This is a genomic window from Arthrobacter sp. NPDC093139 (assembly GCF_044754165.1).
In the GTDB taxonomy this organism is placed as follows: domain Bacteria; phylum Actinomycetota; class Actinomycetes; order Actinomycetales; family Micrococcaceae; genus Arthrobacter.
On the sequence record NZ_JBIVOO010000006.1, the window covers coordinates 104,250 to 161,920 of the forward strand.

49 protein-coding genes, 1 tRNA gene and 1 pseudogene (1 of these 51 only partly in view) are annotated in these 57,671 nt (G+C 60.1%); 16 read left to right on the forward strand and 35 right to left on the reverse strand.

All coding sequences use genetic code 11. The features are described from left to right. The coding region (locus tag ACIP90_RS11595; protein ID WP_400579468.1) for a VWD domain-containing protein at window positions 1–4,214 on the reverse strand (4,214 nt) is incomplete at its 3' end. A 768-nt stretch (window positions 4,215–4,982) separates the two neighbouring features. After that, window positions 4,983–5,387: a VOC family protein gene (locus ACIP90_RS11600; protein ID WP_400579469.1), complete on the reverse strand. Its 405-nt coding sequence runs from the start codon at window positions 5,385–5,387 to the stop codon at window positions 4,983–4,985. A 459-nt stretch (window positions 5,388–5,846) separates the two neighbouring features. On the opposite strand from ACIP90_RS11600, the gene ACIP90_RS11605 reads away from it, so the two are divergent. After that, complete coding sequence (locus ACIP90_RS11605) at window positions 5,847–6,341, forward strand: FBP domain-containing protein (protein WP_400579470.1); 495 nt, start codon at window positions 5,847–5,849, stop codon at window positions 6,339–6,341. Between the two features lie 278 nt (window positions 6,342–6,619). On the opposite strand, the gene ACIP90_RS11610 is transcribed toward ACIP90_RS11605, so the two are convergent. Then, a complete protein-coding gene (locus ACIP90_RS11610) occupies window positions 6,620–7,234 on the reverse strand; it encodes a hypothetical protein (RefSeq protein WP_400579471.1) in 615 nt (204 codons plus the stop codon). Between the two features lie 508 nt (window positions 7,235–7,742). Between ACIP90_RS11610 and ACIP90_RS11615 the strand changes: the two genes are divergently transcribed. After that, a complete protein-coding gene (locus ACIP90_RS11615) occupies window positions 7,743–8,189 on the forward strand; it encodes a hypothetical protein (RefSeq protein ID WP_400579472.1) in 447 nt (148 codons plus the stop codon). A gap of 744 nt (window positions 8,190–8,933) precedes the next feature. Here ACIP90_RS11615 and ACIP90_RS11620 read toward each other — a convergent pair. Continuing rightward, window positions 8,934–9,233: a hypothetical protein gene (locus ACIP90_RS11620; protein WP_400579473.1), complete on the reverse strand. Its 300-nt coding sequence runs from the start codon at window positions 9,231–9,233 to the stop codon at window positions 8,934–8,936. Between the two features lie 139 nt (window positions 9,234–9,372). Continuing rightward, the gene (locus tag ACIP90_RS11625; RefSeq protein ID WP_400579474.1) at window positions 9,373–9,651 is read right to left on the reverse strand and encodes a hypothetical protein; all 279 of its coding nucleotides are present in this window, start codon (window positions 9,649–9,651) and stop codon (window positions 9,373–9,375) included. Between the two features lie 1,759 nt (window positions 9,652–11,410). Here ACIP90_RS11625 and ACIP90_RS11630 point away from each other — a divergent pair. The 5 genes and pseudogenes from ACIP90_RS11630 to ACIP90_RS11650 all read left to right on the forward strand — a co-directional run bounded on the left by ACIP90_RS11630 (window position 11,411) and on the right by ACIP90_RS11650 (window position 14,233). Next, window positions 11,411–11,626 carry a hypothetical protein gene (locus ACIP90_RS11630; RefSeq protein WP_400579475.1) on the forward strand — a complete coding sequence of 72 codons (216 nt, stop codon included), beginning with the start codon at window positions 11,411–11,413 and terminating at the stop codon, window positions 11,624–11,626. 236 nt (window positions 11,627–11,862) lie between these two features. Continuing rightward, window positions 11,863–12,243 (forward strand): hypothetical protein, encoded by a 381-nt coding sequence (locus ACIP90_RS11635; protein ID WP_400579476.1) that lies wholly within the window; start codon window positions 11,863–11,865, stop codon window positions 12,241–12,243. 33 nt (window positions 12,244–12,276) lie between these two features. Then, a pseudogene (locus ACIP90_RS11640) lies at window positions 12,277–12,354 on the forward strand (DUF1156 domain-containing protein); the annotation flags it as partial. A gap of 786 nt (window positions 12,355–13,140) precedes the next feature. Further along, entirely contained in the window at window positions 13,141–13,581 is a 441-nt protein-coding gene (locus tag ACIP90_RS11645) for a hypothetical protein (protein ID WP_400579477.1), read from the forward strand. A 190-nt stretch (window positions 13,582–13,771) separates the two neighbouring features. Continuing rightward, window positions 13,772–14,233 carry a hypothetical protein gene (locus ACIP90_RS11650; protein WP_400579478.1) on the forward strand — a complete coding sequence of 154 codons (462 nt, stop codon included), beginning with the start codon at window positions 13,772–13,774 and terminating at the stop codon, window positions 14,231–14,233. A gap of 486 nt (window positions 14,234–14,719) precedes the next feature. Here ACIP90_RS11650 and ACIP90_RS11655 read toward each other — a convergent pair whose 3' ends face one another. From ACIP90_RS11655 to ACIP90_RS11665, 3 genes are all read right to left on the reverse strand, one after another. Further along, window positions 14,720–15,637, reverse strand: coding sequence for a reverse transcriptase family protein (locus tag ACIP90_RS11655; RefSeq protein WP_400579479.1), 918 nt, complete (start codon window positions 15,635–15,637; stop codon window positions 14,720–14,722). A gap of 136 nt (window positions 15,638–15,773) precedes the next feature. Beyond that, window positions 15,774–16,523 carry a hypothetical protein gene (locus tag ACIP90_RS11660; RefSeq protein WP_400579480.1) on the reverse strand — a complete coding sequence of 250 codons (750 nt, stop codon included), beginning with the start codon at window positions 16,521–16,523 and terminating at the stop codon, window positions 15,774–15,776. Window positions 16,524–16,542: 19 nt separating this feature from the next. Then, window positions 16,543–16,995 carry a recombinase family protein gene (locus ACIP90_RS11665; protein WP_400579481.1) on the reverse strand — a complete coding sequence of 151 codons (453 nt, stop codon included), beginning with the start codon at window positions 16,993–16,995 and terminating at the stop codon, window positions 16,543–16,545. Window positions 16,996–17,220: 225 nt separating this feature from the next. Between ACIP90_RS11665 and ACIP90_RS11670 the strand changes: the two genes are divergently transcribed. Next, window positions 17,221–17,469: a cold-shock protein gene (locus ACIP90_RS11670; RefSeq protein WP_400579482.1), complete on the forward strand. Its 249-nt coding sequence runs from the start codon at window positions 17,221–17,223 to the stop codon at window positions 17,467–17,469. A gap of 74 nt (window positions 17,470–17,543) precedes the next feature. On the opposite strand, the gene ACIP90_RS11675 is transcribed toward ACIP90_RS11670, so the two are convergent. The 4 genes from ACIP90_RS11675 to ACIP90_RS11690 all read right to left on the reverse strand — a co-directional run bounded on the left by ACIP90_RS11675 (window position 17,544) and on the right by ACIP90_RS11690 (window position 20,202). Beyond that, window positions 17,544–18,134: a hypothetical protein gene (locus ACIP90_RS11675; RefSeq protein ID WP_400579483.1), complete on the reverse strand. Its 591-nt coding sequence runs from the start codon at window positions 18,132–18,134 to the stop codon at window positions 17,544–17,546. A 450-nt stretch (window positions 18,135–18,584) separates the two neighbouring features. Further along, window positions 18,585–18,758, reverse strand: a complete 174-nt coding sequence (locus tag ACIP90_RS11680; protein WP_400579484.1) for a hypothetical protein — start codon at window positions 18,756–18,758, stop codon at window positions 18,585–18,587. Window positions 18,759–19,024: 266 nt separating this feature from the next. After that, window positions 19,025–19,426: a hypothetical protein gene (locus tag ACIP90_RS11685; protein ID WP_400579485.1), complete on the reverse strand. Its 402-nt coding sequence runs from the start codon at window positions 19,424–19,426 to the stop codon at window positions 19,025–19,027. A gap of 161 nt (window positions 19,427–19,587) precedes the next feature. Next, window positions 19,588–20,202 (reverse strand): hypothetical protein, encoded by a 615-nt coding sequence (locus tag ACIP90_RS11690; protein ID WP_400579486.1) that lies wholly within the window; start codon window positions 20,200–20,202, stop codon window positions 19,588–19,590. 1,852 nt (window positions 20,203–22,054) lie between these two features. Here ACIP90_RS11690 and mobF point away from each other — a divergent pair. Both mobF and ACIP90_RS11700 read left to right on the forward strand, forming a co-directional pair. Then, window positions 22,055–25,615, forward strand: a complete 3,561-nt coding sequence (gene mobF, locus ACIP90_RS11695) for a MobF family relaxase (protein ID WP_400579605.1) — start codon at window positions 22,055–22,057, stop codon at window positions 25,613–25,615. Between the two features lie 22 nt (window positions 25,616–25,637). After that, entirely contained in the window at window positions 25,638–26,213 is a 576-nt protein-coding gene (locus tag ACIP90_RS11700) for a hypothetical protein (RefSeq protein WP_400579487.1), read from the forward strand. 526 nt (window positions 26,214–26,739) lie between these two features. On the opposite strand, the gene ACIP90_RS11705 is transcribed toward ACIP90_RS11700, so the two are convergent. From ACIP90_RS11705 to ACIP90_RS11740, 8 genes are all read right to left on the reverse strand, one after another. Next, window positions 26,740–27,240 (reverse strand): single-stranded DNA-binding protein, encoded by a 501-nt coding sequence (locus tag ACIP90_RS11705; protein WP_400579488.1) that lies wholly within the window; start codon window positions 27,238–27,240, stop codon window positions 26,740–26,742. Window positions 27,241–27,298: 58 nt separating this feature from the next. Beyond that, window positions 27,299–28,459: an ArdC-like ssDNA-binding domain-containing protein gene (locus tag ACIP90_RS11710; RefSeq protein ID WP_400579489.1), complete on the reverse strand. Its 1,161-nt coding sequence runs from the start codon at window positions 28,457–28,459 to the stop codon at window positions 27,299–27,301. A gap of 84 nt (window positions 28,460–28,543) precedes the next feature. Continuing rightward, a complete protein-coding gene (locus tag ACIP90_RS11715; RefSeq protein WP_400579490.1) occupies window positions 28,544–29,056 on the reverse strand; it encodes a hypothetical protein in 513 nt (170 codons plus the stop codon). Continuing rightward, entirely contained in the window at window positions 29,043–30,587 is a 1,545-nt protein-coding gene (locus tag ACIP90_RS11720; RefSeq protein WP_400579491.1) for a type IV secretory system conjugative DNA transfer family protein, read from the reverse strand. Before ACIP90_RS11720 ends, ACIP90_RS11715 begins: the two co-directional genes overlap by 14 nt. A 275-nt stretch (window positions 30,588–30,862) precedes the next feature. Further along, window positions 30,863–32,308: an ATP-binding protein gene (locus tag ACIP90_RS11725; protein WP_400579492.1), complete on the reverse strand. Its 1,446-nt coding sequence runs from the start codon at window positions 32,306–32,308 to the stop codon at window positions 30,863–30,865. Further along, on the reverse strand, window positions 32,305–33,804 hold the full coding sequence (locus ACIP90_RS11730) for an SCO6880 family protein (RefSeq protein ID WP_400579493.1): 1,500 nt from the start codon (window positions 33,802–33,804) through the stop codon (window positions 32,305–32,307). The genes ACIP90_RS11725 and ACIP90_RS11730 overlap by 4 nt, the downstream gene beginning before the upstream one ends. Next, complete coding sequence (locus ACIP90_RS11735) at window positions 33,797–35,161, reverse strand: type IV secretion system protein (RefSeq protein WP_400579494.1); 1,365 nt, start codon at window positions 35,159–35,161, stop codon at window positions 33,797–33,799. The genes ACIP90_RS11730 and ACIP90_RS11735 overlap by 8 nt, the downstream gene beginning before the upstream one ends. 3 nt (window positions 35,162–35,164) lie before the next feature. Then, entirely contained in the window at window positions 35,165–35,452 is a 288-nt protein-coding gene (locus ACIP90_RS11740; RefSeq protein ID WP_400579495.1) for a hypothetical protein, read from the reverse strand. A 158-nt stretch (window positions 35,453–35,610) separates the two neighbouring features. Here ACIP90_RS11740 and ACIP90_RS11745 point away from each other — a divergent pair, with 158 nt between their 5' ends. Both ACIP90_RS11745 and ACIP90_RS11750 read left to right on the forward strand, forming a co-directional pair. Further along, on the forward strand, window positions 35,611–35,838 hold the full coding sequence (locus ACIP90_RS11745) for a hypothetical protein (RefSeq protein ID WP_400579496.1): 228 nt from the start codon (window positions 35,611–35,613) through the stop codon (window positions 35,836–35,838). A gap of 733 nt (window positions 35,839–36,571) precedes the next feature. Continuing rightward, a complete protein-coding gene (locus ACIP90_RS11750) occupies window positions 36,572–37,105 on the forward strand; it encodes a hypothetical protein (RefSeq protein WP_400579497.1) in 534 nt (177 codons plus the stop codon). 70 nt (window positions 37,106–37,175) lie between these two features. Here ACIP90_RS11750 and ACIP90_RS11755 read toward each other — a convergent pair whose 3' ends face one another. From ACIP90_RS11755 to ACIP90_RS11765, 3 genes are all read right to left on the reverse strand, one after another. Further along, on the reverse strand, window positions 37,176–38,060 hold the full coding sequence (locus tag ACIP90_RS11755; protein ID WP_400579498.1) for a DUF3037 domain-containing protein: 885 nt from the start codon (window positions 38,058–38,060) through the stop codon (window positions 37,176–37,178). 1,267 nt (window positions 38,061–39,327) lie between these two features. Then, window positions 39,328–40,449 carry a C40 family peptidase gene (locus tag ACIP90_RS11760; protein ID WP_400579499.1) on the reverse strand — a complete coding sequence of 374 codons (1,122 nt, stop codon included), beginning with the start codon at window positions 40,447–40,449 and terminating at the stop codon, window positions 39,328–39,330. Then, entirely contained in the window at window positions 40,449–41,165 is a 717-nt protein-coding gene (locus tag ACIP90_RS11765) for a hypothetical protein (protein WP_400579500.1), read from the reverse strand. The genes ACIP90_RS11760 and ACIP90_RS11765 overlap by 1 nt, the downstream gene beginning before the upstream one ends. A 608-nt stretch (window positions 41,166–41,773) precedes the next feature. On the opposite strand from ACIP90_RS11765, the gene ACIP90_RS11770 reads away from it, so the two are divergent. Then, window positions 41,774–42,025, forward strand: coding sequence for a hypothetical protein (locus ACIP90_RS11770; protein ID WP_400579501.1), 252 nt, complete (start codon window positions 41,774–41,776; stop codon window positions 42,023–42,025). Between the two features lie 255 nt (window positions 42,026–42,280). Continuing rightward, window positions 42,281–42,610 (forward strand): ArsR/SmtB family transcription factor, encoded by a 330-nt coding sequence (locus tag ACIP90_RS11775; RefSeq protein ID WP_400579502.1) that lies wholly within the window; start codon window positions 42,281–42,283, stop codon window positions 42,608–42,610. A 13-nt stretch (window positions 42,611–42,623) separates the two neighbouring features. Here ACIP90_RS11775 and ACIP90_RS11780 read toward each other — a convergent pair whose 3' ends face one another. Next, window positions 42,624–43,097 (reverse strand): hypothetical protein, encoded by a 474-nt coding sequence (locus tag ACIP90_RS11780; RefSeq protein WP_400579503.1) that lies wholly within the window; start codon window positions 43,095–43,097, stop codon window positions 42,624–42,626. 240 nt (window positions 43,098–43,337) lie between these two features. On the opposite strand from ACIP90_RS11780, the gene ACIP90_RS11785 reads away from it, so the two are divergent. Next, on the forward strand, window positions 43,338–43,634 hold the full coding sequence (locus ACIP90_RS11785) for a winged helix-turn-helix domain-containing protein (RefSeq protein ID WP_400579606.1): 297 nt from the start codon (window positions 43,338–43,340) through the stop codon (window positions 43,632–43,634). Here the strand turns inward: ACIP90_RS11785 and ACIP90_RS11790 are convergent. From ACIP90_RS11790 to ACIP90_RS11825, 8 genes are all read right to left on the reverse strand, one after another. Beyond that, window positions 43,553–44,734: an alpha/beta hydrolase family protein gene (locus tag ACIP90_RS11790; RefSeq protein ID WP_400579504.1), complete on the reverse strand. Its 1,182-nt coding sequence runs from the start codon at window positions 44,732–44,734 to the stop codon at window positions 43,553–43,555. The two genes, ACIP90_RS11785 and ACIP90_RS11790, sit on opposite strands and share 82 nt — an antisense overlap. Continuing rightward, window positions 44,718–45,032 (reverse strand): hypothetical protein, encoded by a 315-nt coding sequence (locus tag ACIP90_RS11795; RefSeq protein ID WP_400579505.1) that lies wholly within the window; start codon window positions 45,030–45,032, stop codon window positions 44,718–44,720. The genes ACIP90_RS11790 and ACIP90_RS11795 overlap by 17 nt, the downstream gene beginning before the upstream one ends. Before the next feature lie 118 nt (window positions 45,033–45,150). Beyond that, on the reverse strand, window positions 45,151–46,188 hold the full coding sequence (locus ACIP90_RS11800; RefSeq protein ID WP_400579506.1) for a hypothetical protein: 1,038 nt from the start codon (window positions 46,186–46,188) through the stop codon (window positions 45,151–45,153). After that, window positions 46,185–46,673, reverse strand: a complete 489-nt coding sequence (locus tag ACIP90_RS11805; protein ID WP_400579507.1) for a hypothetical protein — start codon at window positions 46,671–46,673, stop codon at window positions 46,185–46,187. The genes ACIP90_RS11800 and ACIP90_RS11805 overlap by 4 nt, the downstream gene beginning before the upstream one ends. A 257-nt stretch (window positions 46,674–46,930) precedes the next feature. Continuing rightward, window positions 46,931–47,644 carry an HNH endonuclease family protein gene (locus ACIP90_RS11810; protein WP_400579508.1) on the reverse strand — a complete coding sequence of 238 codons (714 nt, stop codon included), beginning with the start codon at window positions 47,642–47,644 and terminating at the stop codon, window positions 46,931–46,933. Window positions 47,645–47,799: 155 nt separating this feature from the next. Beyond that, window positions 47,800–48,075 carry a hypothetical protein gene (locus tag ACIP90_RS11815; protein ID WP_400579509.1) on the reverse strand — a complete coding sequence of 92 codons (276 nt, stop codon included), beginning with the start codon at window positions 48,073–48,075 and terminating at the stop codon, window positions 47,800–47,802. A 75-nt stretch (window positions 48,076–48,150) separates the two neighbouring features. Next, a complete protein-coding gene (locus tag ACIP90_RS11820) occupies window positions 48,151–49,281 on the reverse strand; it encodes a tyrosine-type recombinase/integrase (protein WP_400579510.1) in 1,131 nt (376 codons plus the stop codon). Between the two features lie 87 nt (window positions 49,282–49,368). Further along, window positions 49,369–49,450: transfer RNA gene (locus ACIP90_RS11825), tRNA-Leu, on the reverse strand. Between the two features lie 207 nt (window positions 49,451–49,657). On the opposite strand from ACIP90_RS11825, the gene ACIP90_RS11830 reads away from it, so the two are divergent. Continuing rightward, the gene (locus ACIP90_RS11830) at window positions 49,658–50,263 is read left to right on the forward strand and encodes an ANTAR domain-containing response regulator (RefSeq protein ID WP_400579511.1); all 606 of its coding nucleotides are present in this window, start codon (window positions 49,658–49,660) and stop codon (window positions 50,261–50,263) included. A 157-nt stretch (window positions 50,264–50,420) separates the two neighbouring features. Here the strand turns inward: ACIP90_RS11830 and pyk are convergent, their stop codons facing one another. From pyk to gltB, 3 genes are all read right to left on the reverse strand, one after another. Further along, window positions 50,421–51,905 (reverse strand): pyruvate kinase, encoded by a 1,485-nt coding sequence (gene pyk / locus ACIP90_RS11835; protein ID WP_400579512.1) that lies wholly within the window; start codon window positions 51,903–51,905, stop codon window positions 50,421–50,423. A 70-nt stretch (window positions 51,906–51,975) separates the two neighbouring features. Continuing rightward, window positions 51,976–53,433, reverse strand: coding sequence for a glutamate synthase subunit beta (locus ACIP90_RS11840; RefSeq protein WP_400579513.1), 1,458 nt, complete (start codon window positions 53,431–53,433; stop codon window positions 51,976–51,978). Next, a protein-coding gene (gene gltB, locus ACIP90_RS11845; protein ID WP_400579514.1) for a glutamate synthase large subunit crosses the window boundary here: on the reverse strand, window positions 53,426–57,671 show its 3' portion. It continues 371 nt past the right edge of the window; 4,246 of the gene's 4,617 nt are visible here — the last part of the coding sequence; the start codon falls outside the window, past its right edge — the gene reads right to left on this strand; it ends in the stop codon at window positions 53,426–53,428. Before gltB ends, ACIP90_RS11840 begins: the two co-directional genes overlap by 8 nt.

A 57,671-nucleotide genomic window follows, 5' to 3' on the forward strand; every position in this document is an offset into this window, starting at 1 on the left:
TTGGTTTCGAGGTTCCCGGCACCGGCGGCGGGGGTCCCGTCGCTGATGGTGCTGCCGTCCACCGGGAGGGCGAACACCTGGGGGTCGGGAACGAAGAATGCCGCAAGACTATAAGTTCCCCAGGAATTGCGGGTGATGTCGGTAGTCAGCTCCAACCGGTAATCCCCGGCAGGCAGCGCCACCGTCTTATTCCCGCTTGAGCAGTAATCCCCCGCGATCTTGGCTCCGGTCGCGGCGGCGGTGACCTGCCACATGAGCCCGTTCAGATACTGATTGCCGTTATTGCTGACGCAGGTAATGAAGTCCACGAACAGCGACCTGCCGCCCTCGGGGACCGTGAAGGTGTAAGTGTCTTTGGAGCCCTTGGTTTCGAGGTTCCCGGCACCGGCGGCGGGGGTCCCGTCGCTGATGGTGCTGCCGTCCACCGGGAGGGCGAACACCTGGGGGTCGGGAACGAAGAATGCCGCAAGACTATAAGTTCCCCAGGAATTGCGGGTGATGTCGGTAGTCAGCTCCAACCGGTAATCCCCGGCAGGCAGCGCCACCGTCTTATTCCCGCTTGAGCAGTAATCCCCGGCCATCTTTTCGTCGGTGGGCACGAAGACAATCTTCCACATGAGCCCGTTCAGATACTGGTTGGCATTGTTGTTTGTGCAGGCCTTGAAATCAAGGAAGAGGTTCTTGCCTCCGTCTGGAACACTGAACGTGTACGAGTCGCTCGACGTTTTGGTTTCGAGGTTCCCCGCCCCGGCAGCCGGGACGCCATCAGTAACGACCTTGCCGTCCACTGGGAGGGCGAACGACTGTGGATCGGGAACGAAGAATGCCGCCAGGCTATAAGTTCCCCATGATTTGCGGGTGATGTCGGTGGTCATCTCCAGCCGGTAGTCCCCGGCGGGCAGCGTACCGGTTTTGTTCCCAGAGGCGCAGTAATCCCCGGCGATCTTGGCTCCGGTCGCGACGGCGGTGACCTGCCACATGAGCCCGTTCACATACTGGTTGGCGTTGTTGCTCGCGCACGTTCTGAAGTCGAAAAAGAGTGACTTTCCTCCCTCAGGAACCGTCAAGGCGTAGGCGTCTTTGGACCCCTTGGTTTCAAGGTTCCCCGCCCCGGCGGCGGGGACACCATCACTAACGACACTGCCGTCCAGGGGAAGGGCGAACACCTGCGGATCGGGAACGAAGAACGCGACCATGCTGTAGGCGCCCAGGGAATTTCGCGAGATGTCGCTTGTCATCTCCAGCCGGTAATCGCCGGCAGGCAGCGTAATTGTTTTATTCCCGGAGGCGCAGTAATCCCCGGCGATCTTGGTTCCTGTCGCAGTAGAGGTTAATTGCCACATGAGCCCGTTCAGGTACTGGTTGGCGGTGTTGCTCGCGCACGTTCTGAAGTCGATAAAGAGTGACTTTCCTCCTTCAGGAACAGTCAAGGCGTAGGCGTCTTTGGACCCCTTGGTTTCAAGGTTCCCCGCCCCGGCGGCGGGGACACCATCACTAACGACACTGCCGTCCAGGGGAAGGGCGAACACCTGCGGATCGGGGACAAAGAACGTCGTAAGGCTGTACGTGCCCCAGGAGTCGCGCGTAGGATCTCCCGTCATCTCCAGACGGTAATCCCCAGCGGTCAGAGCCACTGTCTTGTTCCCTGAGCCGCAGTAGTCCCCTTCAATTTTGGCTCCTGTTGATTCCTGCACAACTTTCCACAACAGCCCATTCAAGTACTGGTTGGCATTGTTGTTAGTGCAGGACTGGAAATCCAGGAACAGTGACTTGCCACCGTCCGGAACGTTGAATGAGTACGTGTCGTTCGACGACTTGTTTTCTAGGTTGCCGGCACCCGCCCCGGGAACACCGTCGCGCACCATGGATCCGTCCAGCGGAAGCACGAAGGTCTGAGGTGGAACCAATTGCTCAACGACCTCTATGTTGTCGATACCGATCGCCCGGCTTGCTGTTGAGGACAGGCCGCTTGTCGTTAGGGAGCCTTTGAGTGTTGATGCGGTGTGGGGGAGGTTGATGGTGACGCGGTATTTTGCGTACTGGCCGCCGGAGGCCAACGTCCCGGTGCCGGCTGGTGTTGCGTTCGATACGGTTGAAAGGCTGCTGGACCAAACGCTTCTTCCGTCAACATTGAAGGAAGCGGACGAACTTACACCGGTCCACGTCCCGAGGGTAAGAAGATCGAAGGAGATGTCGAGCGAGTTATGTGCAGGCATGTCTGCAACAGAGAACGCGTAGGGCCTGTCGCCGGACAGTGGTCCAGCTATGGTCGACGTTGCTGGGTCGGTTGAAAGCTTGTAAGGGTCGAAGTTCGGCGCAACAGGATTTTCGAAGTCCTCTGCTAGTCGCCCGTCAGCGTCAAAGACCTTCGAACCAACAAGCGAACTGCCGGGATTGTCTACTTTCGCCGCGATGGCCGTGAAAGTCGGCGCATCCCCGCTGAGAATAACGTCGCTGATGCAGCCGCTGAGTGCAGGGCCCTCCGGTACTGTCGCCTGAAGGCAGGAGTTCTGTGCGGCTGTGATCACGTCAGGGCTATAGTCGGAGATTTTGAAAAGGTTCGTTGGGTACGTTGAGTCGGTGAATGTGGCCGTCGATTCTCCCGGCTTGTAACTAAAGATCGAACTTGCATCTGTGATGCGCCACGATTCCGCGAAGGACCCGTGCAGGGCGGCGGCGCCTGGATTGCTTCCGAGGTCCCAGCCGCCTCGAGTTACAAAGTCGTCACCCTTGGTGCTGTTGTTGTTTCCCAAGAGGCCACGGGTAGCGATGAAGGACGGTACGTGAATGCGGACTGTCGAGGAGCCAAACGTCAGCATCGGCCGATCGGTCTGCCCAGGCCAAATGGCTGCGTAAGTGCTCCCGCTTCGGAACACTGCCGCCCCGGCGCCAAAATAGATGTACGACCCATCGCTGACATCCATGGCGGTGCCGTCCACGAGTACCCCCGAGCTGGACAGGACCACTTTCGTGCCGTTGAGCACGAAAGCAACTGCGTCGGTTGTGGATACACGGCCTCCGGGCAGTCCCTTGAACCTTGTCTGAACACGGAAGTCGTATGGGACGTCGTCCTGCGCGGACTGGACTAGGTCGAATTCGCCTACTGACTGTATATCGAAGGCTGTTCCATCGAGGCTAGTCAGGTGGGGATCTCCAGATGATGCGGCTATTGATTGAGACGTGATCCAATCAACTATGACGGACGAGGAAGCATCCAAACTTCCGTCTGGAGTTCGTACACCGTCCGATCCAACACAAAGCCATAAGCACGAGGCACCGGACAGCACGGACTGGACCAGATCGGAAAAGCGTCCGAGCGGTGACGTTCTCTGCCAGAGGGGCGTTGACGGAGCAGGACCGATAGTGCCAAGCAACGGTACGATAATCGGGAAGGCTCTCGGCCAATCATCAAAATCTTGTCCAAGCCACTGCGTGTCTACGTTTAGGTTCGCGTCCTCGTCGCAATCCTCGCGAGATTCGGTCGGGTTCACCATCAAAGCGCCGTCCGCCGGTCCATCAACTTCGTACCGTGTATAAAGCTCGGTTCCGTCTGGACAGTGGTCCAAGAGGATCTTAAAAGTGTCTCCGTATCCGAGGTGACTCTTTGAAGGTCGGGCCTGGTATCTTGGGTCCTTTTGCGAGTTCTGGAAGAGCGTCACGTAGCCTCTTGCTTGATTTTGAGCGTCCGCGATAGTACCCCGCCAAGTTCCTTTCGCTTCCAGAATGTCAATTGACCTGGGTTCGGGACCGGTGGCCCTGTAGTCGTATTCGACCACATCACCCCTGCGGGTTTTTCGGCCATCTGGAAGGCTCAGCTCCCAATGAATTCCTGGGCTGACGCCGAGGGTTATGTGTTTTTGCTGCTCTTGCCGATTGTGTTTGTAGATGTAACGAGCCTGTGCGATGGCTTCAGCACCTTTGCCGACGGACCCGCACCGGTGTGGAGGGTAGACCCCGGCCTGAAAAAGAGCGTCTGCCTTAGGCCCGGAAACACATTCGTGGTTCAGATTGAGGTTTCGGGTCTTTCTGGCGGTTCCTGCAATGCACTCAATACTGGCTACAGCGAGGCCGTTGGTGGAGTTCGGGCTACATGCTTCGCCACGGATTAGTTCTGTGCTCACGGGCCCGAGCGATGGGAAGACGACCGCCCTGGCTGGCACCACATCAGGACCAAGAAACCCAGCCAGGACTGCCGCTGTTGCCGCTGTTGCCATAAACCTTTTCGCAAAGGATAGGCGCCGTCCACTTTCAGAGTTAATCCTGGCGCGCACAAGCTCCCCCAATTACTTCTCGCGGATTAGAGGCGCTGGCCAAACGGAGATACACACCTCTGTGGTGGGCAAGATCATTACACTGCTGGATCAGTCTGACAATGAAAATGCAAAAAACTGCGCAAGAATAGAGCAAAGCTGACATGCTAGTCAATCCATGTGCGCTCTTCTGCGGCTTGCGCGACAGGCTTTGTAAGGAAAATGACCAATGCGCTTACTGGAACATTGACTTCATGCTCAACCTGCGCGGCACCTCCTCCTCCCGCTGGCACTCGCCGGCGCATTCCCCGGAATCTTGACGTTTGAAGCCAAGTGGGACGGGTACAGATGTATTTCCATCTGGCGACAACAGCGGGGCCAGTTTATTTTCTCGGCAGGGCAAGGATCTGACCCGGTATTCTGTTGCCGTGAAGCGGCCGCCATGCTGACGTTTGGGGCTAGTAAGAGGGCAGTTGTCGGTGCGCGACAGATGTCGCTCACTGGTCCGAGTGTGTGACTTCATGCAGGACCGCCAGGACGCCTTGACTCAGCACCACCGGCACGCTCGTCATGCGGCCAATTTCGCGCTTTCGCAAAAGTTCGTCCGCGGCTGCCATCCTCGTGGCCCGCGCTGAGGCAGGGAAAGGTCTGGACGGCAGACGCCCCGGAACCCTTAGCGTCCGCTGGGGAACGTTATGCGGGGCATCGCTGAAGGTTGGCAAGCGAGTGGTCCTATTGAGCGGCCACGAGTTCTATTTCGAAGCCATCTGAGTTCTCGAGGTAAGCGGCGTAATGCTCGCGTCCCCCTGCGTGTGGATACTTCTCAGGGAACAGCGGCGTCCAGCCGTACCCAGCACTGTCTCTAACCAGCGTGTCCACACGTAGCCGGCTGCCGGCTGTGAATGCCAGGTGATTCAAACCAGGCGCTGTTCGTTGATGATGCCGCCCACTCAAGTCCGGCGATTCTTCTAGAACTATGTACGTAGAGCCTTTCAGCCAGCTGATTCCCTGTGGCCAAGTCTGGTAGGTTGCGTACCCCAAGGCCGACAAGATCCAGCCCCATTCAGTCGTGGCTCTCTTAAGATCCGGTACCCACAGCTCGACATGGTGCAGGGCACCTTCTGACTCGTCATTCACTTTGTGAGTCTTTCACGCCGCCCATGCCCTGCTATTCAATGCCTCTTTCGCGCGTCTCCGTCCGGTTCTGGGAACCCTCGATAGGTTTATCTGGCTTTGCCACTGGGCCGCCGCATAGCTGAGAGACGGACCTTGTCGCGGTGGGAGAGCCGTCTTGGGGAAGGCGCAGCCGAAGTGCCAGTGTGACGGTGAGCTGGTTTGTCGGGTAGTTTAGGTTTCGATCGGCAGTCGATCGGGAATGCAAAGGAACGAGCATGCGCAAGGCATTTGATGGTCTTGCCGCGCCAGAATGCGGGGCGGCCATTTTGGCCTCCACTGTGGGTTGTTCGATGCCTGCTTCCCGAAACCGCACTCCATATCCTCGGCGGATGTACCTAGCGCAGTAATTTTGCGGTGCCCGGAAGTAGGCAGAGCCCTTGACCACGCTCTCCTTCTGGACAATTCCGAAAGATCTCCGCCATGCAAAAATTGACGTCCCAGGACATTCGATCATGCTTTATCAATGCCAGCCGATCCGAGGTAGCGAAGCTCTCCCTCCCCAAGAACTTTGAGTCCCTGCCCTGGGACGAGATGGACCTTCTGGGGTGGCGCGATGACAAGATGCCGCTCCGGGGCTACCTCATACTGCCGCGTCCCTCGGGCATGGCAGGGATCATCCTCCGCGCCCCTGACGGCGGACCTCGAAAAAACCGGTCAGTCCTGTGCGAGCTATGCCGGGCAGTCTTCTCCAAAGCGGACGTAATGCTGTGGGTCGCAAAGCGGGCTGGTAAATCCGGCCGCGACGGCAACACCGTAGGAACCCTGATCTGCGCCGACTTCGTCTGTTGCGCAAACGTTCGGGTCGAACCGCCAGCCAACGAGATCAACCCTGACCCGGCCGAAGTCGTCAAACGCCAAATCAAAGGAATGGTCTCGCGAGCTGAACAGTTCCTGGACCGCGTCAGCGGTCGGTAGCAGCAGATCCACGTCCTCGGCCCGCCCAAACTTACTTTTGGTGCGGGCTGAGGAAGCGGCCCCCAAAGGACCTGTTGTGGGTTGAAGTACGCGCTCTGGCCAGAGAGCGAGTCGATCAGTCTCAACCCGATCCAAGTGTCTTTTCCGCAAGCCACCTGCGAATGGAGGTACGCGCCGGGCCAAGCCGAGGAAACCTGACCGCCGGGCAACGTCTATTGGGACGCGTTTCAGGTCTAGGCAAGGATGAAGAGGCATGGCTGCGTGCGGCACCGCGCTGATTATGGGTTTGTCCTCCGCCGATTTCTGGCCCTGAGCATCATCCCCATCACGGCTGCGGTGATCAGGAGCACAACTGCAGGCCCCTCGAAAAATATCCGGACGATGGTGTTATCGGCCGCAGCAGCGATAACGGTAATGCACCCAAGACCGATTCCAGCAATCGCTAGGACAATGGCGTTTCTCTTCCAAACTCTGGCATCACGGTCCGTTGCTGGCCCCCTCATTAGAGGAGGGCTTTCCGGTTCGTACAGATAGGCAGCAGTCAAACCCAGGAGCATCGGGTACAACGGTGGCAGCAGCGGAGAGCGGCTCCCCGGCCGTGCCGCAAGGATGGAGATGATGACCCCGAGCGTGATGGCTGCAGCCACGACCACGCCGAGGACCGTGAATTGTTTCCAGCGCCGCCGCGATAGGAGCAGTCCGCCGGATTTGGTCTTGCCGATCAGAATAATGGTGGCCCAGAGAAGCAGGATGGCGCACATGAGGGTCCCGCTGATCCTGAACCACAGCTCGATCTCCCGGACCCAGGTCAAAAAGAGCCCGGCGGCGGCGAGGACGATGACTACCAGAGCGAGAGGGATCCGGAGCCTGGTGTCAGACTCTCTAGACGCCATGGGCTAAGTGCATCCGTTGATTGTTGTGCTTGTCAATGGGCGCACCGGTTGGCATGGCGCGGCGTTCCGAACAGCGGTTCTGCACGTGCCTTGCGGGACGTCCGCATCTAAATATGGCTGGATGGGACATCTCAAAGACCCGCGACCCTTGCAATGAGTCCGGCGACCAGGAAACCAGCACTGAGAAGGAGCCAGATCCACAGGGGCTTATGTTCCTTGAAGCCAAATGGTTCGCCTTTGCGGTCCGAGTGTTTAAACCCGTAAACAAAACAGGGCACGCTCACCAAAAGGGAAACCAACATCAGCAGGTTCGCCAACTGCTGCACGTCATACCCCCATCCTGCGGTGGATCTGCGCCTACCAGCCATCATGTCTCATTTCCGTGGGAAACGAGAGAGACTTCTGTCCTAGGTCGAGACCGCGGAAGCCGAGACGGGAGACAGCCACTTCAAGCCGGACCTCGCGCAACCGAGTGGCGTAGGGGCAGCCAATTTCCTTGGCCCTGGATATGACGCCTTCAATTACAACCGAAAGTACTGCTGATGGAACAAACCCTAATCATTTTTCGATCACTCTGGTGGCCGCCTCCGTCTGCATCGCTGGTCGCTATCGCTTACCCCTTAAAGAGGGATCAAGAGCGGACCTTTTTTACGAGCGCCTTCAGCTGTATGGGAACTTTGTCGCCATCGGGGTCGAGCTGGTCCTTCCCTTCGTTACGGGTTTCGTCGGCCTACCGGTGCTGGCGTTCACAGGCGCAATTCTTCAGACTGCAGCAGTAGCAATTTTTCAGGTGAAGTTGCCGGCGATCAGAATTGTTCGCCCACAAACATCCTCTTCGCATTCAGTCGCCGTCGACGAACTCCGCCGCACTCGGTGGCCCTACCAAACAACCTTTGCCCTAGGCTATGTCTCATTACTGGCGTATCTGGCAACAATCTTCGGATACTTCTTCTAATGCCAATTACATATGGTGGAGAAGCTCTTCGAAAACTACGACATAGCTTCAGTGGAAACTTCGGAAGGTGGGCGCCGTTCTGGTCCCCCATCAGGTGCCGACCGTCGCGACGCCGTCGGCTACGCAGCCTCCGCGCCGCTCGGTGCCCTGGTGCCACTGTCGATCATTTCGTCGACGGCGAGTACCCGGTCCCCGGAGCGGATGAGCCCTTCGGCAGTCCCAGCTCGAGGTGGCGGTCTTTGTAATCGGGCGGGCTAGTGACCGTGACCCAACCCTGTACGGGCGGCTTGATGCTGCTCACCGTTCAGGTGAATCCTTGTCCTCATCCTCCGGCTTCGGCAGGACCGTACTAAATTGGCTTCCTCCGGCTTTCTTATCGATCAGCTCCTGACGGTATCTTTCAACCTGGGTCGCGCGGTTGCCGCCCCATACCACCGAGGCCTATCGAGATCATCAATAAGGCAGTGCCTGCAGCTTCGGGTCCGGCTACCCATCCGACGATGGCAGAAATAGCCAAGACCGCAAGGATCAGGAGAAGAACCTTCACACCTTTTCTCATCTCACCCCGATCCAGAGTTCTAACGACGAGACAGAATGCAATGATGATACGTCCTGAATGGATTTCTGGGCCCAGTTAATGGCATGAAAACCTTTATTGCTTGATGCCCAAGGCCGGGCATGGGCATGTTGGTTGCGGCGGCCGGCATGGCCATTTTCGGGGAACACTCAGTGAACGAAACAGGTCTAGTTTGGCTGTTGGCCCTGAGATTCCGGCTTTGAACTAAGCAGAGCAAGAGCATGAGCAAGCTGCTCCACTTTGCCGTCGGGCACGGAAACGCCCCAGTCACGCTGAATGTAGCGCGCTGCCCGTGCTGCGACGTCAGTCGGAGACAGTCCATTAGCCAACCAAGACATGGCAAGGTCCGCCTCGGTGTCATATTCGTATTCAGGGAACGACTCGCCCCCGAACGCCAGGCCCGCCAGGTCCGTGTCGAAGAATATGCGCCGTACGGCCCGGCGCCGCTCCTTGTCCCGTTTATTCATCTCGAAAGTCTCCTTGGGCCCATTACCCAAGCCCACAATAAACACCGAACCTTCCATTTCTGAAAGGGGACCCTGAGCGGTCGCGTTGTGCACCGGTTCACATCGCGCCAGCCCTCTCCTCTTTTTTGTGAGCGGTAATCTACCTGACTACATCAACCCGGACGTCTGTCTGTCGGTCGACGCCGCCGAAGTTGAGATAGCCCCTAAGGTCGGGGCTATCGCCCAGCTCTGAGAAATGCACCGCCGGATACGGCGTCAAAATCTGGTGCTCGTCCTCGGTAGCTCGGATGTAGTCGAAGTTCTCCTGCTTCGCCGCGTTGTGGTCAAAGACGAAGTAAGCGGCCCGCTCGCCATCGAGAAACTTGATGCCAAACTGCCCCAAAATTTCCCCATCTTGGCTTTTACCGTGGATGCCCACGAGAAAAGTCTCCTCCTGCGGTACAGGTGCGCTCAGTTCATATTTTCACAAGCACGGATCCATTGCCCTCAAAAACTGTGACGGCGGTAAGCGTCGGTACTGGGGTTGTCATGTGAACAGCCTAACCTTGGAGGCGGACAGTACTAATCCAGCAATTCTCTGGACGTGATGGTTTCCACAAACCAGTAAAAGTCCTGCGCTCCAAGCGGTCCGGGTCCGCCGCCCATAATCTGTTGAGGCGCTTCTCCAGGGCGGGGTAACGGCAATCGGAGATTTGCGGGAGATGGGGCCAGGACTTGTGATCGATGATAGGAGGTTGCTGTTAGCCACATGCCGGCACCATTCCGGATCGGACCGATGCGGGAACTGTCCCGAACAGAGTCGTCGGGGGCGGGCCAGTGCGGCTCGCCGTAAGACACAACGACGTCTATGTCCCAAGCGCTGTTGGGCTTCAGGAGCGCCTGGAGCATCAAGCCATCTCGGTTTCCACCTAGCTGCGGAACAGGCACCCGGGATAGGGCGGCATGACGGAATCTGGGACGTTGGAGATCCCAAGTCCATCGCAAACGGGCGACTTGGTATGCCTGGTCGCTTAGCTGTACCCCATCAAATGCATATCCTCGACCGAGTTGATGTTGCACAAAATTGCCCAGAGCACGAGCCTCCCTGACCGCTCTCCTATCGCTTCTGATGTGAAAGCGGTGATCAGAGAAACCTTCGGTGGGACCATGCATCGAGAGGTGAAACCCTCCACCGTGCTTTCCTTCGAAGTCCAGATAGAAGTCCGTCTTTTTGGCCGTGATCCTCCAAACGTTGCCCCGTGGCTGGTTATCGTCGGCGCTCAAGACGATCAGGATCTCGCGTTTGCTCACGAGCTGATGTTAAGCGACTTACTTCATGCGGTCGGGGAGGACGAACCCTACGGGACCCTTTTTGTAATCCTGGCTCCGATCGGTTGCCTCTGCACATCAAGCTGGCTCCGACATGGTTTGCTAACCATGACAGGAACGGACGCAGTAGCAAGGATACGACATGGCAGGAAAACGTGAGCACCGATCCGTGCGGCGTTCGGCTCCACCTGAACTCCGCATCGGCCAGATACTGTTGGCATTCCTAGAAGCGGCATTCCGGCTGCTTTCAGGCGATTGGGACTCATCCTCATTCAGCCCTACGTACTCGCCCGAGCGACATTCGCCTTCGCGGAAGAAACTGCCGGTCAGCTGGCGAAAATCCATGAAACTCGCTGTCTCAGAACCACTGGCGTCGGAATCCAACGAGTGGTCTGAGCATCGCGTTGGCCTCATAATTAGCGGTCAAAAGGCTGGCCGCTATTTCGCTGTTCAACCCTCGGAACATGACGGATGGGATCTTCAGATCTCGCGGAGGCGCAGCAGTCGAGGTATCAGCGACGCCCATCAACGCATCGCTGAGTCACATCTGCAAACCTTACTTACGGAGTGGGATGCCCGTTGGCTGCCCGTGGGTATCTATTCAGATGCAGTCACTCAGCAGTTCTTCCGGAAGGCAATGAGGGGCGAGGACGACTTATAGCAAGTCGCTTGGTCGTTGAGGAAACCGGCGGCCGACTCCAAGGGGAACTCGTAACGGGATGAAAAGTGCCAAGAGACTGCAACCGCCTCGGCCCTCGAGATTCTGACAGCGCTCCCTCATAGAAAGCTTCAGTCAGGGCCTCTTGATGTAAGACGAAGGCAAGGCCTAGACTCGCGCTCCAAGGGCTATCTTGCTGGTGGGAGAGCCAATGTTCCCGAAAAAGGGCCGGATCTGGACCTACCGCGAAAGAGCCAGAACTCTTGCCCTCTTCTGGGGCTTGTCGTCCATCGGCATGTTAATTATTGGAATCTACTTCGTTTTTACTCAGTCCAACTGGATCGTGGTCATCCTGGCGCTGCTTAGCTTAGGATTCGTGGCCATGTACTTCTTCAGTAGTGAACGCGAGCACCGTGACGAACCCTAACCGACCTGAATACTTATCCCTTAAGCTCCCTTGCCGGTCGCTCACGCATTGATTTGGGCCGGGCTGCGGAACGTATACCGGAGGTCCAGAATGGATGCTGCCCTGTTCCCAACCTTGTGCAGCGGCTTATAGCTTCTGCACATGGCACAGCCGGCAGCCCTCAAGAGATTGCAACCCGCGCGGTGCGGGCTATGTTTAGCTGCAGCAGGCAAGGCTTCGATTCGCCAGGGGGATTAATGAACCTATGGAAGCTCGTCAAAGCATTGCCGCAGCCTCAGAGAGCCATCATGGTCGTGTACCTGATCTTAGCCGTGACAATCGGCTTGGCTGGCGTCGCCTTCAGCCTGGTGTTTCGGGAAGCTTCGCGCGTTGGCATGTGGTGGGTCACACTTGGGCTGGGGCTGGTGGCTTTTCTGTTCGGCCTCGTTCTGGCAACCAATTTTCAAGGATCGGCCCACGTGTATGCCGGGATGATGAAAGGACTGAGAATGTTGGGAACCGACTATTCAGATACAGCCTTCACCAAGCCTCGTTTCCTCCGGCTGTTCGGAGCTGCGTTCATGACGATGGCTGCTCTGGGAATAGTGCTGAGCCTGATCAACCGTCCGGTTTCCTGATTCGGCATGTAAGCAGTAACCACGCACGCTGGTTTCAGAAGCCTGCGGCTATATTGGTCCCGTCGCCCCCTTCGGGCTGTCAGGGCTGTCGTGGACGAGGGGCTCCACTAATGCTGCGGCAACGTGTGTTCCGTACAGGCCACCCATCGTTAGGGGTGGTCAACCCGGCGCTCCGCCCCCTCGGGGAAAGCCAAGCGAGCAAATCTCTGCAAGAGACAAACAATGTGGACCAGTCGGGACGACTTCGATCAAGGAACCCTCAACGAAGCGATTTAGGGCGAACCAAGAAGCTCGGTGCTCACTGAGAGAAGTATCCTTCGGGATCTGGGCTCCATAGTTCTGTGGCCTCTTCCAATGCTCTGCCGATGTCTTCGCCCGCAACCGCGAAAACGCACTCAATACCCTGCTCCGGCCACCGGAAACCCATAGATAAGGCGGAACCGCTGATCTTTTGGTCGAACCAAAACGTAATGGTCCAAAACGAGTGGTGACCTTCATGCGTTACGACCTCGGCCAAGGATGCCGTGGACTCCTCTTGTTCCAAGGTCAGCTGCGGTCCAAGGTCCGGCTTGTTCCAAAGGTAGGAGCCCGACTGTTTGCTCAGTTCCCGTTGCATGTCCAGGGACAAGGGGCCGCGAAATCTGACACTGATCTGGGCCACTAGACCAAAGGGGTACACCTCGGCGTAATTGAGGGTGCAAGCCCCGCCGCTCGGACGAATGACTCCCTGACCACCAATCAAGCCTGGGAACCAGTGTTGTGGTCGTCTCGGCATCCGCCCTCCAACGTAGTCTCGTGGGAGTGCTCCGTGCCGCCCCGGAGGATGAAACGGTCACTCGACTGCACTCACAGTAGCCCCGATGGCCCCTCTCGCAAAGGAACGTCTACGATGCAGGAATGACAGTCGAGGGACCGTGGCAGCGCTACTATCGGGATCAGCTGCCCAAAGGTTGGGCCTACCCGCTCGGCCGTGATGACTTCACTGCCCACCTCGCCGAGGCCGGCGTAAGCCTGGGCAGCCTCTCCTTCAGCCGGACGGACCCGAGCCAGTCAGCTAACCTGTACGTTCTGGGCGTCTACTGGCCGTCGGACGCGAAGGCAAAGTACTTCCATTCCCGTGAAATTGATTCCAGTTCCAGCCCCATGATGCTGTCAGTCCATTCTGTCCCCTCGGAGCTGCACCACCAGATCGGCCAGCAACTTCGGGATGCCTGGCTGGAAAGGGCTGTCGCTTGGGCACAACAAGCTCCGAAGAGAGGCAACGCCTGGACGGCGACAGACCACTATTGGAACCTCGTCCACAAGCCCGACGGCAGGCTGGTCCTCGAAGAGTCTTAGCCGCCCATCTGGTGCTTTCGATGCTGAGCGGTATGACATACTGCAGCACGAAAAGGATCCTCTTCCGGATATAGGTGGGCGATCATGCACAAACTCAGATGCTTGGGGGCGGGTATCACCAGCCCCTGGAATTGAGGCTTGCGTCTGCTGACCAGCCAAGCGAGCGTAGATCCAGTAATCTGCCTCTTTAATGACAGGCCGCTTCGCCTTTCCCAAATTTGCGGAGAAGTGCATCGACGAAAAGGGCCAGCGGCTCCAAAAACCAGATCAGGCCACCACCCGCGGTTCCTGCCGTCTCGGAGGCAAGGAACAGATCGCGCTGGCCGGCCGCCTCGTGTCGCTGATCGACTCTAGTCAGTTGAAATCCTGCGGCTTTGGTCAGCACTCTGAAGAGGAAGGCTCCACGTGGGGGCTGTCGGTTCTTCCACTTCTGGGCTTGAAACAAACCCACTACTCCCTGGGCATTCTTCAGGATGCTTGGTCTCCGGCGCCGCCGTTCTCTGCTTCGGCGAAGCTCAGTGCAGGCTGGGCAAACTCGAAGGACTCAACAAGTACCGTCGCTTCGGCAACGGCAAGAGGAGCGGGCACAGCGTGCCATATGGCAGCTGGAGGATGCTCAAGACCTCAAAGTGTGCTGGCTCGTTACCCATGACCGAGACCCCGCGGACGAAGAAGGCCAGCTTATTGGCACCTTTAATAAGGAAACACCACGGGTGACGTCCGTTCGCGAGGAAAAAGGATGACGAATGAAACAAGGAGCGGAGCAAGAACTTACCGTGGCCGGACACGTTCGCACCGTAGAAGACGCCCTCGGAGTTCTTGAGCATTACCCAAGGAAGACGCCGGCCGCGTTCGATTATCCGGGGGCTGGGGAACTAGGAAAGCTCACTGCGCATGAAGTCGATGCCGAGCACCAACCACCCACTCAACTTGACGGTCAGACGTCCAGACGTCCAGACGTCCAGACGTCCATTAATGACTACCTCGCCGCAACCACGGCCAATAAGCCCGGTCGAACTCAGAGAACCAACTGACACTGAGCTGGCCATCTTCTTGGAAGCAGAAAGCCGGTAGCTGCGTCCCTGCGTACAGCTGCGGGCCGCTGAAGACTAAGGCGCCAGGTACGCCATACTGAGACTCATAAATTATCCAATTGAGCTCGCATATCTGCCGCCAATAGCGGCTCGACAGCCGCCAAGTAATTGATTTTCCCAAGAAGGTGGACCCTGAACTCTTCTTCGGTCATGTTTCGGAAGCGGGCCTGGTCTTCTAATCCAAAAGTCTCAGAACAGTATAGATCATGACGCAAGGCCTTTTTCTGCCACTTGGGGACACGCAATCGACTTGCATCTTGTATTGCAAAGCCGGTAACCACTTGGCGATGACCGCGACGCTGAAATCGAACCTTTTTCGAATTCACAAGAAATCCCTGGGAAACCAAAGTGTCATTTACGTGGGCCAGCATGTCATCAGTTACCTCATCGCCGGAGAACGTCAGGTCATCGGCATATCTGGAATAGGTGATCCCATGAGAGCTTGCAAAGGCATCGAAGATATCGTCGAGTGGCCGAAACACAAGATTGGAAATAACCGGGCTAGTTGAAAAACCTGTAGCCAGCACCCCGTTGTATGTACACGTATTCGCTATCGCAAAAGCTACCTCAGAATTAGCGCCGCTTCCTTGCAGGGAAGCAACGACCCTAGCCCGACATATAGAAGCAAAAAAATCGGAAATATCAATCGTCAAAATAGCTCTAGCGCCAAGATGGACTTTCGCATTTGATACGGTCGAGCGCCCGCGAGTGAATCCGTGCACGCTCTGGTGGGGGGTTAGGACCTTGCGGTCGATGAACTCTTTGAGCCTTTTCTGCAAACGCAAGAGCTCGTCGTCGACTGGCTGACAAACCTCACGATACCCACCCCGTTGCTTGCGCGTCGTGTGTATGCGTACGTCGCTTGGCTCTATCCCCTTTTCCAACCAAAACTTGGAAGATTCAGGCAAACTAGCCGCCGTTTGGAGATCACGTAGGTGGCGAACCTTGGCAAGGACGTTCACAAAAAGTATCTCCAGAAATTTAGGGGCGGGATGTGGAATCACGCATGACGGCAGTGCCGACTAAGGTGCTTACGCGTGCGACTCGCACACTCTTGAACTACACACACCCCGCCTGAGGTTGATTGTACCCTAGCGATTACTTTTGAGTACAGGACGGCTGGTGAACACCAGACACAGACGGAAATGCGTGATCTAGCATTCTAGTCGACCTATTGGATATTGCTTTATTATAATTCGCTGCAAATAGCGTGGAACAGGCAGTTTCCAGTAAGGCAAAGTTGCGATACTGGAAGCGACTTCGAAATTTCGCAGTATCGCAGCAATCACTTACCCAAAACATGATTGCCTGACTTGCGTAGGCCATGCAATAATCAGCGATTGATAGTACTTTGTCAGCTTTTGTTCCTATCCGAAAGCTTGCCAGCTCCGGTGAAGCCTTTGCGTTCCGGGCACCATTTTCCACTATTTTTGCAAAGATAGGGTTTAAGCGCGAATTTTGCTCGAAGACAAACTCAAGTTTCCTATGTTTGTACTTTTGCATTATCCCGGTAACTAGCCAGCTGAACTGGTCCGGTAACTGGTCGTAGGGGTCTTTGCCTGGCTCGAGATTTGATGAGCACCACCATTCGAAGTCAATTTTTGGAAGCAATTTTCGGAAACTTTCAGCAGCAAGGAAATTATCGTCTACATGATGAAATCCGGATTCCTCTAAAAGAGAAGCTCCTCGCTCCAGTTGAAAATCAGGTTGAAGGCTTAGTTCGTGAATAAGTTCTTCGATTTGCTGTGCAACGATAAGATCGTTCTTGACGACTACAGCACAAGCAGAAGGAAATCGCGCCGTGCCGTCGAGCGCACCCTCGTCGAGAAATACCTTCACTAAATCCATATGAGCATGGTAGCCATACTTAGGTGCGCTTCGCTCCTTCTGTGACGGCTTCTGGGATAACATCGTTCCGGCTTAGTGCGCAGGTCAGTGAGGAGACGCTGACGCTGAGTATCTGAGCTGTCTCCTTTAAGGTCTTTCCCTGGCTTCGCAGTTGCCGTGCGACCTCCATCTTGGACGCGGTCATGGTCCGTGGGCGGCCACCGAGCCGGCCGCGAGCTTTCGCCGCCGCCAAGCCGGCCTTCGTACGCTCGGACAACCCTGATCGCTCGTACTCGGCAAGCGAGGCGAACATATCGAAGATGAGCTTTCCATGCGCGCTGGTGGTATCAAGCCACGGTTCGGCCAGAGAGCGGAACCTTATCCCCCGCTGTCCCAGTACGGTCACTATGTCTGCCAAGTCAGCAGTACTGCGATCCAACCTGGTCAGATCAGCAACTCGTTCCCCAGGACGAGCTGAGAAACTAGGGCTCACGATCGACCACTACGAGATCTGGCAGCGACACCACGGTCCCGGACAAGGAACCCGCCGACACCCTGCCTCATCTCGTCCCAACGAGGGTCTCATCAGTGTGCGCGAATTTCTCTGTTTGCAGGACCCGTGTCAGTCAGGCCTGGCTGTTCATCTCAAAACCGAACCCTGACCGGGCGGAAAAGCTGGCCGTCCTCACAACCAACCCACAGTGGCCAAGAGGAGGAAATGGCTATCATCGGTGCCATGGACGAACCTCTGAGCAAGGGAACCGTGAAGACCTGGCACCGCGAAGAAGGGTGGGGATCCATCCAGATTGAGGGCTTGGCCGCAGAATGCTTCGCCCACTATTCCTGCATCGTCCAGAGAGCAAATGAGTTTCTCGAACTTATCCCAGGCGAGAAAGTAAGACTCGCCTGGCACAAAGCGCAGCAGGATGAATTCACCATCGTTGCCGACCGCGTGGAGCGTTCCTAGCCGAACCGCTAACGGTACTCATAACCCCTTATGCTTACCGTTTCGTCGTCGGGGTGACGTGAAGTTTGTCGGGTCTACGGAGTCTTTGTGAATAGACTTCTGACCCTGTCGAGAATTGTGTGGCCGGCACCGGAAGCTGAGAACGGGCGCCCCGACTTGAGCAGGCTCGTAAAGTGCTCTCGAAGTGCGAGCAGCTCTGTCTCGTAGGTCGGCCGCTCGAAGGAAAGACTTTGTTCGGGGAGGAGCCAAGGTTGGGGCTCATCGGTGATTCCATCCTGCCAGCCAAGGTGCAACCAGGAGACAGTTTCGGCACTCGCCCGTAATTCCATGGTCAGTGCACCGCAAGCCAGATCCGAACAGATAGGACAGACAAAGAGGGCAATCCGTCCGTCGGCAAAGTCTCCAGTGATTCTGCCTAGCAAGCGGTCGATCTGAGGGATAGCGAGTTCGGGGCGGGCTTCGCGGAGGAACGTAGTGTGCTGTGTCGGGCGATCGTCTTCCGAACTGACGTCAAGCGTGTCCCTTAGTGGTTTACCATCGACGACAATGTCCAGGAATTCCATCTTGTCCTGAGCCGGCCCGTCAGGGTCGAGGACAGCTCCATCAGGACCGAGAGCAGACGTCCGCATCTGGAAAGTCAGTCTGTTCTTAGGGTGAAGCGCCATGAAACTACGGTACCCGTTGAGCTGCCGCTGCCGGAGGTGGCCGACCTGTCGTCCCTGCGGACGAACCCTAGACGGACGGTTCTCTCCTGCGACAAGCTTGTTCAGCTCTAGCACTGCACTGAGGGCGTCTCATTCCTTGGCCAAGAGGTCCCCCGCACCTAGAGATTCAGCAATCCTGCAATCAGAGCCACAATGCCGACGACACCGACCAAAGCCGCTCCCACGACCGAAAATTTGTACTGAACTTCGTATGTCTTGAATTTTCCCTTCCCCGGCAGAGTTCTCCATGTCTGTTCCCCGGTGCGGGCAAGAAACTTGCGCCAAAGATATAAGCCAGGCGCGCTGAGCAAAAGGAAAACGCCGAACACTATGAAGAACGGTCCGGTTACTCCTGGCCCCCACGTCATGGCCTACCGGCCAGGGAGACAATTACGATGGCGGCCGCAGCGATCAGAAGCAGGACGCAGAAGAACACTCCCACTGTTCGAGACCCTTCGCCCGCTGTTCTAAGTTAGGACCGCCGCCAACAAATTGTGTGATGATCTCTGCTTGGCGCTGTGCAACCCATTTACGAAAGATCAGCCATAGCGCGGCCACGACCGTGAAGGCAATGGCTATCTCCATAGAGTCCCTCCCGGCCTACTTGCTCCCATAGTTCGCCGAGGTCCACGTTCCTCGTCGATCTCGTCAGCGCTGCCCCCCGGCCTGCGCCGGCTGAACTAGGGATTCATGGGCAGAGCCTTTCACTTCCTCGTATTCGCGGCAAGATCTCACTGCGAAACCCTGCCGACGCCGCGGTATCCGTCTCGTTGCCTGTTTCGACGCCCTTCCGTATAGGGGAACCCTCAACGCGACAGCTCCCGTACCGGCCTAGGCTTTCGCAGGGAAAGCTATGTATTCCGGTTGTAGGGTTCCACGCCATGTTCCAACTCCACCCAGAGCCGATCACGGTCGGGGCCGGTAACGGCTGTTGCGTCGAGCCTGAAGTCGAGGTGGGTTTGAGGATGGGAGGTGATAAAGTACCCACCCCGCAGTTCGTCCGCAGCGGGCCAGTCGGGACCGTAGTCCTCTTCTAGGTATTCGTGCTTCCCATCGAGCCAGTGCACTTGCGTCCACATCCGCTCCTGCTTCAACCAGAAGAAGGGGAACGACCGCATAGGCATGACTCCGGTAGTAACCCATCCCATAGATTCGCCGTTCAGCGACAGTTCCCACACGCCATCTCGAAAAGCATCCAGGCGCGGGTCCTTCGGCCAGTCCTCTTCATCGAACCATTTGTTTAGCCATCCCATAGGCCAGTTGTAGCAGCGCACGCCATGAGCGACCAAGCACCGCGAACGGTCCTGCAAACCGGCGCAAGCCGAAACCTCAGCGGACAAAACTAGGTGATTCGGTCAGTCGCACACCCGTCGTCGAATTGGATCTGCTCTTTCGTTCGGACCCTATCGGTTGGCTACGGGTTCGCTCTCTGCCTATTTCTCGCCCTGAGTATCGTCCAAAGGGCGGCGGCTATGACCAGGAGCAAAACTGCAATCGGCAGCAGGAGTGGCAGCGCGAAGATGTTACCGGCCGCTCCGGCGATACCGGCGATGCACCCGAGACTGATTCCAATAATTGCTAGGACAATGGCGGTTCTCTTCCAGGCTCTGGCGTCACGGTCGCTTAGATCTGGTGCCTTGAATAGAGGAGGGCCTTCCGGTTCGTACAGATGAGCAACGAACAAACCCAGGAGCATTTGGACCAACGGTTGCACCAGCGGGGAGTCTTGATCCGGCTGTGCTGCGAGGATGGCGATGACCGCGATCGTCATGGCCACGGCCACAACGACGCTGAGGACGATGAAATACTTCCAACGTCGCCGGGTCAGGAGCAGTCTGCCGGATTTTGTCTTTCCGACCAGAATCATGGCGGCCCAGAGAAGCAGGATGGCGCACAACAGGCTCCCGCTGATCCCGAACCAAAGCTCGATCTCCGGGCGCCAGATCAAAAAAAGCGAAGCTATGGCGAGTGCGATGACTACCAGAGCGACAGGGATCCTGAGCCTGGCGTCGGTGTCTATAGATGCCATGGGCTAAGTGGATCCATCGGTTGTGCTCTTGTCAATATGCGCGAGAGCTGGCTTGAGCGGTGCTCCGAGTACAGTGTGCACGGTGCCCCGCCTTACAGAACCCCACCATTGAATATGGCTGGAGGGCCATCTTCTCAAGGTCTGATATACAACAGAAAGGTCGCAGCGAGGAAGCAACAAACAGACAGAAAGAATGGAATCATCATGAGTTTTTGTTTGCTGCTATATGGCTCGCCCTTGGGCGCCGGGTTTTTCATCAGGTAGACCATGGTTATCGAGCCCAGAAGGACGCTCACCATTATCAACAGGTTCGACAAGTACATGTCACACCACCTAGGCAACTGCTTTGGGCCGCCGGGGGAAGAGTCAGCATGTGCTCGCCATCCTATAGAGGTACGAGTGAGCCAGGACGCCCGCTCGGCTGATGACCTCACCATAGGCCAGCGCTGGCAAAACATTAAGATCGCGAGGGCAACGCGAAAGATTAAAGCAAATTGACCCATAAGGGGTGTCCCGAATAGGGAGAATGGATTGTTCCAAAAGAGGGTCCCGCATCGGGAAGTGCTCGTCCGACCTGCATGTTGCAGTGGCAGTCCAAATAACGGCCCGTAAGACCGGCCCGCTGACTCGTCCGATGAAGGGACACTGTACGGCCCACTCACCGAGCTACTAGTGATGTCCCATTTTCCTTGAAATCGGGATGGCCGGCGGGTCGCTCCCCTACGATTCCGCATTCGCGCGATGACGCGTAATCCGACTGTCTGGCACGGTGTCCCGAAACTCGCACCATAATTTCCCGACACAAGGCCGGCTTGGGTAAGGGGCACATCACACTTTTCGAAATCTCCCGGACGAGGCGACGACAATCAGCTCGCCGGTGCCTTCGTTGCACCGCCTGCGGGAACCCACCGGTAGGGCCTAGCACGGAAATGCCAAGGCTGCTGGCTACCTCTCCGGGCGGTGTTCCCTGGCCTAGGAGTTTCCGGGCAGAGCGGATCTTGGACTCCGGCATGACGCTTTTACGGCCGCCGACCCGGGCTTGTTCCCTCAGGGCCTTCAGGCCGGCCTAGGACTTCGCGGGCAGCCTGAACGAGCTCGGCATCGGCTTTGTCAGCATCGCGGACTCGATTGACACCACGACAGCCCTCGGACGGTTCTTCCTTCGTTTCCAAGAACGCAAGCAAGTGGCCCAGCCCGATAGGCCTCCGCTGACTACGCAGGAGCCTCACGCCGGTGAAGAGTCCCCCGACCCTTCACACCTCTGGCATCCAAGGTCGTGGCCGTGAGGACACAGCCACGGCCAGTCATGTTGCCGGGGCTCACTTCGCTGATGAACGAAGGTGATCAACAAGAATTGTGAAGAATGCAATGCTGCTTTCGAGCCGTCGCGGAAGAGCCAGCGGTTCTGCTCAAGGCGCTGTGCCAACAGACACCGCGACCGCACACGCCGCAATGCCAATCGTTCAGGCGAAAGACCCGCAACCAGCCTCAACGCCCCTCATCTCAAAGCCCAACTGCAGGCAGCCAGGCGCCAGCTGGTATGTCAAAAAAGATCCTGCCAGCGCCGCCTCGAAACACTGCAGTCCAGGCTCCGCTCCCAAGCCTGCGAGATCGACCGCCTCGAAGCGGAGAACTCCGAACAACGAGTAGCCAATAACCTCCTCCAGTCAGAAGTCTCTCGCCTCAAACGCGCACAAAGAACGAATGTCCAGGATCTGGCTCACATCTCTGCCTGGCTGGTCTCCCTTGCTCGGGCGAAGGGCGTCGCGCTCGACCCCGGAACGCTGGAAATTCTCCGCCGTCGCGGATGGACTCCAGCAAAGCGCCAAGCAGGGGCGCCCCGGCTGTGACGATGTCCATCGCACGGCTTTCCGCGCAATCAGGCCTCCGCTACCTCTTCAAGACAACGATGATGAACGACCTTTCCACTTCTCCCCCGGACGCCACCACTTACTACATGAAGGCCGGCACGCCGGAAGGCCGATGGATCGGTAGCGGACTCAAAGGCATCAACAAAGACGCGGGTGACACCACCACCGAAACGGACGCAAAAGCGGTCTTCGACCTAGCAATTCATCCAGACACCGGAACGCCACTGGGACGTCCCCACAGCCAACCCACCGCCGTCGACAACAGGACCGGCCCGCCCACCACAAGGCACGCCGTCGTCGGCTTTGACTTAACCTTCAGTGTGCCCAAATCGGTGTCCGTCCTCTGGGCACTGAGCCCTCGAAGCATCCAAGACCGGATCGCGCGAACCCACCACGAGGCGGTCCAAGCAACACTTACCTGGCTCGAACAGAACGTCATCCACACCCGGGCCGGCCGGAACGGCGTCGCCCACGTAGGCACGCTGGGCGCCATCGCCGCTGCCTTTGACCACTGGGAATCACGCACAGGGGACCCTCAGCTTCACACTCACCTGGTCATCGCCAATCGCGTCCAACGCATCACCGATGGAGCCTGGGTCACCCTCGACTCCCGCACGCTGTATAAAGCCGCAGTCGCCGCGAGCGAGCACTACAACGGGCTCCTCCATGACGCCCTCCACCGGGACCTAGGAAGCGACACCGAGATCCGTAACCCCGCTACCAGCACGCGCAACCCCAGCCAGCAGCTCACTGGCATCGACGAAGAACTTATCCGCGAGTTCTCCAACCGGTCCCGTCTCATCGATTCGGAAACAGACCGTCTCGTGGCGGAATGGTGCATGGAACACGGCCATCCCCCGACCGCAGCAACAATTATCAAGCTTCGTCAGCAGGCCACTCTGACTACCCGCGCCCCAAAGGCTGAGCTCCCCACACCGCTGCATGAGCTCTCAGGCGAATGGCGGGCACGAGCGATTGCCAAAGGTTTCCAGCCAGCTGACGTCCTCGCCGCCACCATCAATAGATCCCGGGTCTCCCCCTTTGGGTTCACGGACTTTACCCCCGACTGGATCTGCGCGGTCGCGACCCTTGCCCGTGAACGTGTCGCCGGCAAGCGCTCAACATGGAACCGGTGGAACCTACTCGCGGAAGCCGAAAGGGTCTGCGCCCAGATCCGATGCGGCACGGCTTCTGACCGCAGCGCGCTGATCCACGCCGTCGCCACCGCCGCTGAGCAACAGTCAGTGCCGCTGAACGAATACCGCTACACCGTCCCTCCAGATGCCAGGCCAGACCTTTGGCTTGGGTACCACAGCGTTTTCGACTTCCACGGATCGCGCCTCTATACCGACACGTCAACGCTCGCCTGCGAGGACGCCATCATGGCAGCAAGAAACGACGACGGCGGCCCAGTGGTCCGCGCGGACGTCATCATGGATTCTCTTGAGCGAGCCCAACAGCCCGGGAAGCCGGAGCTGCACTTCGATCAGCGCGCCGCCGTAGCCGACGTCCTTCTCAGCGGCAACCGACTCGACGCCATCGTCGGTCCAGCCGGCACGGGAAAGACAACGACCCTGGGTGCGGTCAAGGCGACATGGGAAGCAGAGTACGGCGTCGGCAGTGTCATTGGGCTTGCCCCAGCGGCGGCCAGTGCGGACGTGCTGGGCCGTGAACTCGCCATGGCCACGGAGAATGTCACCAAGTGGCTGCACGAGTCGGTGGGCCAAGGGGCAAGCGCACGGGCTGCGCGCTTCTTCGACATCCAGACCCGGCTTACGAAGGCTTATGGCGGCGAGCGCCGGAGTATCGCGTTTGCTCAGGAAGCTGCCCGACTCGCCGCCACTCAGCAGCGGTGGTGCTTCCATGCGAATCAGCTCATCATCGTCGACGAAGCTTCCATGGTCTCAACTTTCCAACTCGCTGCCCTCGTACAACAGGCACGGGAGGCCCGTGCGAAAATCCTTCTGGTGGGCGACCCGGGTCAGCTGGACGCGATCGACGCCGGTGGCGTCCTCGGTTGGCTCGACCGGGGAGGAAAGACGACTCGGCTTAGCACTATCTGGAGATTCAGTGAGGAGTGGGAGCGTGCATCGTCCCTCAAACTGCGGAGGGGAGACTACTCCGCAGTCTCGGATTACGAGCAGCATGGGCGGATCCGGCACGGCACCTACCTGGACATGGTCGACCAGTCGTACCTTGCATGGAGGACCGATACCCGGGCGGGTAAGTCGTCCATCCTTATCGCGGCGGACAATGACACCGTGGGGATGCTCAACGAACGCGCCCAAGCCGACCTAGTAACCCAGGGTGTAGTGGATCCGGAACACACAGTCCTCCTCAGCGATGGCCTATACGCTGGTTCCGGTGACACCATCATCGCTCGTGGCAACGACCGCAGACTCATCGACAGCGAGGGTGACTTTGTCCGGAATGGAACGCTATTCGACGTCCGAGGCGTCAGCAGGTGGGACGGCTCACTGCTTGCAGTGCGGCGGGAAACGGGAGCCAATGTCATACTCCCCCGCACCTACCTCGAGTCGTCCGTTGAGTTGGGTTATGCGACCACCGCACACCGTTCCCAGGGCATCACGGTCGACACCGGCCACACCGTAATTACTCAGGGCCGGCTCACCCGCGAGCTGCTTTACGTGAGCATGACCCGCGGCCGCTCCGGCAACTTCGCCTACGTCAGCGAAGCTGATGACTCGGATCATGCTGCCGTCGATCCGTCACTGCAGCTGTCATGGCGGAGCATTCTGGGCGAGGTGCTCGCGGCGGAAGGTGCCGAGCGGACCGCCCATGAAGTGCGCGACGCCGAGCGGGCGAAGTCGGACAGCCTTGAACGGCTCTACGCGGAGTATGACTACTTGGCGCAGATCGCAGCAGCTCTGGATCTCACGCGGTGCCTGAACAACCTCGCTCCCAGCCCGTCCCTCAAACTCGAGCAATCACCGTCATGGGGCGCGGCCGTAGAGGCGTGGCGGAAAGTCGCAACTGTTAGCCGCCCAGGCGCTGAGCGCGAAGTGGAGCAGGCTATCCAAAACACCACCGCTGCAAATGATCCCGCGGCTGTCCTCAGCATGCGGTTGCGTCGGTTCTTGAAAGGCATGCCGACGGCGGCTACCGATCCTTTGACCGAGGTGCTTACTATCCCTCGTCCTGACCTGGCGGAGATGGTCGATCAAGTTCGGGAACGGATCTGGCAGAGGACGGAGACCGTAACTATGGCTGCTCTCATAGAAGATCTCGAGTGGAAAGGCGCCCTGCTGGGGTCCCTTGGAGAAACCGGCGGCGATCATTCCTGCCAGCTGATTCGTGACATCGCCATATTCAGGGACAGGTGGGGAATATCGGACTCTCCGCTGCCGCTGGGACCGGCTCCGGCGAACTATGAGTGGGAACAGCGGGATCAAAGGGAAAGGCTCGAAGAAGCAATAGACGGCGCCCGCTGTCGGTCAGTTTCACCTCAGCCGAATACTAATTCGGTAAATCTGCCCCTTTCACAGCAGGTCGTCCTTACCCCTACGGGCTGGCAGCTCTAAGCTGATGCAAGAGGTATGGCGAATGGTCTCAAATCCGGCGGTGAAACCCAAGGTAGCGACAAGCGGGCTGGTATTGGCGAGCACGGTTGTTCTCATAGCGCTCGCCCTCTCTCTCGCATATGTTCCTGCCGCGGAGCTCCCTTCCTCACTGAAGACGGTCGTTGGCAGCGTCCTGCTGGCAGCTGTGCTGCTTTTGATGTTGCTCTGGTGGAAACGAGCCGGTCAATGTCGTAGGTGGCTGGCCAATGCAACGGACAAGTGGCGATCCTTTGACAATGCCAAGCTCGCTAGCGGCACCACCGCCGAGGTGACGCTCCTCAGCGTTGACGCCATACAACCCACCGGATCCTGGGTCACCATCAGGTGGAACCGCTTCAACCACGTCCAGCCAGCCTGGATAGAAGCACTGCCGGAACCGATCTGGCCTGGAGCCGTCCTGCTCATCAACCCTGATCCAGCGCAGGTAATGCCAGGCGCTCCCTGGCCGGAGACGTACTTCTTACGGGCCGCTGATTGCCTGGCCTGGGCCCCCGCCGAAGGGCGGCCTGAAATGTCCGATCCCGCGTCAACTACCGAGCCGGGGGGCAACTTCGTCTAAACCGGTAATCACTAAAGCGACCGACTAGTGGGACTGCATGGTCGGTAAATCGGCTCCTCCGCACATCCAAAGCATTCGAACATACGTTCTATAACTGTCCTCGTGATCAAGTCTGGCTCCCCCGAAGATGTTGAGCGCATGATGGCTCGAATGAACGCTGAGGCAAGCCGACCGATAGATGACCCTGCACCTATCCGAGAATTCCCCAAGCATGGCCGGCCCTTGGTGTATGTAGGCGGCATCTACGGCAAAGCGGTGGGATGGACTCACAAGTACGGCCTCATTGAGTGGCTGGATTCATCCGGTAAGTACCATATGGGTTGGGCACACTCATCTAGCATCAAGCGTGTGCAGCCAGAAGAGTGGAAGGGCAGTAGCAGGCTATAACTGAACCAAATGGTCACTCCGCTCTGACAAAGTTCTGGCCTGGTCCCGTGGGACCAGGCCAGCCTGCGTTTTCAAAGGGATCCAAGGCGTGACACCGACAGGCACACCCTATTTGAGACCTGAGCGTAAAAGCCCGGCGTCAGAAACTCATCTCATTCCCTGCCGGCCCGCCTAAAGGGGGCACTGCCACCGGCCCCTTCGTCGCAACGCTGTAGGCGGGCTGGGTTGCCTCAGCCGCCGCATTTAGACCGGCACCTATTCCAGCCTCGGGGCCGGCTGCGCGAGGGGAACGCTGGTATACGCTCGTGCCGAAGCGGAGATCAGGACCGATGGTTTCGGCGACGATGCGGCGAGCTTCCCGCTTCTCCCCATCCTTTTCGAAGGCGCGGAACTCAAGTTCACCCGTAACTGTAACCGGATCGCCTTTCTTAAGGGAGTTCGAAGCATTCTCTGCGAGCGCGCGGAACGCTGAGACGTTGTGGAAGACAGGGTCTCCGTCGTGCCAGCTGCCGTCTGTTCCTTGGATCCGCTGGTTCACGGCCACCCGCAGCTTGGCGTGTGCGACACCAGACTCACCGTAGGTGAGATCGGGGTCCGCGACGAGATTGCCGGCGATATTTACCGGAATCTTGGTACTCATATCTGCTGTCCTTTCCTTCGCAGGCGGGTCTTTCCCGCCTAACACTTTGTGATTGGCCCTACGGGCCCGAAATTTCCAACCCGCGGGATGGACCGCCAGGGTGTTTCAAAGCCGCATAGGATTCCTGCCCCTGCACCTGCGGGGATGCTTCAGCTGCGGGCACTTTCCCACCGAATCCCGGAGGATCAGTCACTTCGAAGATTTCCTTGCTTGCGGCGGTAACGCGGCCAAGCACTGATTTGGCTATGTCCACGCGGGAAGCAGGCTGCTTCCGGGAGGAGCCCGCACCCCCGGCTATATGCTCCGCCTCAATCACTGCGTCAGCCCAACCGGACAAGTAGCTTGCGGACTGCGGTCCCCGATCGATCCCGTGAGCCTTCAGTACGGTGTACGCAACTGACTCGGCTTCAACCTCTGCCAGCCCGCGGTGGTCCACGCTGCTTCCGTACAGCTTCCCCACTTCGTCATTCCGGCCATGCAGCAGAACGTGCCCGAGCTCATGTGCCAGGACAGCGATCCGTTCCTCGGAATTCAGCCAGCCACCCACCTGTATCTGACGCTGGGCGAAATCCGTGAACCCGCTGGTCAGCCCGTACTGCGCGTCGGTGACGTGAATCGAAAAACCATGGGCCCGGGCAACGCGGGCCAAGGACTCCCACAGTTGTGGCGCCTCAACGGAAGAAGGATTGGCCGATCGTGGAACCAGCAGCGGAGCGCCCTCGGTTTGGGAAACGTCGAATACCGCCTGTCCGCGCCAACCGGTGATCAAGGTCTTCTTTCCCTCATCAACAGCGCCGCTGGGGGGCTTCTCACCCACAGGGATTCGCTGACGTGTGCCATCGGGCAGGAGCATCTGTTGGACACGGGCGGTCCGGGGAGCAATCACCCATAGGGCCTGCTCACCCCGAAGGACAGTACGGCCGTGTCGTTCCCATTCTTTGTAGCCCGCGACGAGCGTCGGCTCCTCGGTACCCCGCTGTGCCATCTGCATCATCAGCAGGGCAACGTTTCCGCCGGAGTAGCGCCACAGGCTGGCGGAAGCATCGAGCAAGACCTGCCAATGTGAGGGCGACTCAACCGCCTTCTCCAGGATTGAGTGCAGGCCGTCCATGAGTGCGGCAACGCGTTCCTCTGGCGCGAGACGGCGAGCGCCGAGTCCGCCTAGCGCGGAACTCTGGCCAGACGAGATAGTTGGTGGAACTTCCGATGTAGCGGCCACGACAGCCACCCTTCATGCTTCTTGGACCGCAGCAGTGCTGCGCAGACACCTGTTCATGGCTGGTAGCCACACGAGCGACATGACTCAGAATTCAGGAACCAGCTGATGAGCTGCCTTGCACCATTCGAGGAAAGCAGGATCATCGTTTGCGAGCATTCGGGTTGCCGGCTCCCTGTGCACCTGCAGCCCCACGCATCCGGCAGTCCTGGTGTGCATCCTCAGGCGTTCGACGGCGTGCGGCAGCCTCTCGTGGAAGGCGAGCGGGCCAAATCCCGGGTCGTCCGGCGTGAAGGAGGCAAGCTCCGCTCGGTGCAGTGCATAAAGCTCAGCCACGATCTCAGGGTGACGCCACCAGCAATCCGGAACGACCGACGTCGTAAGTTGATACGTGGCGACGAGCCACTTCACCCAGGAGAAAAGTGACCTCCATGCGTCCTGAGCTTGCTCTGGCGTCATCTCCCGCCAGCGACGGGTCACGTTCTTGGACGCGGTAGCCGGAGCAAAGGCGGATCTGAACAGCTGCGCAGTGATCGCGTCGTCCCCAACGGAACCTGAGGACGGGACATCGAATTCGTCAGTGTCGTCAAGGTCGCGCATCCGGTGTCCCTTCGGTCTTCTGCTGCCGTTGCCTGTGCCCGTCGGCCAATACGCGCTCCATTTCTGCCTTCAGTCGGCGCAGCTCCCCTGCGTCCTTGCGCTTGTGCCACTCAAGAAGGTCCAGCAGGATCGGTCGGGTGCGCCTGCCCAGCATGAGCGCCGTGCCAGCAGGCAGACGCCGAATCTCGTCCAGGGCGATCACGGGACTCTCGCGTATCTGTTCGCCGTCTTGCCTGCCTTGGGACGACCAGGACCGCGTGGTGAGGGTAAGACTCCGCTCCCCCAGCAACCCCGCAAGGGAGCGCAGGTCCCGTTCGTCGGATCCGCCTCCAAAGATCACCTTGATGATTGCCGAGTCCCAGATGGTGGATGCCTCATCGATCGACCAGCCTGAACGGGCCTGGGACAAGGACTGCAGAACGACGAGCGTTGATATCCCGATGCCGCCGCCATCGGACAGTGCCACAGGCAGCCCGGGCCACGGGGCGAGGTTGGCGATCTCATCCAGGATCAATGAAAGAGGTGGCTCTAACCGACCGCCCGGTGAAACGAAGGCCATTTCCCGGGCTGCGTTGTCGATGTCATCGATTAGCGCTGACAGGTACGGCCCCGCAGCAGAGGCTCCTGCCCGAGTGCCGATGAGATATAGCGTTCCCCGCTCCCGGATGAAAGTTTTTGGATCGAACTCCTCCGACGCGTCCTGCGGATTCAGCGCAGCAAGCACCTTGGGCGATGACAGCGGTGCCACCGCCGCCGAAACACCAATCCATGAATTGGATGTATTCCGCGGATCGTCTTCCAGAATTCCCATCAGGTCGGCCTGCCATCCCAGCGCTGCCCCCGTCCGGCCCAGCACCTCAAGTGCCTCCCGCGCCAGCACCGGACTGGACGACCACCGCCGGAATGCCGTCACCCCCTCGCCGCACAGCGCCGCAGCATGAAGCAGGCACTGAAGCACTATCAGCGAGCGCTTTTGCCACGCTGCGTTCTCGCCCTTCATTTCCGTGTCCGCGGTGATGACCAACGCCCGCCGGGTAGCAATGTCCGGGTCCTCACATCCGCGGACCGGCGACCAGCGAAGGGACGACGGGATCCCCGACATGCCCTGCGGATCAAAGACCGTCACCGGCCGCCCGCCGGACGCCCGCGCCTTCATTGTCACCACCAGGTTGTCCGCGCGGGTCGATGTGGTGACGACTGCGCCCGGCGCATCAAGGATGGCGTTGATGACAACGTAGAGGCCCTTCCCGGATCGCGGTGCACCCTGGATCACCATTGACTCTTCCGTGGAGACGTGGACGGTGACGCCGCGGGAGCGGCCCAGCGTCCACGACACATCCTGTACCGAAGGGTTTACAAGCCCGGGACGGGTGAACTTTCCTCTTTTCCGCACAGCCCTCGCGCCGAAGTCGTGGAGAATCTCCGCCCGGCGGGCAACGCCGTCGCGGTTCAGGATGTCCTGGCGCAGCCACGCGCCCGATTGTTTCCATCGCCGCCATGCGATCACTGCACCAACGGCGAGGGCAGTCACCAGAAGTAGCGCCGGTGCCAGGACCCACCAAACCGCACCTGTCCCCAGTAGACAGCCGGAGCGCGGCGCCACTATCCAATCCATCCTGTTGGCCAGAAGTCCGACGGCGGCGGCAGGGTTGAAGGGCGACGGCGGCCTCGCGCCGCACCGCCAATTCGCCACCAAGTGCCCAGCAGCTTGGACGACGACGCAAAGGCACACGTAGGCTGCCGCCCCGATGAGGCCAGCGGTCACCAGCGGGTTGTCGCTTGCAGCCCGCGAGCTACCCGGCCGTCTCACAGCATCCTGGCGTCGGTGCCGAACACAGCAAGCTCGTCCGTGGTCACTCTATTAGCCACGATGAAAGAGCGGTTCCCCACCTTCCAGAGCCCAACGCCCTTCGGAAGGTTCTCGACGTGTTCACACTCGGCTTCGGTCAGGCCGAGCGCTTCTTTGGTCAGGCGCATTGCGTCGTGTTTCTGGCGGTAGATGATTCTGGTGTCAGCCTCGGTCAGCAGGCCCAGTGCTTTCTGCCGGTGTCCGCTGGTGCTGTCACCGATCTCGTTGAGGTCCGCCACCTTATGCATGATCAGCAGGTTCGCGATCCCGTACGTTCTGGCGAGCCGCCACTGTTCGCTCATCTTCGCCAACATGTAGGGATCGGCAAGCATCCGCCACCCTTCGTCGTACACGACAAGCCGCTTCCCGCCGTCGGGGTTGGTGATGGCCGCTTCCAGCCAGGTAGCACCGCAAGCGGCCGCTAGCGAAAGCGCCTGCTCCGATGCCCCGATCAGGGCGGACGTATCCATCACCATCATCGGAGCGTCAGCATCGAAAGCGACGGTGGACGGCGCATCGAACATGCCCTCGAGGTCACCCGACACGGTACGTCTCAGAGAGTGGCTGACCGCGATCCCACCCTCCGCGCCGACCAGAGCCGTCATCTCCTTCGACGGCTTCAGCAGGTGGTCCAGCACCATGGGCAGTGTGGGGTTCGAGTTCTCAGACATAGTCTCCATGAGAGCGATGTCCAGGGCCGTGTGCTCCACGGGGCGCAGGGGCGTGCCCTGCCTCATGAGGGAGACCAGTGCCACCAGGAGATAGCGGCAGCGCTGCCTTACCACTGCGTGCCACTGGGCCTCGGTCAGGGCGCTGGGGCGGGGGCCGGCGTCAAGAGGATTGACTCGTGCGGGACGGCCGGGACCAACGCTGATGACCTTACCGCCCACTGCTTTGGCGACCGCGACCCACTCGCCTTTGGGATCAGAGGCGACAGCCGCCTTCCGGCCCAGGGTAATTGACCGTGTCACCAACGATTTGCCGCACATCGACTTGCCGGTGCCGACAGTTCCGATCACCACAATGGATGGGCCGCTGATGATGCCCTTGTCGTAGAGGATCCAGGGGTCATAGGAGAAGGCCCCGGATCCGAAGACGTCCGTGCCGATGTAGGTTCCTTCGTGACCCAGGCCGGACTCCGTGAGGAAGGGATAAGCGGCGGCGAACGTCATGGTGGAGGCGCGGTGCGGCGCAGGACGCAACCGGTGCGGTCCCCGCAGGGAATTCGGCGCATTGCTGCCCCAGTCACCCGAGAGGCGGAAGGCTCCAAGATCGATCCGTTTGTCGGCGAGCGCCGTGTTTGTCTCCGTGACCGCGGATGATGCAGTCCGCCGTCGTTCTGTCCGTGCCCTCCGCCTCATCCCCGACGGGAGATACTCGAAGCTTTTCGTTGTCTGCTTCATCGCAATCCCCTTCCAAGAGGAAGCCCGCCGGCGACAAACGCGGCCCATTGCTGTCCGTAGAGAAGGCGCAGTTCAACGAACGCCCCTGCGGCAGCGGACTCCAGTTCCTGGCGGTGCCGCGCGAGGTCCTCCAAGGAGGTAGCCGTGACGGTGATGTAAGCCGCCGGCCGCACGTCGCCGTGACCGGCGACGATCTCCTCTTCCCTCTGGATCACTTCCTCTTCCTCGGCCTTTTGCTCGCGGGTGAGGGGCCTGTCGAAGCGGGCGTTGATGCGCCGGCGGGTCTCATGCGCTTCCTGCGCGGAGCGGATGTCGCGCAGCGCCTCGGCTGTGGGGACCGCCCGGATGACTTCGGTGAAGGTATGGCGGAACTCGCCGACGTAGATCAAGGGATGCAGGAAGCCGGGGAAGACTTTCTGTCGTGGCCATTCGGCGATCCAGAAGGTTTGGTGGAACCCGCTGTCGGTGCGTAGATAGGTCCAGTGTTCTTCCACGGCCATGGGGCCGTGGTGGTGGAGATTGTTCGCCTTCTCGCTTGCCGGAAGGTCCGACGGCGGGGCTGCCGCCACCACGGTCTTGGCGGTGGGCAACGCGGCGGGATCGAAGGCAGCATGGATGACGCCGAGCAATCCTGGTTCGTCAACCCATTCTTCGACGTTCACGTTGTGAGTGCCTAGTGACGTTTTCATGGCCTCGACTTCCAGCCGCAAGGCGCGCTCCAGGCCGCTCAGTCCGCCGCCGGACTCCTTGATCCGTCGCCGGGCCTTGCTCGTGTCCAGGACAACCGCTACCAGGAGTTCATGGCTCATGGTTGACCCGGCTGCACCCAGCAGGTCCTCATAAGCGCGTTGTCCCCATGTAGGCTCCGCCTGACCGGGCTCGGCCTGCTGAGGGTTGCCTCGGTAGAAGTCCCAAAGCGCAGACGACGGGTATGGGACTGTGTAATCCTGGACTGCGATTCGGGCCACTCCTGGCCGTTGAGCCATTCCAGCCTGTACACGAGACCAGGCTTGCACGGCCCATGCCTTGTCGTCCGAGTCCAGGAGGGCAAAGGACCGGGTGCTGCAGCGCAGGACCGCGATCGCCTCCCTACCGTGGCGGTCAACGATGAAGCATTCACCGTTTGCCGTCGTCCGGATCTCCAGATTGCCCAGACCGCCAGGGAGAACGAGCCGGCCAGCAAGTCGGGGCGCTGCCGGCCTGGCAAGGAAACGAGTTTGTCCTGCCGCTACGCGGTAAAAGTACAGCGCGATCTGCTTTGCCCAGATCGGATAAGGGATGCGGGAATATTGGAGGAGCCCGAGCAGCATGAGTCCAAGCCACATCGGTCCGGAGGCGAACAGGCCTGCTGGCCCGCTACTGGCAGATGCCACGATGGCGACTGCCCCTCCCGTGGCGACGATCAGCAGTTGGTACCACTTAAGCCCGAGAAAAAACCCTCGGCGCTCGTATCTGGGGAACTTGACGGCTTCTAACGTACGCGCATCGTCAGACATGAGGTTTGCCTCCGCTCGGAGGGTCGATTGTAGGTGGGTGGGGTTTCGGTGGCCGGGCCCTTGCTGGGCCAGGTGCGCTTGCGTTCGGATGCGCTCGCGGTTCGGCTTCTCCGGGTGGGAATCGCCGTGCGGGTGTTGGGGCAGCGCCGCTTTGTCCAGGCAGGTCCGCGCGCACGAAGCCCGGCGATTCTGGTTGGTGTAAGGCGTTGGGCGCTGCAGTGGAGGATCCGGTGTTCAGTGCCAATTTGCCTCCACCGCTGGCTCCGCCTGCTCCGGACTGGGCAGGTCCTAACACCTGTGTCGGGAAGAGATGGCGGCTTGAGCTGATGGGACGCGTCATGGCCGAGCGACTGACCAGGTTCGCGAGTGTGAGCCTTCCCCCGGTCTGCCTGCTGATCTGACGGGCTGCAACACTGCTGCTGCGTGACAGGACGTGACCGCCTCCTGCCGTTTGAGCCGCTGCGGCGAGTTCACCACCGGCGAAGCTCACCAAGCGCAATGCCATCAAAGGAGCACCGCAGGCCAGGGCCATGCCCACCGTTCCGGCCGCCAGTCCCGCAAAGGACTTGGACTCTGCGAAGAGCTTCACGGCAACGGCTAAGACTGTCGCGGCCAGGGGTTTGGCAATCACTAGGGCGATGACCACCTCGCTCCAGCGGCGCGCCCATGACTTTGTCTTGTCCCAGGGCAGCAGCATGAGGGCAACAGGTGCGACGGCGGCCAACACGACGAGCGCAAAGGATCGGAAGATCATCGAGCACATCAGAATGAAGGCGAGGATCCACACGACCACCACAGCCATCACCGTCACAACGACAGCTCCAGCCGCGCCGCCGGTAGTCCCGGGCGCTAAGGAGACCAGATTCCATTCCCTGTCGGCTCCTTCCGGTGCCCGCTCGAAGCCGAAGAGCCTCATGAACACCAGGTATGGGTCAGAACCGATGGATTCGAGCAGCGCGGCTGAGGCTAAGTCGCCTGCCCGCGTCAGTTGCCGGACAAGATAGACGGCAAGCCCGACGAGAGGTATTGCGGCGGCTCCGCCGAGCATCGCCCGGCCGATGCGTCTCGGTTGCTGACTCACCAGCCCAGACAGGACTTGAAGGATCATCACAACGACGAGCGGCGTCATCATGACGACCACCCACCAGCTAGTCAGCCCTTCAATAGAAAGCCACTGGGAGTCGTCTACGTCCGACACGGTGAAGGCGCCAGTGATGAAGGACCACAACCAGGACGCCAGGTTCTGAAGGATGTTCGCGAAGAGCGCTGTGACTGCACCCAGAGCATTGTCATTCGCTTGTGAAACCAGGCCGCAACCGGGTGGCCACCATCCGTTGAGGTCGCACTCAACAGGCATGAGTCAAAACCCGAGAGGGAACGCCGTCTGCGACCAGAGGATGTAGCCGTTGATGCCGCCAAGAATGGCGGCCACTGGCCCTGTCCACAGGAGGATCATGCCGCCGCCGGAGGCAAGACGCGACGACTGGCTAAGTTTGCCGGCCAACAGCATCGCGGCGCCGATGATGGCCACGATGGCGATGATGATGAAGGCGCCGACAAGGATGCCGCCGCCGATCTGTTTGAGCGATTCCAGGAAGGGAAAGCTCGCGTTTGGGGTGATCCCTGGGTCCACCGCTGCAAAGTACATGGTGCTCCGTCCGTCGTTTTTCCATGGAGTGAGCAGATGAGCTCACGGGTTCATGGAAGTTGCGGGACGAAGCGACATGATCTTCTTTGTCGTTACTCGCGGCGCGGTGGGATTGCGAAGCAACAGCTCCAGAATCGCCCGTCACGCTCGCCGCGGGCATGCCAGCCGGGGAAGCGATCATCGGGGACCTGTCGACAGTGTCGCTGCTGTACAGGAACTCGCAGCGCATCGAATGGGACCCTTACATGGGTGACACCGGCGTGGCGGGCACCCCGGCACCGCGGGACCTGTTCCGACACAACGAGGTCGTGTTCCGGGCTGAGATCCGTGTCGGGTTGGAAATCATCTCAACCAAGACCCTCCGCATCGCAGACCTGACCACCTAGCAGCGTCAGCTGGACGTCCCTTCGTCAGGCTGATTTCTGGTGGTCTTCGCTCTCCAGCGGGCCGGGACACTTCGCAAAGACTGGAGAATCATCCGTCCGGTCTTCGCGGAGTTCCTCGCTACGACGTCGGCCTCTAGAGCTTCTATCCAAACAGTGGTAGTTGCGAATCGCCATGCTCTGTTGAAATTCCATAGAACCAGCATTCCGGCGCATGCAGCAATGATGCCCGCTGTTAGGTACAAGGTCGACGTGTAGTAGTCAACCAGGGCATCCGGGTTGACAGCCTGCTGCTCGAGCCCGAGTGCATCCGCTGTCCTAATGACGTCTTGAGTTTCCGCACGCCATTGAAGTGCGTATGGGAGCATGGTTGTACTTGCCAGTATGAGGGCCGTCGCCGCGACCACGACCAGCGCAATCCCCGGCATGAACCAATCCTTTCGAGGATTTCCTTCCGGTGTTTCAGACGAACAATGAAGTACTGCTGAGTTGCCGTTCCGAAAGACCGGAAGACCTCAAGGTCATTCTCAAGCGGCAGACTTCTCATGCTCTTAGTGCTTCCACCCAATTTCTCGTACAGAAGGTCATACTGGTCTTTCGCCCGACGGGCCACGACTTTCCCCTTTATCGCTATTAGTTCCGACGCTCAGCATATGTCTCTTCAACATTGATGATTCAACGAACGTAGGTGAGAACGTCTAGCATTCGTTTGTCACTCAAACCTATAGGGGAAAAATTGAAGAAGATGTATGCCGTCATGGCATTGGCGGCCCTCGCACTCACGGGCTGCAGCGGCGGAGCGCAAACAAACAGCGCTCCGCCTGAAACGGCAAAAGCAACGGCTACGCCGTCGCCGACTCCAACCATCATGACGAAAGCCGAAGCCGGGAAGTTTTACCTCGCCACTATTTGCCCAAGCAATATCCTCTCGGACAAGGCTGGAAAGGCTGTGCAAGCCGAACCGTTTAACCTCAAGGCAGCAAAGTCGGCGACGGCGGCACTGCGCGACGGCTATCGGAAGGCAATCGAAACGCTGTCGAACGAGAAGGTACTCTGGCCCGATCCCGTCAAAGCGGACGTTGCGGCCCTCGCCGAAAGCATGTACGGGGACCTTAGCGGCGCTGAGAACGCGGCCAACCAGACCACCGACGCGGGGTTCTTTGCCGCGTGGAACGATTGGACGACCGCGCCGGCCCAACCGAACGCACAAAAGATCAGACTCAAACTGGGACTGTCGTCTGACACCGACGCCAGCTGCAAGATCAAATAGGCTATCAGGTGCACGCATAACTCGGTTACCGCTGAGCGTGCGTGCACCTGTTATTGCGCACCGGCCCTAACTAGCGGGCCTCCACGAGCCGACGTGCCTCAGACGCCACTCGGCCCATTTGGTCTGTCGGGAATGCAGCAACGCCTAATTTGGACCATGCGTCTTGCGCAACGCGAAAATGGTCCTTCTGCGATTCAGTTTCAGGGCGCTCATATACGACTCGAACTGGCACATCCGGCGATATTTCCAGAACGCGCTTCGGGTGGCCGACAGCAGTAGCCGTGACACGACCACCCTCGTCTCGTATGCGGCCTACTAGGTAGCTCCAGGCCCGGACGTCCTGGTCGACCCGATCCAGATCCTTCAGCCCAAAGGACCAAACCTGAGTCAGTTGGCGGACTTGATTTTGTCCCACAGCAAAATCGAAGGTGCCGCTCTGGGCGCCAACGATCGCCTTGACCCGTGGCCGAAGGTCGATATGCATTTTAAGGCGGGCCTCCGTCAGATACTCACGCTGAAGGTCACTCATGATTCGGGTCTTGCGTCTGATTGGTCCCTTGCCGGGGTTCTCCAAAACCAGTACATCGAACAACATGTCCGCGGCCTTCTGAGCAGATTCAGCCTCGACCGGCACCGGAGCAGCTATTTGAACGGCGTTATTCAGGAATCCTTGCTGGCGCTCAATCCAGTACGTGCTGATTCCCTCAATACCGAGGGCTTCCCCAGGACTAAAAGAGCCGAACATCGTGGATCTCGGCTGCACGCGTTCGGCAAGTCGGTTCAGCCAATCGCTGGCTAGGCTTGCGTCGCCTCCGAGTCTGCTTGCCCTCGTAAATGAAAAGACGCGACGCAATGCCCAATCGTGTCCGTCTGCCCCCGCTAAAACACCAATGTTTACGAATTCTCCACGGACGGTATTCGGGACGTAGCGCAATAGCCAATAGTCATATCGCATTCTCGAACCTCCTTCCAGCAGTCACAGTAAGACCCTTGCAGACGAAACGCGGAGACGCCGAGCTACGCCGGTCTTCCTGTTATAGAGGAGCCATGCGACAGTTTCGAGCTCCCAGTCGGGAACGTCCCATGCTAACGGAACAGTGGCTACGGCACCCAAGAGCTCGCCGGGAGTCAGGAGCTCCACACGCTCAGCTAGCTCCATAAACTGTTCTCCGCTCATTCCATGGAGCGATCCCTCCCATTCCCAGGGGCGATCGACGAGCCCGGATAGCAGATCTCCCGACCAGTCAGGGCCGCTAAGCCACCAACCATGGTCAAACGACCAGATCGATCTGTCGTCCGAATGATCGAATAGCCACTGGGCGTCGTATCCCATGCATAGATCCCAAAGAGCTACCAACGCGGGCTGGCGCGTCGAGTTGTGGTCATGCTTGCGAAAACCAAGGTCTTCGAACTCCTCGCAAGAATCAAGGTGTTCGGACGCGTGGGCGACACCCGCTTGCAGCCGTAGGCCGGGGCCATACTGCCAGCCGGCCAGCGAGTCCGGAATATCCAGAAGAACAACTGGCCTCACCGGAGCTTCGAGGAGCCGTCCAACGGCGGTAACGATCTGTTCAGTAGCTAGAACTAGATCACCCTGAGGATTACCACAAGCCTTTACCCAGTATTGGCGTCCGTTGTCGGCCAAGCCTAAGAGTGCGTGAGTACCTGACGTCGAAGTCCTGATGGGCGCGGCCAACGAAGCAGCCGGAGCTCCACGAGACCAGCCCATAAGTAAGCCGCGCCATGACTCGCGCTTCGATAGATCCCCCAGATGCATGAATGAAGCATATCTGGCTGGCTATGCGGCTTCTGGCCGGGCAACTGATGTTAGCTGGACCCGTCGAGTGGGAACTAGTAGCTAACCCGCATTTGTCACCGACATAGCGAATCTCCTTTTCTGCTCGCAGATTCTCTCGGACCCCGTGCGTAAGCACCCGAACGCTAGGCCCTCAGGACTCCAAGCGTGACCCGCGGCAGAAGCAAATGACCGTCATAGCACTGCCCGTTGTCACCGTTCCGGATAGACCCCGGACGACACCACCGCTTCCTTTCATCGTCAGTCCCTAGAATGGTGGTCCGGCCTGCATCCAAAAGCGGCTAAATGCGGGACAGGGTATCCATAGCATCGCAACAAGGACGGTCAGGTTCAGTGGAAAGATACCTGAAGGAGCACAAGCGACGGTTCGGCCGGAGCAAAATGACAGTGAGCTCCGCTAGGGCGCCTAACCTGGCAATAGATTGAAATAGGCTGCACCAGGATTCCAGCTGACGGGATGCAGCAGTGTCCCTACAGCCGGGTTAAGAGCACTCCACATCATGCCGTTGCCCGCATAAATGCCGACGTGGCCCCAGTTGTCGGGTCCCTGGGGATTTTGGACAACTAGATCTCCTGGTTGGGGATCCTTTGTTCGCACACCTACACGCCACTGCTCCACCCGCGGCAGCTCGATTCCTGCCTGCCGGTAGATCCACTGCACGTAACCGGAACAATCCCAGGCTTTGAAGGCAGTGCCTCCCCACACATAGCGCCCGCCGAGGCCTTCCTGCGTGAACCTCAAGATATCCTGGCGCAGCTGGCTCAGGTTGCGTGTCGAACCGACAAGTTCCGTCCCTGACGGCGAACTCGAACAAGACGCAGGATGGGTATCAGTTTCTAACGCGGCAACGATTGCCGTCGCCGCCGGTTCCCAGCGCGCATACAGCTCTGGGAAAGCCGAAACTTGGACTGCCTGGGCGGCCTGCCCTTTATCCATCGCCTGCCAGCCAGGGATATCCAGCAGCCCGCGGGGACTTCCACGATTTGGTCCGGTCGGGCCGCCGTAAAATGCGCGTGCGTTATAGGAGGCGTCCATCAGCTCTGCAATTGTCCCCCAGCCTGCCGCCGGGCGCTGTTGGGCCGACCCGATGGAATCATGGTCCCGTCCCATGCCGTCATTCGGGAAATTCAGGGATTCCGGCACAGCGGGGTTGGCGAGCATGCGAAGGCTCGATTCCTGGAGCGCCATCATGATCGCGATAATTTGCCCGGAGCGCGGTAGGGCAAGCTGTTTACCCACCGCGATGTAAGTCCGCGCGACGCTCTCCTGCCTGGGATTTAGCATGTAAAGCAACTGCCCGGCGTCGCGGATCTCCAGACCGGCGCTAGTTCCATGAACGGCTGTGCTCGCGTCACCGCCAGATGGCGCACAAGCGATAGCGCGCTGCCCAGTCATGCCGGTAAGTACAGCCACCCCTCCCAGGAAAGCCATCAAACCGGCTAGTGAGACGGCGACTATAGCCGCGCATAACACTTTCAGCAACGCCCGTCGCCGCGTGACCATAGCGACGGCGGCCAGAGCAGCCATCAGTAAACGATCCGCTCTGCAGTCGCATAGAACCCGACCATTGCGCAGCGCCCAGCCGGGGCAGTGAGCGCCGGCGGACAGTTGACCATGACCGTGACTGGTGCTGCATAGGCGCTTCGGCTGTTGCTCGACTCGTCCACGACCTGGACGGTCACTGTGCACACGTGGAGGCCGTTCCAAGGCGCTGGGTACTCCTGGACTTTGGCCAGCTCGAGGTCACAGCGCAGGGTCTGACCGGTGCCGCTTCGCCGAGCGGACTGTTCAGCCAGCATGGCGAAGCTGCCAGCTGTCACCCCGGTCCCTTCAAACTCTCGCACCAGCGCTGACAAAGGGTTTGACCCATCTGGGAGAAGCTCCCACCAGGACCGCACACGGGCATAAATGTCGGAGTACGACGACGACCGGCTGTCCCAGGTGTAGATCCCCTGGGCTGCCGCCAGAGCAAGCTCCCTGTAATCCTGGGTGCGGGGCAGTGCGCCATCAGTAGGCTGAGCCGATACCTTGACTTCAATAGAGGCAGCGGAGGGGCGGCTCTGAGCTGACGAAGTAACAGTCGGCTCGGGGGTGGCGGCCGGCGCGGTTGCAGTCGGCGGCGACGCTACTTCCCGGCCAGAATCGGCAGCAGGGCAAAGCAGGAAGATCGCGCCGACCGTGAGCAAGGCGATGAGCCCCACGGCTATCCAACGTTGACGGCCAAATCCGCGGATCGAGCTCATCGCCCGGCTCCTATGCTGACAATCATGACTCACACCGCGGGTCCGTTGGCTCCGTGCTGGAGCACACGCCAAGCCGCTCGGTACAGCTGCCGGGCAAAGCCGACGTTCACCGCTATGTACCTCTCCGTTACGCCGAGCTCACTCGCCAGAGCTGTCATCTGCGCGGACCTGTCCGGTCCCCGCAGACCTGGACGGACTATCGACTCGGCAACTCGCCGAAGCACAGTGGTGGGAAGGCAGTTGGCGGCCAGTCTGCATAGTCCATCAAGGCCTACCCCAGGTTCAGGGTGGCAGTTCAATGCCGTGTTGATTGTCTTAGCAGTCTGCCGGACGACAGTTACCGCATGCCAGCGGCGCCGGTCCTCGGGAGACGGAGGTCCGTAGTGACGCGGACCAACAAGGCTGGATACGGCGAGCTTCCATGTTTCCTCAGTCACGCTTCGATGGACCAGATCCAACATGGCCTGCGCCCATGCCTGGTCGATGCAGCTTTCTGCGCTGCCTCCTCCCGCTGCAGCGCCGATGACTGCGAGAACCTCCGGCGAACTCTCCGTCGTCGTAAAGTCCACGAGCAACGGCAGGGTTTGATGACTTAGCTCACGCCGAATGTGAGCAGCACAGATCTTACTGCAGACCCCCTGCACCCAGGCTTCGAAAGGGATCCCTGGAAGCTCCCGGTAGCAGCCCTTGGCAACCCCGTTCCAGACGGCGACGCGAATCTCCTGCATGACGTCGTCAACATCGCAGGATCGTCCGATCCGTCCGAGGCGGGAAACAACGTAGCGGTGCACCCCATCAACCGCGACCAGAATCCTGTCTATGGGGACAACAGGCTCCCCGGGTGGGGGCGAGCCGCGTAGCGAGACATCCACTCCAACAGGAGAAGTTGATTGATTCTTGGCTTGAAACGCCTCGGATTCGATTTCCATGGCTTCACCGGCTTTGACTGTTCAGATCAAGTACTTCGCAGAGCCGCGCGTACGCCGCTCCGGTGCGTGGATTTGGAGACCAACAACGATCAGGCAGAAGCTATACGAATTATTGTCGAAGATACTTAAAGTATCGTCAAGAGTGCTGTTCTTACTTTTTCTGGTCATTTGGGGAAGAATGGCGATATGCCGAGAATTACGCAGCCACATGACGAGGCCTGGTCGGCCGACGTTGAAGCTGCCGTTGCGACGTTCGGCAACAGGTCGCGCAACGAAATTCTTCGGTTCCTTACCGCTAGTGGGCCGGCAACACGGGGCGATATCGTTGCGGCGGTCAGCGCTGGCGAGCCCAGCGTGGCCAAGCACCTCGCCGCACTGGAGGAGGCTGGCGTGGTGATGGTCGACGTCGAGCCTGGTCGCAGACACGGACGGTCACCTCGGTATTCCGCGAACCCCGCCCGGATCAAGGAGCTGCTCGACGCTCACCTGAAGTACCTGTTGGAGGAACAGCAGTAGCGGTCGCCGCGGGTTAGCCCGCCTGCTCTGGCGACTCCGGTGACTCAACCTGCGAATTTGCCGCCGCCCGCTCTCCTTCCGGCCGCCGGCTGATGTCCTTGTTCAGGTACTCCGTAATCGCTTGAAGGGTCTCCGGCGATACGTCCCCAAGAGTGCGAGCCGCAAAAGTCTTCACCCTCGCAGCCCGCAGCGACTTCACGAACTCGAGCTGCGAATCGATGCGCTGGGGCAGGTCCCCGGAATCGGCATCTAGAAGGTAGGCAGGATCCACATTGAAGATTTCGCATAAAGCACTCAGAAGAGCGGGGTCACTGACCAGCCTTCCCGTGCCGTCTTTCATGTAAAACCAGCGAGCCCGAGACAGCTTAATCCCTCTACCCGCCAGCTTCTCCTGAACCTCACGGAAGGTGATCGGCTGCCCCCGTTCTGCGACAACGACGTCGAGCAGTAGGTTCAGGCGACGGGCCAGCTCAGCTTGAGGAGACAAGCCTGCACTCGTGGGACGTTTCTCATCGCCTGGCACCGCTCACCTCCCGCCCGCTCCGACACCGCCTGTCAGACTCTACGTGAAGCTCAGTATTCCGATGGTTCACGTGGCACGCAATGAGTGGCATCAAGTGCTTCCATCATCTTCTCGATGAGCGTATCGTTTTGCTGTAGACCCGTCTACAGCGGGCCCGAAAGGTTTCCTCGTCACCGGGTTGTGGTCTCCATGGCGAACATCTTGATGAATCGGACGAGAAGCAAGATCATCCGCTTCTTGATCGCCCATGGTCCGGCAACATGTCATGAAGTAGCTGCTGCTTTAGACAGGACCGCGCCGTCCCTCCGAAGCCACCTGAACCTGCTCCGCGAATCCGGAATTCTGATCCTCGCGTCCGGGCGATACATTGCGCAACCGAATGAGATCGAGAGACAGTCAGCCGAGCTTTCAGCGGCGTTTCAGTCCGCGGGTAGCGACTTCAAGAAGTTGGACACGGTGGCCTCCCACTTCTCTGTATCGCCATTCCACTCCAACGAGTGACCCGGAACGTCGAAGCGCTCCAACTGAACCAGATCTGGGCGCAGCTCCGCCAACCGCTCCGACACGGCCAACGGCGTCGACTTGTCCCTAGCTCCATGCAGGATGAGCGCCGGCCTTTTCAGGTCCGTGGCGCGGGCTACCCAATTCAGAGTAGACAGATCAATCGGCTGCTTGAGGCCTGTCACCCGACGGCCCGTCTCACTACCCAACATTCTTAGGCCCAGCCTGGTCACCGGTCTTGGAAGCCCGCTGGAGCTGCCATTCGACGTTAGTGTTACAGCCCAATCCAGTACAGGAGCTATCAATACCAACCCGACTATTCGATCCGAGTGGACCGAGAGGTGGGCCGCGCGCATAGCCATGGAGCCGCCCAAAGACCATCCGAACAACACCAGGCGCTCCGCACCGTGATCCATTGCGAATTGGATCGCTGCCTCGAGGTCGAGCCATTCATTCTGCCCCAGGGAGTAACGGGAATCGTTCGACGGCGGCGCGTCGCCATCGTTGCGGAATGACACCACCAGCGAGGTGAGGCCCAGTTGTTGGGCGACGGGAACACCCCGAAGGACCCCCGCCCGCTTTCCCCCCATCCCGTGGACGTGGATTGCCCACGTCGAGGCTGTGGGGCCAGCAGTTAGCGGCGGGAATTTCCAGGCCGGCGCAATGCCGTCACCGACCTGGACCATCACATGTTCGAACGGTAGGCCCAGTTGCTCGGGTTTGGAGTATGCGTATCCACTCCAAATGCCGGCCCTGGCGTCATGCAAGTTGCCAGAATCGACTCGCTCCACGAGTCGCGTCACCGTGCCCGCCCTCGTGTCTTCATCCACGACGCCGCCTATGCAAGCGTGGCCCTTGCCGCTGGCGAACCAAAGGCTGTACCGGCCCGGCGCCGTCGTCAGGGGCGTACTCGGCAACTCAATGTGCAACACGCCATCTTCTTTTGTACTAAAGACTCTTCGAACCTCGAGGTCCTCCCGGCGCGTGGTCGACGGCACCACCACGCGGCGTGCGAAGTATCCAGCAGCTAAGAATGTGGCGGAAGCTGTGCCGAGGGCAGCCAAGGAAAGCACCCCCAGCAGCTTAGGAATTCTCATCATCTCGCCTGGCATGCTTGTCGATAACATCCCTGAGGCGGGCCAGAGTCTCGGGAGACAATTCCTGCAATTGCCTGGCCGCAAAGTTCTTGACGCGAGCTTCCCTCATCGACTTCAAGAGATCGAGCTGGGCCTCCACCAATTCAGGCACCTCTGCCGAGTCATCGAGAAGGTACCGGCGATCCACGCCGAAAAATTCAGCGAGGTTCTGCAGCAGTTTCTGGTCCATGGCCAGCGAGCTATCACCGCTGCGCATATAAGCCCACCGCGACCGAGACAGCGGCGTGCCGCGATCGGCCATGCTTTCACTGATCTCCCGGTACGAGAGGGGTCCTCGCCCTTGAGACTCATACAGGTCGAGGAGAAGGCTAAGTTTTCTGGCGAGCCTGGTCTTGGGCGACTCGCGAGGCTCCGCAACGTCATCTGTCACCTATGCCGTGCCTCCTCCCCCAAATTGCCGGGCTGACTCGACTTTCCTGTACGCCGTTGTGGGAGGCGAGGAAATTTTCTGTCCGGGTCACGGTTTGCCGATCAGCTTCATCCAGCAACTTAGCAGCAGATGGGTCCATCAAGAGCGCGTCTTGAATCTCAACGAGCATCCTATGGAGTTTTCGGGTGGAAACATCCCTGCTTTCGATGCCTTCGGCAGGAGCGGCCAAGCGGGTGTCTTTGCGGGTGGCGGTGGCTCTTTCCCAAATGTCGGTGAGACTCTTCACCAACCCTTCTCGAGTCCTCAGCTCGATGCGGCGAGAAATCCGACGCGCGACCGGCGGCAAAGCCAGGCCGACACACAGAAACAGCATCGCTCCAACGAAGCTCACGTCGTAGACAACGGATAGCTTCCCCATTGTGGACAAGTCTCCAAGCAGGTGCGCGACATCCATCCCCAATACCGCGAACACAACTATCAGAGCCAGGAGGCAGCCAATGCCAATGAGGATGAAGGCGAGCCGAAAGTGAAAGCTGGCCATCCGCCGTCGGAATCTAAAGCAGACGTAACCCGTCACGCTCACGACCATGCCGATGTAGACAAACTGGATGGCCGAGTAAAGGGCGGCAGCAGGCTGATCCCCATAGTCGACCATAAACCGCGTCGACGAGACCGGCGCCTGAATGCTGAAGAACGCAATAATCAGGCCCGCGGTGACACACCCCAGAATCGTCAGGCCCAGACGGTCCCGGGGGACGGATGGATCATTGAACTCCGCCGCCCGGAGGATCGCCTGGGACAGGAAGTAGATTCCAACGACCATCAGGATGTTCGCGCAGAGATCCAGAAGGTTGCGGTCGCCAAGCGCTGCATCACCGGCGACGTATATCGGGTCAATATTCAACGCAAGCGCGGTTGCGATCGCCACTGCAGCGATAAGGATGCTGTGGTCCTTTCTGGCGCGCACTCCAAGCAGGAGGCAAAGGACCAGAACCCAAATGACAGAAGCCGCGATTGTCTGGATCACCCGAAAACCTGCTCGAATGATTTCGGTTCCAAGGTGCTGTCGCGGATTGCTGCGGCGAGAAGATCTGCGAGTGTCTCAGCCGCGGCCTCCATATCGTCTACGAAGCTGCTCCTCGCCAAGGCAAGCGACACCATCTCGCCGTCAAGGTTTGGGAAGAGGCTACCCGCGTACTTCGACGAAATGCCCACCTCGTCATGCCGCAGGATCATATGGCCAAGCTCATGGAGGATGAACTGCTGCCTGTGGAGAACCGAGTCAGTGACCGCGTGCAGAATGATTTCCCGAGAATCGGTGGACAGCCACAAGCCGCATACTTCTGTGCCGTTGAGGATCGTGGTGGCTTCGATCTCGATCCGACGACGGCGGCGGGCCGCCACGATCCCAATGAGCCGCTCCAGAGTCAGGTGGCTCGGCAGCCGCAGCGTTTGAAAAGCTTCCGCCGCAACCTGTGCTGGATCTGATCTACTCTTTGTTTGCTTGTCCATACCGCCCCCTCTTGCAGCGGACAGCAAGGGTGGCTGTTCAATCACAACCACCCGCGGCGCATTGGGCGCCTCATCGTCCATTGAACGCCCGGCGTCTGGACATGTCCAGAGAGGAAAACTTAGAGGCCGACAACCAAGAGAACCACGGGATCTATGTACCGGGATCGGTAGCACAGACGTCTGCACTTTCGGATGTGTCTCGAAACAGCTATTAGTTCTAGTGAAGAATTGGATGCCTCGCTAAGACCTGGCGTGCCTTACTGGCAGGATTTCAGCACACCTGCGATCGCATAGTGCTCGGCCTGGGTCATCCATAATTTGTACTTGGCTTTCACGGTGACCTGCTTGGAGACGTATTCGCATCGAAACACTTTGTTGGGAGGCAGCCACGTTGCTGCGTCCTTATCACCTTTCGCGCCATTGGTTGGGCCGTCCGTTGCCATGAGGTTAAGCGGGTCATTGGCCAGTTCCTTGCGTTGTTCACCACTGAGTTGCTGGGCGCCCTTTTGCCAGGCGTCGCTGAGGGGAACGATGTGGTCGATCTGTACGGCGGTACTGGTGTCTTGGCCCCGGACGAAACTGATGGTGGTGCCGGTGTACTTATCGGCAAGGGTGCCACTGGTGACGACGCAATTGTTCGTGCCGGACTTGAAAATTTCGTCGGTAAGGTCCCGAGCCAGGATGTCATTGCGGGTGTCGCAGCCGTTGCGGTCCGTGTCCGCCCAGGCCGGGCCGAACTCGTCGCGGGAGTAGCCTGTCTTCGGCGCACGGCCCTTCACCGGGATCGCCTCCAGTTGCATAAGTGCATTGGTGGCGTCGCGTGAGGAGGCCTGCCCACCGGCAGCCGGGTCCGAGGCAGAATCAATGACTTCAAGGGCCTCGGCAGCAGCTTCACAACCGGAAAGGGAGCCAGCCAGCAGGATGGCAGTAGCAGCTGCCAGGGACTTGGTGGCAAAGCGGGAATTCTTCATGGTCCTTCTTTAGTCAGGGGCTTCCCACGGTAGCGTTTGATGCTGTCCCAAACCGGCACCCAATTCTGTGGCGCCTGTTACATACCACCCCCCACTCGCTGGGCGGGGTGGCCCCGGGCCGTTTCCTGCAGCCAGATATCCCTCGGGCGATTGACCTAATTCGCGGTAGCAAGCCTGACTTTGGCTCGGGTCCCAATAAGCCTCTCTTGGGACGCTGGCTGATGCCTCATGGGGAGCCGAGAACCTGTGCTGCCGGGGAGGATCTCGCTCAGCTTGGCGATTTCCATAATGTGCTCAGAAGTGAATATGATCTTTCCTTTGCCCCAGCACGCGTGGGGAAAGCGACCGCTGGTCGCGCCGTCGCGCAGCCATGACTCCGTGCAGCGCATGAGGGCGGCAGCTTCGGCCGGCTCGAAGAATTCGATGTCCACGGAAACCTCCATCAGAAAAAACCGGTTTCCAGATTCATGCCAGCAAAAAGGCTCGCCGACATGACTCGGGCAAGGTCACCGCTGGAAGGCCGTCACCGATCGCTCAGTGGCGTCAGCACCAGCTTGGAGCGCTTCCGGCATCAAATGCCCGTATACCTGCTCAGTTGTCCTCGTAGAGGCGTGCCCCAGCCGCCGCGAGATGGTGAACAGAGGCACGCCGTCCTGGATCAGCCAAGACGCATGGGTGTGCCGCAGATCGTGGATCCTCGGATTCTTCGTTAGCCCAATAGCCTGCGCGGTGCGAACAGCAGGAACCCAGTAGTGGTGCCAGTAGAGCTTGTGGATGATCCGCCCGCCCTTGGGCGTCGTGAACACAAGTTCCTTTCCCGGCTTGCTGGCAACCAGCGGGATCAGCAACTCCACAACAGCCGGATTGAGGCCGATAGTGCGCTTGCCGGCACCGGTCTTCGTGGCACCCACGTAAAACTGCGACTGCCCGTCCCGTTTCCAGGCCTTATTGATCCGCGCGGTGGGCGGCTTGGAGAGCAGGTCTACGTCCGCCACGGTCAGTGCCGTGGCTTCCCCAAAACGCGTCCCCGTCATGACCAAGAAGTTGGTGAAGGCTTTGTACCGCTCCCCCATGCCTTCCATGATGAGGCTGAACTCGGCATGGGTGAGGAACATGACCTCGTCCTCCGCCTTTTCAATCGGCGGCAGCTGCACGCCCCGGCAGGGGTTCCGCGAAATGTACCCCAGCATCTCTGCAGTGTTCATCGCTGCCGAAATCAAGCCATGCACGTTATGGACTGTCTTCGGCGCAAGACCCTTTGCCATCATCGACTCGACCCAGTGCGCGATCAGCCGATAGTCGAGCTTGTCCACCGGTATATGTCCGATGACGTTCCGCACGTGACGGTCCAGCATGGTCTGATACGTCTTGGTGGTTCCACTTGATGGCCGGATCAGGAGATCGATGTGCTCCTGGATAACTTCAGCCACAGTAGGCGTCCGCTTCGCATTCGTCAGAATTGCGTGCTGGGCAATTTCGAAGGACTGGCCGTTGGCGTCCAAGAGACGCTTCAGGGTCTCAGCTTCGACGAGAGTGGCAACGGTGAGACCCTGCTCCGAGTGAGTCTTTGAGTCCCGCCAGCACACCATGAAGGAGGTTGAACCGTCCTTCTTCTTGCGTTTGCGAATGCTGGCCACACAAAAAACGGTACGCCGCTGTCCACACTTTTGGTGGTTTTGTCCACACTCCTTTGGCCATTAGGCCTCTGACCTGCGGAAACACTGTGCCCGAGGTGGGACTCGAACCCACACACCTTTCGATACCGCATTTTGAGTGCGGCGCGTCTGCCAATTCCGCCACTCGGGCGCGGAGTACACGGAGTAACAATCGTAGGCCCACAGGGTGATTGTGAGCAACGCAGCCACTTCCAGTGCGCGGAATTACTCTACATGCAGATAGGCTAAAGTCCAGAATCGCGCCAGCGCCGCCGCACCAAGCCATGTAGATCCAAGTACAGCCGCGGGTCCCAACTAAGATAGTCATAGTCCCGCCGTACCTTTTCAAGGAGATCCCGTGTCAGAACCGACGGAGTCAAACACCACGTCCCAGCCGGCGCGCCGCGTCATTGTGGCTGAAGACGAAACCCTCATCCGCCTGGACATCATCGAAATCCTGCGCGGCGAAGGCTACGACGTTATCGGCGAAGCAGACAACGGCGAGAAGGCCGTGCAGCTGGCCGAGGAGCTCAAGCCCGACCTCGTCCTCATGGACGTCAAGATGCCCGTCATGGACGGCATCTCCGCCGCCGAGAAGATCGTCAAGGCACGCATCGCCCCCGTGGTCCTCCTGACCGCTTTCAGCCAGAAGGAACTCGTGGAGCGCGCCCGCGACGCCGGCGCCATGGCGTACGTCGTCAAACCCTTCACCCCGGCAGACCTCATCCCCGCCCTGGAGATCGCCCTCTCCCGCCACGAGGAAATCAAGGCCCTCGAGAGCGAGGTCACCGACCTGCAGGAGCAGTTCGCCACCCGCAAGCTCGTGGAGCGCGCCAAGAGCCTGCTGACCACCAAGATGGGCCTCACGGAACCGGAAGCCTTTCGCTGGATCCAGAAGACCTCCATGGACCGCCGCCTGAGCATGCGCGAAGTCGCCGAGACCATCATCAACCAGGTCAACTAACTCAAGAAAAAAGAGGAGGATCCCCCGCCGGTGAACTGGCGGGGGATCCTCCTCTTTTTTCAGCACTACAGCAAACACGAAAGGGAGGGTCCCCACCGCGTTCACACGCGAGGGGACCCTCCCTTTGTCGCTTCAGCTGCTCAGCAGCGGCTGCGGCTTAGCTCTTCTTCTTCTTTTCCGGCCACGGGCCGAGCTTTTCGCGGGTGCCCTCGCCCATGCGCGCGGTGTCGGCGAGGTCGCCCACCTTGTGGACCTTCAGGGAGTTGGTCGAACCGGCCTTTCCGGGAGGGGAACCGGCTGCGATGACCACCAGGTCGCCATCTTCCACGAGCCCCATGTCCAGCAGGCTGCGGTCCACCTGGGCCGTCATTTCATCCGTGTGGCCCACCATGTCGACGAGCTGGGGCTGGATGCCCCAGGTCAGTGCCAGCTGGTTCCACACCTGCTCCACCGGAGTGAACGCGAAGACCGGCTTGATCGGGCGGAGGCGGGACAGACGGCGCGCGGAGTCGCCGGACTGCGTGAACGTACAGATGTACTTGGCGTCCAGCTGGTCGGCAATTTCGACGGCGGCACGCGTGATGGCGCCACCGCGGGTCTTGGGCTTGGTGCCCAGCGGGGGAACGCGCTCCAGGCCGTGCTCTTCGGTGGACTCGATGATCCGGGCCATAACCTTGACCGTTTCGATCGGGTACTTGCCGACGCTGGTCTCGCCGGAGAGCATCACTGCATCGGCGCCGTCGAGCACGGCGTTGGCGCAGTCGGAAGCCTCCGCGCGGGTGGGCCGCGGGTTGTCGATCATCGACTCAAGAACCTGGGTGGCCACGATCACGGGCTTGGCCCAGCGGCGCGCCAGTTCGATGGCACGCTTCTGCACGATCGGCACTTCCTCCAGCGGAAGCTCCACACCGAGGTCGCCACGGGCCACCATGATGGCGTCGAACGCGTCGATGATTTCGTGGAGCTGGTCCACGGCCTGCGGCTTCTCGATCTTGGCGATCACCGGAACGCGGCGGCCTTCTTCGTCCATGATCTCGTGGACGCGCTTGATGTCGGTGGCGTCACGGACGAAGGAGAGCGCAACGAGGTCGACGCCGCGGCGGATGGCCCAGCGGAGGTCGTCCTCATCCTTCTCGCTCAGGGCGGGGACGTTCACGGCGACGCCGGGAAGGTTGATGCCCTTGTTGTTGGACACCATGCCACCAACAGTCACTTCGGCGACAACCTTGACGTCGTCCACCTCGATGGCGCGCAGTGCAACCTTGCCGTCGTCGATCAGGAGTGCGTCGCCCACGTTGACGTCCTCGGTGAGGCTCTTCAGCGTGGTGGAGCAGATCTCCTTGGTGCCGGGCACGTCTTCGGTGGTGATCGTGAAGATGTCACCGACGGCGAGTTCGTGCGGGCCGTCCACAAAACGGCCGAGGCGAATCTTCGGGCCCTGGAGGTCGGCCATGATGGCCACGGCCTTGCTCAGGTCCGAAGCTGCCTTACGGACGTTCTCATAGGTGTTGTCGTGCACGGAGTAATCGCCGTGGCTCATGTTCATTCGGGCTACGTCAACGCCGGCTTCGAGCACCGCGAGGGTGTTCTCATAGCTGGCAATGGCCGGTCCGAAGGTGGCCACAATTTTTGCGCGTCTCATATACCTACCCTATTGGTCTCTTGCGTTGGTTAAGTTGTCGTGGAGGTGAACGTTCCCCTCCGAGGCATAACTAGAGGACGGCGATGGCGCGGTCCGTCGGTGCAACGGGAGCGGGCAGAATCGTGCTCCCCATGAGGTACTTGTCCACAGCCGCGGCTGCGGCGCGTCCTTCGGCAATGGCCCATACGATCAGGGACTGGCCGCGTCCGGCGTCGCCGGCCACGAACACGCCCTCGGTGTTGGTCATGTAGTAGCCGTCGCGGGACACGTTGCCGCGTCCGTCGAATTCGGCGTGGACCTGTTCGGTGATGCCGGCGGGCTCGGCGCCGGTGAACCCCAGGGACAGGAACACCAGGTCGGCGGGGATGATCCGCTCGGTGCCGGCCTTGGGGAGCCGCTTGCCGTCAACGAACTCGGTTTCGGCAACCTTGACGCCGGTCAGCTTGCCGTTTTCGCCGACGAACTCCACTGTGGAGGCGAGGTAGGTGCGGACACCGCCTTCTTCGTGGGCGCTGGCCATCTCGAAGAGCGTCGGGAAGGTCGGCCACGGCTGGTGGCCGGCGCGCTCCGCCGGAGGCTGCTTGCCGATAGCCAGAGTGGTCACCGAGGCGGCACCATGGCGGTGCGCCGTGCCGAGGCAGTCGGCACCGGTGTCGCCGCCGCCGAGGATCACGACGTGCTTGCCCTTGGCGTGGATCTGGTTTTCGACCTGCTCCCCCGCCACCACACGGTTGGCCGGAACGAGGTAGTCCATCGCGAAGTGGACGCCGTCGAGCTCGCGTCCCGGGATCTTCAGGTCGCGCGGAACGGTGGCGCCTGTGGCGATGACCACCGCGTCGTACCGGCGGCGCAGCTGCTCCCACGTCACGTCTGTGCCGACGGCGACGCCGGTGCGGAAGCGTGTGCCCTCGGCCTTCATCTGCTCGAGCCGGCGGTCCACCTGCTCTTTCTCCATCTTGAAGTCGGGAATGCCGTACCGCAGCAGGCCGCCGATCTTGTCGTCGCGTTCATACACGGCGACCGTGTGGCCCACACGGGTCAGCTGCTGGGCGACGGCAAGGCCGGCCGGGCCGGAACCGACGACGGCGACCGTCTTGCCGGTCAGGCGCGCCGGGGGCAGCGGGTTGACCCAGCCGTTGTCGAAGGCCTCGTCGATGATGGAGACTTCGACCTGCTTGATCGTCACGGCAGGCTGGTTGATGCCCAGCACGCAGGACGCCTCACAGGGGGCCGGGCACAGCCGGCCGGTGAATTCAGGGAAGTTGTTGGTGGCGTGCAGCCGCTCAATCGCTTCCTCGCCCTTGTCGCGCCACATGAGATCGTTCCACTCGGGAATCAGGTTCCCGAGCGGGCAGCCCTGGTGGCAGAACGGAATACCGCAGTCCATGCAGCGGCCGGCCTGGCTCTTGAGGACACCCTTTTCCTGGGCCTCGTAGACTTCCTTCCAGTCCATGATGCGAACGGGAACGGGGCGGCGTGGCTGGGTTTCACGCTGGCGTACTTTCAGAAATCCGCGTGGGTCAGCCACCGGTCACCTCCAGGATTCGAGACCAAACTTCTTCGCCGTCGGGGTCCAGGCCCTCTTCGATGGCGTCGAGACGGGTTTGCAGCACAGCCGCATAGTCGCGCGGCAGCACCTTGGTAATGCGGGCAGCGGTGTCATCGAAGTTCTCGAGCAGGCGCACGGCCAGCTGGGAGTCCGTCTCTTCGACGTGCTTGACGAGGAGGCCATGCACGATGTCACGGTCCTCGGCGTCCAAATCGCGGAGCTGAAGCTCACCGGATTCCAAAGCCTGCTTGTTGACCCGGGTGCTGTCGAGGTCCAGGACGTAGGCCGTACCACCGGACATGCCGGCGCCGAAGTTGCGTCCGGTCCGCCCGATGATCAGCGTCTGCCCGCCGGTCATGTATTCGCAGCCGTGGTCGCCGATACCTTCGACAACCGCCGTGGCGCCCGAGTTGCGGACCAGGAAGCGTTCGCCCACCTGGCCGCGCAGGAACAGCTCGCCGCTCGTGGCGCCGTAGCCGATCACGTTTCCGGCGATCACGTTGCTCTCGGCCTGGAACACATTGGTGCGGTCCGGACGGACGATGATCCGTCCGCCGGACAGGCCCTTGCCCACGTAGTCGTTGGAATCGCCGTACATGCGCAGCGTGATGCCGGCAGGCAGGAAGGCGCCCAAGGACTGGCCGGCGGTGCCGGTCAGCGTGACGTCGATCGTGTCCGTCGCGAGGAAGTCTGTGCCGAAGGTCTTGGTGACCACGTGGCCCAGCATGGTGCCCACCGAACGGTCCGTGTTGATGACGTCCACGGCGATCTTCACCGGTGCGCGGTCGGTCAGCGCCTCGGCGGCCATCGTTATCAGCCGCTGGTCGAAGTGCTTGTCCAGCTCGTGGTTCTGGCCTGTCAGGTTGCGCAGCGGCGCGTCGTCGTCGAACTCCAGACCGTGCAGGATGGGGTCGAGGTCCAGGCCTTCGGCCTTCCAGTGATTGATCGCCTCGCGGGTGTCCAGCATTTCGGCGTGTCCAATGGCTTCCTCGATGCTCCGGAAGCCGAGTTCCGCAAGGATTTCGCGGACCTCTTCTGCCAGGAACTCGAAGAAGTTGACCACGAATTCGGGCTTGCCGCTGAAGCGGGCCCGCAGTTCGGGGTTCTGCGTGGCCACACCGACCGGGCAGGTGTCCAGGTGGCAGACGCGCATCATGATGCAGCCTTCCACCACCAGCGGTGCCGTGGCGAAACCGAATTCCTCGCCGCCGAGCAGCGCGGCGATGACGACGTCGCGGCCGGTCTTGAGCTGGCCGTCCACCTGCACCACCACGCGGTCGCGCAGGCCGTTGAGCATCAGGGTCTGCTGGGTCTCTGCGAGACCCAGCTCCCACGGGACACCGGCGTGCTTGAGCGAGTTCAGCGGGGAAGCGCCGGTTCCGCCGTCGTGACCCGAAACGAGCACGACGTCGGCCTTCGCCTTTGTCACACCGGCGGCAACTGTGCCGATGCCCACCTCGGAGACGAGCTTAACGTGTACCCGGGCCGAGGGGTTGGCGCGCTTCGCATCGTAGATAAGCTGCGCGAGGTCCTCGATCGAGTAGATGTCGTGGTGCGGGGGCGGGGAAATGAGTCCGACGCCGGGGGTCGAGTGGCGTGTGCGGGCAACCCAGGGGTACACCTTCTGGGCCATCAGCTGGCCGCCTTCGCCGGGCTTGGCGCCCTGGGCCATCTTGATCTGGATATCGTCCGCGTTGCTCAGGTACAGGCTGGTGACACCGAAGCGGCCGGACGCGATCTGCTTGACGGCAGAGCGGCGCTCGGGATCCAGGAGACGGTCAATGTCCTCGCCGCCTTCACCGGTGTTGGACTTGCCGCCCAGCCGGTTCATCGCGATGGCAAGTGTCTCGTGGGCTTCCTTGGAGATGGAGCCGTAGCTCATGGCGCCCGTGGAGAACCGCTTGACGATGCTGGAGACCGGCTCCACTTCCTCGAGCGGCACGGCGGGGCGGAGGCCCTCCTTGAACTTGAGGAGCCCGCGCAGGGTCATCAGGTTCTCGGACTGGTCATCCACGCCCTTGGTGTAAGCCTTGAAGATGTCGTAGCGGCGCTCACGCGTGGCGTGCTGCAGCCGGAAGACAGTCTCCGGGTTGAAGAGGTGGGGCTCGCCGTCGCGGCGCCACTGGTACTCGCCGCCGCCCAGCAGGGGGCGGTGGGGCTGCTCGATGCCGCCCTCGGGGTAGGCCATCTGATGCCGGGCGGAAACCTCGGCCGCGATGACGTCCAGGCCAACGCCGCCCAGCTGGGAGTGCGTGCCGGCAAAGAATTCGTCCACGAGCTCCTGGCCCAGGCCAAGCGCTTCGAAGGTCTGGGCGCCGGTGTACGAGGCCACCGTGGAGATGCCCATCTTGGACATGATCTTCAGGACGCCCTTGCCCAGGCCCTTGATGAGGTTGTACACGCCGTCCTGCGGGGTCACCCCGACGACGTCGCCGGCCGCGATGAGCTGCTCCACGGATTCCATGGCCAGATACGGGTTGACAGCGGAGGCGCCGTAGCCCACGAGCACGGCGACGTGGTGCGTCTCGCGGACGTCGCCCGCTTCGACCACGAGCGCCGTCTTGGTGCGGTTGGCGCTGCGCAGCAGGTGGTGGTGCACGGCGCTGACCAGCAGCAGCGAAGGAATCGGTGCCCACTGGGCGTTGGAGTCACGGTCGGACAGCACTACGTACTGCACTCCGCGGTTAATGGCCCCGGACACCTGCTCGCAGATCTCGGTGAGGCGGGCGCGCAGGGCGTTTTCGCCGCCCTCCGGGCGGTACAGGCCGCGGACTTTCATGGCCACGCGGTTGCCGTCAGCGTCCTCGATGTTGGCGATCTTGGCCAGCTGGTCGTTGTTGATGACTGGGAACGGCAGGGAGACCTGCGGCTGGCGGACCTGCTTGGTGTCGAGCAGGTTGCCGTTGGGACCGATGGCGCAGGTCAGCGAGGTGACCAGCTCTTCGCGGATGGCGTCCAGCGGCGGGTTGGTGACCTGCGCGAAGGACTGCACGAAGTAATCGAACAGCAGGCGAGGGCGCTTGGACAGCACCGCCACCGGAGTATCGGAGCCCATGGCGCCCAGCGGCTCGGCGCCGGTCCGGGCCATGGGGCCGAGCAGGATCTTGAGCTCTTCGGTGGTGTAGCCGAACGTCCGCTGGCGGATGTTCACGGACGCTGCCGTGTGCACCACGTGCTCGCGCTCCGGCAGGTCGTTGAGGTCGATCAGGTTGTCCTTGACCCATTCGGCCCAGGGGTTGGCCGCGGCGACTTCGGCCTTGACCTCTTCATCGTCGATGATCCGGCCGGCTTCGGTGTCCACAAGGAACATCTTGCCGGGGGAAACACGGCCCTTCTTGACCACCTTGGAGGCTTCGACGTCGATGACGCCGACCTCGGAGGCGAAGACAACAAGGCCCTCTTCTGTGATCCAGTACCGGCCCGGGCGCAGGCCGTTGCGGTCCAGCGTGGCGCCGACCAGGTTGCCGTCGGTGAACGAAACGGCGGCGGGCCCGTCCCACGGCTCCATCAGCAGGGAGTGGTACTCGTAAAACGCCCGGCGTGCCGGATCCATGGTGGCATGGTTTTCCCACGCCTCGGGGATCATCATCATGATCGAATGCGTGATGGGGCGTCCGGACAGCCAAAGCAGCTCGGCCACTTCGTCGAAGGACGCGGAGTCCGATGCACCAGGGGTGCAGATCGGGAAAAGCTCCTCCGGGGAATCACCGAGCAGCGGGTTGGCCAGCTGCGACTGGCGGGCGCGCATCCAGTTCCGGTTGCCCTTTACGGTGTTGATCTCACCATTGTGGGCGATGGTGCGGAACGGCTGGGCCAGCGGCCAGGACGGGAAGGTGTTGGTGGAAAAGCGAGAGTGGACGATCGCCAGCTTGGTCTTGAAGCGCTTGTCGGAGAGGTCCGGGTAGAACGGCTCCAGCTGGGCCGTGGTCAGCATGCCCTTGTAGACGATGGTCCGGGAGGACAGCGACGGGAAGTACACGCCGAACTTGTTCTGGGCACGCTTGCGGATGCGCCAGGCCCGGGAGTCCAGTTCGTTGCGGTCAAGCTGTTCCCCGGTGGCGGAAGCGAAGAACGGCTGGGAGAAGTACGGCATGCAGGCGCGGGCCATGGCGCCGACGAGGTCGGCCACGACGGGCACTTCCCGCCAGCCAAGGACAGTGAGACCCTCGTCGGCAGCGAGGCCTTCGATGCCTGCTTTGGCGGCGCCGGCTTCGCGG

Bases quoted from the DNA above. Each gene is read 5' to 3' on its own strand.
- ACIP90_RS11605 (WP_400579470.1), top strand. From the start codon at position 5,847: ATGCAAAAATTGACGTCCCAGGACATTCGATCATGCTTTATCAATGCC.
- ACIP90_RS11675 (WP_400579483.1), bottom strand. From the start codon at position 18,134: ATGGCGCTTCACCCTAAGAACAGACTGACTTTCCAGATGCGGACGTCT.
- ACIP90_RS11810 (WP_400579508.1), bottom strand. From the start codon at position 47,644: ATGAAGAATTCCCGCTTTGCCACCAAGTCCCTGGCAGCTGCTACTGCC.
- ACIP90_RS11765 (WP_400579500.1), bottom strand. From the start codon at position 41,165: ATGAGCTCGATCCGCGGATTTGGCCGTCAACGTTGGATAGCCGTGGGG.
- ACIP90_RS11685 (WP_400579485.1), bottom strand. From the start codon at position 19,426: ATGGGATGGCTAAACAAATGGTTCGATGAAGAGGACTGGCCGAAGGAC.
- ACIP90_RS11690 (WP_400579486.1), bottom strand. From the start codon at position 20,202: ATGGCATCTATAGACACCGACGCCAGGCTCAGGATCCCTGTCGCTCTG.
- ACIP90_RS11645 (WP_400579477.1), top strand. From the start codon at position 13,141: ATGACAGTCGAGGGACCGTGGCAGCGCTACTATCGGGATCAGCTGCCC.
- ACIP90_RS11755 (WP_400579498.1), bottom strand. From the start codon at position 38,060: ATGCGATATGACTATTGGCTATTGCGCTACGTCCCGAATACCGTCCGT.
- ACIP90_RS11700 (WP_400579487.1), top strand. From the start codon at position 25,638: ATGGTCTCAAATCCGGCGGTGAAACCCAAGGTAGCGACAAGCGGGCTG.
- ACIP90_RS11760 (WP_400579499.1), bottom strand. From the start codon at position 40,449: ATGGCTGCTCTGGCCGCCGTCGCTATGGTCACGCGGCGACGGGCGTTG.
- ACIP90_RS11730 (WP_400579493.1), bottom strand. From the start codon at position 33,804: ATGTCTGACGATGCGCGTACGTTAGAAGCCGTCAAGTTCCCCAGATAC.
- ACIP90_RS11650 (WP_400579478.1), top strand. From the start codon at position 13,772: ATGACAGGCCGCTTCGCCTTTCCCAAATTTGCGGAGAAGTGCATCGAC.
- ACIP90_RS11775 (WP_400579502.1), top strand. From the start codon at position 42,281: ATGCCGAGAATTACGCAGCCACATGACGAGGCCTGGTCGGCCGACGTT.
- pyk (WP_400579512.1), bottom strand. From the start codon at position 51,905: ATGAGACGCGCAAAAATTGTGGCCACCTTCGGACCGGCCATTGCCAGC.
- ACIP90_RS11790 (WP_400579504.1), bottom strand. From the start codon at position 44,734: ATGATGAGAATTCCTAAGCTGCTGGGGGTGCTTTCCTTGGCTGCCCTC.
- ACIP90_RS11680 (WP_400579484.1), bottom strand. From the start codon at position 18,758: ATGGAGATAGCCATTGCCTTCACGGTCGTGGCCGCGCTATGGCTGATC.
- ACIP90_RS11615 (WP_400579472.1), top strand. From the start codon at position 7,743: ATGACGCCTTCAATTACAACCGAAAGTACTGCTGATGGAACAAACCCT.
- ACIP90_RS11805 (WP_400579507.1), bottom strand. From the start codon at position 46,673: ATGGACAAGCAAACAAAGAGTAGATCAGATCCAGCACAGGTTGCGGCG.
- ACIP90_RS11725 (WP_400579492.1), bottom strand. From the start codon at position 32,308: ATGAAGCAGACAACGAAAAGCTTCGAGTATCTCCCGTCGGGGATGAGG.
- ACIP90_RS11795 (WP_400579505.1), bottom strand. From the start codon at position 45,032: ATGGCCGATCGCGGCACGCCGCTGTCTCGGTCGCGGTGGGCTTATATG.
- ACIP90_RS11635 (WP_400579476.1), top strand. From the start codon at position 11,863: ATGAACCTATGGAAGCTCGTCAAAGCATTGCCGCAGCCTCAGAGAGCC.
- ACIP90_RS11745 (WP_400579496.1), top strand. From the start codon at position 35,611: ATGCCAGCCGGGGAAGCGATCATCGGGGACCTGTCGACAGTGTCGCTG.
- ACIP90_RS11715 (WP_400579490.1), bottom strand. From the start codon at position 29,056: ATGCGCGACCTTGACGACACTGACGAATTCGATGTCCCGTCCTCAGGT.
- ACIP90_RS11740 (WP_400579495.1), bottom strand. From the start codon at position 35,452: ATGTACTTTGCAGCGGTGGACCCAGGGATCACCCCAAACGCGAGCTTT.
- mobF (WP_400579605.1), top strand. From the start codon at position 22,055: ATGTCCATCGCACGGCTTTCCGCGCAATCAGGCCTCCGCTACCTCTTC.
- ACIP90_RS11705 (WP_400579488.1), bottom strand. From the start codon at position 27,240: ATGAGTACCAAGATTCCGGTAAATATCGCCGGCAATCTCGTCGCGGAC.
- ACIP90_RS11660 (WP_400579480.1), bottom strand. From the start codon at position 16,523: ATGGATTTAGTGAAGGTATTTCTCGACGAGGGTGCGCTCGACGGCACG.
- ACIP90_RS11670 (WP_400579482.1), top strand. From the start codon at position 17,221: ATGGCTATCATCGGTGCCATGGACGAACCTCTGAGCAAGGGAACCGTG.
- ACIP90_RS11735 (WP_400579494.1), bottom strand. From the start codon at position 35,161: ATGCCTGTTGAGTGCGACCTCAACGGATGGTGGCCACCCGGTTGCGGC.
- ACIP90_RS11785 (WP_400579606.1), top strand. From the start codon at position 43,338: ATGAATCGGACGAGAAGCAAGATCATCCGCTTCTTGATCGCCCATGGT.
- ACIP90_RS11610 (WP_400579471.1), bottom strand. From the start codon at position 7,234: ATGGCGTCTAGAGAGTCTGACACCAGGCTCCGGATCCCTCTCGCTCTG.
- ACIP90_RS11620 (WP_400579473.1), bottom strand. From the start codon at position 9,233: ATGAATAAACGGGACAAGGAGCGGCGCCGGGCCGTACGGCGCATATTC.
- ACIP90_RS11630 (WP_400579475.1), top strand. From the start codon at position 11,411: ATGTTCCCGAAAAAGGGCCGGATCTGGACCTACCGCGAAAGAGCCAGA.